This is a genomic window from Nonomuraea sp. NPDC047897, assembly GCF_043204415.1.
GTDB lineage: Bacteria > Actinomycetota > Actinomycetes > Streptosporangiales > Streptosporangiaceae > Nonomuraea.
Genome location: NZ_JBIDCC010000014.1, coordinates 130331 through 186193 on the forward strand (window position 1 = coordinate 130331; position 55863 = coordinate 186193).

The 55863-nt window shown below is 74.0% G+C and carries 52 protein-coding genes (1 of these 52 running past the window's edge); 31 read left to right on the top strand and 21 right to left on the bottom strand.

Annotation, left to right across the window (positions count from 1 at the left end; genetic code table 11):
• Positions 1-32: 32 nt before the first annotated feature.
• The 3 genes from ACGF0J_RS29210 to ACGF0J_RS29220 are packed head-to-tail and all read right to left on the bottom strand — an operon-like array spanning position 33 to position 2667.
• Positions 33-1109 carry an NAD(P)/FAD-dependent oxidoreductase gene (locus ACGF0J_RS29210; RefSeq protein ID WP_393150772.1) on the bottom strand — a complete coding sequence of 359 codons (1077 nt, stop codon included), beginning with the start codon at positions 1107-1109 and terminating at the stop codon, positions 33-35.
• Positions 1061-1591, bottom strand: coding sequence for an isoprenylcysteine carboxyl methyltransferase family protein (locus ACGF0J_RS29215; RefSeq protein WP_393150774.1), 531 nt, complete (start codon positions 1589-1591; stop codon positions 1061-1063). Before ACGF0J_RS29215 ends, ACGF0J_RS29210 begins: the two co-directional genes overlap by 49 nt.
• Positions 1592-1596: 5 nt before the next feature.
• On the bottom strand, positions 1597-2667 hold the full coding sequence (locus tag ACGF0J_RS29220; RefSeq protein WP_393150776.1) for a type III polyketide synthase: 1071 nt from the start codon (positions 2665-2667) through the stop codon (positions 1597-1599).
• Positions 2668-2824: 157 nt separating this feature from the next.
• Here ACGF0J_RS29220 and ACGF0J_RS29225 point away from each other — a divergent pair, with 157 nt between their 5' ends.
• The 3 genes from ACGF0J_RS29225 (at position 2825) to ACGF0J_RS29235 (ending at position 5005) form a co-directional block, all read left to right on the top strand.
• On the top strand, positions 2825-3679 hold the full coding sequence (locus ACGF0J_RS29225; RefSeq protein ID WP_393150778.1) for a UbiA family prenyltransferase: 855 nt from the start codon (positions 2825-2827) through the stop codon (positions 3677-3679).
• A gap of 100 nt (positions 3680-3779) precedes the next feature.
• Positions 3780-4352, top strand: a complete 573-nt coding sequence (locus ACGF0J_RS29230; RefSeq protein ID WP_393151004.1) for an RNA polymerase sigma factor — start codon at positions 3780-3782, stop codon at positions 4350-4352.
• On the top strand, positions 4349-5005 hold the full coding sequence (locus ACGF0J_RS29235; protein WP_393150781.1) for a hypothetical protein: 657 nt from the start codon (positions 4349-4351) through the stop codon (positions 5003-5005). The genes ACGF0J_RS29230 and ACGF0J_RS29235 overlap by 4 nt, the downstream gene beginning before the upstream one ends.
• Before the next feature lie 87 nt (positions 5006-5092).
• Here the strand turns inward: ACGF0J_RS29235 and ACGF0J_RS29240 are convergent, their stop codons facing one another.
• Entirely contained in the window at positions 5093-6244 is a 1152-nt protein-coding gene (locus ACGF0J_RS29240; protein ID WP_393150783.1) for an NAD(P)/FAD-dependent oxidoreductase, read from the bottom strand.
• Positions 6245-6359: 115 nt separating this feature from the next.
• Here ACGF0J_RS29240 and ACGF0J_RS29245 point away from each other — a divergent pair, with 115 nt between their 5' ends.
• Entirely contained in the window at positions 6360-7574 is a 1215-nt protein-coding gene (locus ACGF0J_RS29245) for a site-2 protease family protein (protein ID WP_393150786.1), read from the top strand.
• A 6-nt stretch (positions 7575-7580) separates the two neighbouring features.
• On the opposite strand, the gene ACGF0J_RS29250 is transcribed toward ACGF0J_RS29245, so the two are convergent.
• Positions 7581-9713, bottom strand: a complete 2133-nt coding sequence (locus ACGF0J_RS29250; RefSeq protein ID WP_393150788.1) for a SpoIIE family protein phosphatase — start codon at positions 9711-9713, stop codon at positions 7581-7583.
• A 134-nt stretch (positions 9714-9847) separates the two neighbouring features.
• On the opposite strand from ACGF0J_RS29250, the gene ACGF0J_RS29255 reads away from it, so the two are divergent.
• Positions 9848-10630 (top strand): CPBP family intramembrane glutamic endopeptidase, encoded by a 783-nt coding sequence (locus ACGF0J_RS29255; RefSeq protein ID WP_393150790.1) that lies wholly within the window; start codon positions 9848-9850, stop codon positions 10628-10630.
• 20 nt (positions 10631-10650) lie between these two features.
• Here the strand turns inward: ACGF0J_RS29255 and ACGF0J_RS29260 are convergent, their stop codons facing one another.
• The 3 genes from ACGF0J_RS29260 to ACGF0J_RS29270 form a co-directional block, all read right to left on the bottom strand.
• Positions 10651-12822 carry an ATP-binding protein gene (locus tag ACGF0J_RS29260; protein WP_393150792.1) on the bottom strand — a complete coding sequence of 724 codons (2172 nt, stop codon included), beginning with the start codon at positions 12820-12822 and terminating at the stop codon, positions 10651-10653.
• On the bottom strand, positions 12819-15167 hold the full coding sequence (locus tag ACGF0J_RS29265; protein WP_393150794.1) for an ATP-binding protein: 2349 nt from the start codon (positions 15165-15167) through the stop codon (positions 12819-12821). Before ACGF0J_RS29265 ends, ACGF0J_RS29260 begins: the two co-directional genes overlap by 4 nt.
• A gap of 112 nt (positions 15168-15279) precedes the next feature.
• Complete coding sequence (locus ACGF0J_RS29270) at positions 15280-15747, bottom strand: cupin domain-containing protein (protein WP_393150796.1); 468 nt, start codon at positions 15745-15747, stop codon at positions 15280-15282.
• Between the two features lie 180 nt (positions 15748-15927).
• Between ACGF0J_RS29270 and ACGF0J_RS29275 the strand changes: the two genes are divergently transcribed.
• A complete protein-coding gene (locus tag ACGF0J_RS29275) occupies positions 15928-17124 on the top strand; it encodes a cytochrome P450 (protein ID WP_393150798.1) in 1197 nt (398 codons plus the stop codon).
• 16 nt (positions 17125-17140) lie between these two features.
• Here the strand turns inward: ACGF0J_RS29275 and ACGF0J_RS29280 are convergent, their stop codons facing one another.
• Positions 17141-17935 carry a DeoR/GlpR family DNA-binding transcription regulator gene (locus ACGF0J_RS29280; protein ID WP_393150800.1) on the bottom strand — a complete coding sequence of 265 codons (795 nt, stop codon included), beginning with the start codon at positions 17933-17935 and terminating at the stop codon, positions 17141-17143.
• A 268-nt stretch (positions 17936-18203) separates the two neighbouring features.
• Between ACGF0J_RS29280 and ACGF0J_RS29285 the strand changes: the two genes are divergently transcribed.
• The gene (locus tag ACGF0J_RS29285) at positions 18204-20597 is read left to right on the top strand and encodes a LuxR C-terminal-related transcriptional regulator (protein WP_393150802.1); all 2394 of its coding nucleotides are present in this window, start codon (positions 18204-18206) and stop codon (positions 20595-20597) included.
• A 109-nt stretch (positions 20598-20706) separates the two neighbouring features.
• On the opposite strand, the gene ACGF0J_RS29290 is transcribed toward ACGF0J_RS29285, so the two are convergent.
• Positions 20707-21129, bottom strand: coding sequence for a hypothetical protein (locus ACGF0J_RS29290; protein WP_393150804.1), 423 nt, complete (start codon positions 21127-21129; stop codon positions 20707-20709).
• A gap of 238 nt (positions 21130-21367) precedes the next feature.
• On the opposite strand from ACGF0J_RS29290, the gene ACGF0J_RS29295 reads away from it, so the two are divergent.
• Positions 21368-21766, top strand: a complete 399-nt coding sequence (locus ACGF0J_RS29295; protein ID WP_393150807.1) for a YciI family protein — start codon at positions 21368-21370, stop codon at positions 21764-21766.
• A gap of 2 nt (positions 21767-21768) precedes the next feature.
• On the top strand, positions 21769-23022 hold the full coding sequence (locus ACGF0J_RS29300) for an RNA polymerase sigma factor (protein ID WP_393151006.1): 1254 nt from the start codon (positions 21769-21771) through the stop codon (positions 23020-23022).
• 18 nt (positions 23023-23040) lie between these two features.
• On the opposite strand, the gene ACGF0J_RS29305 is transcribed toward ACGF0J_RS29300, so the two are convergent.
• Complete coding sequence (locus tag ACGF0J_RS29305) at positions 23041-24660, bottom strand: arylsulfatase (RefSeq protein WP_393150809.1); 1620 nt, start codon at positions 24658-24660, stop codon at positions 23041-23043.
• A gap of 78 nt (positions 24661-24738) precedes the next feature.
• Complete coding sequence (locus tag ACGF0J_RS29310; protein WP_393150811.1) at positions 24739-25620, bottom strand: sulfotransferase family protein; 882 nt, start codon at positions 25618-25620, stop codon at positions 24739-24741.
• Positions 25621-25731: 111 nt separating this feature from the next.
• On the opposite strand from ACGF0J_RS29310, the gene ACGF0J_RS29315 reads away from it, so the two are divergent.
• The 12 genes from ACGF0J_RS29315 to ACGF0J_RS29370 all read left to right on the top strand — a co-directional run bounded on the left by ACGF0J_RS29315 (position 25732) and on the right by ACGF0J_RS29370 (position 37903).
• Positions 25732-26310, top strand: coding sequence for a TetR/AcrR family transcriptional regulator (locus ACGF0J_RS29315; RefSeq protein ID WP_393150813.1), 579 nt, complete (start codon positions 25732-25734; stop codon positions 26308-26310).
• 29 nt (positions 26311-26339) lie between these two features.
• Positions 26340-27707 (top strand): MFS transporter, encoded by a 1368-nt coding sequence (locus ACGF0J_RS29320; protein ID WP_393150815.1) that lies wholly within the window; start codon positions 26340-26342, stop codon positions 27705-27707.
• Positions 27704-28453 (top strand): SDR family NAD(P)-dependent oxidoreductase, encoded by a 750-nt coding sequence (locus ACGF0J_RS29325; RefSeq protein WP_393150817.1) that lies wholly within the window; start codon positions 27704-27706, stop codon positions 28451-28453. The genes ACGF0J_RS29320 and ACGF0J_RS29325 overlap by 4 nt, the downstream gene beginning before the upstream one ends.
• Positions 28454-28576: 123 nt before the next feature.
• The gene (locus ACGF0J_RS29330) at positions 28577-30253 is read left to right on the top strand and encodes a multicopper oxidase family protein (RefSeq protein WP_393150819.1); all 1677 of its coding nucleotides are present in this window, start codon (positions 28577-28579) and stop codon (positions 30251-30253) included.
• Positions 30254-30481: 228 nt separating this feature from the next.
• Positions 30482-31114, top strand: coding sequence for a GPP34 family phosphoprotein (locus ACGF0J_RS29335; protein WP_393150821.1), 633 nt, complete (start codon positions 30482-30484; stop codon positions 31112-31114).
• A gap of 81 nt (positions 31115-31195) precedes the next feature.
• The gene (locus ACGF0J_RS29340; protein ID WP_393150823.1) at positions 31196-32680 is read left to right on the top strand and encodes an APC family permease; all 1485 of its coding nucleotides are present in this window, start codon (positions 31196-31198) and stop codon (positions 32678-32680) included.
• On the top strand, positions 32677-33297 hold the full coding sequence (locus ACGF0J_RS29345; protein WP_393150825.1) for a GNAT family N-acetyltransferase: 621 nt from the start codon (positions 32677-32679) through the stop codon (positions 33295-33297). Before ACGF0J_RS29340 ends, ACGF0J_RS29345 begins: the two co-directional genes overlap by 4 nt.
• A 135-nt stretch (positions 33298-33432) precedes the next feature.
• Positions 33433-34383, top strand: a complete 951-nt coding sequence (locus ACGF0J_RS29350) for an ACT domain-containing protein (protein WP_393150827.1) — start codon at positions 33433-33435, stop codon at positions 34381-34383.
• 124 nt (positions 34384-34507) lie between these two features.
• A complete protein-coding gene (locus tag ACGF0J_RS29355; protein ID WP_393150829.1) occupies positions 34508-35572 on the top strand; it encodes a lytic polysaccharide monooxygenase in 1065 nt (354 codons plus the stop codon).
• Complete coding sequence (locus ACGF0J_RS29360; RefSeq protein WP_393150831.1) at positions 35557-36159, top strand: hypothetical protein; 603 nt, start codon at positions 35557-35559, stop codon at positions 36157-36159. Before ACGF0J_RS29355 ends, ACGF0J_RS29360 begins: the two co-directional genes overlap by 16 nt.
• A gap of 397 nt (positions 36160-36556) precedes the next feature.
• Positions 36557-37135 carry a hemerythrin domain-containing protein gene (locus ACGF0J_RS29365; RefSeq protein ID WP_393150833.1) on the top strand — a complete coding sequence of 193 codons (579 nt, stop codon included), beginning with the start codon at positions 36557-36559 and terminating at the stop codon, positions 37133-37135.
• Positions 37136-37231: 96 nt separating this feature from the next.
• Positions 37232-37903 (top strand): sensor domain-containing protein, encoded by a 672-nt coding sequence (locus tag ACGF0J_RS29370; RefSeq protein WP_393150835.1) that lies wholly within the window; start codon positions 37232-37234, stop codon positions 37901-37903.
• 76 nt (positions 37904-37979) lie between these two features.
• On the opposite strand, the gene secD is transcribed toward ACGF0J_RS29370, so the two are convergent.
• From secD to ACGF0J_RS29390, 4 genes are read right to left on the bottom strand one after another with little or no spacing between them, the layout of a single operon-like run.
• Positions 37980-40223: a protein translocase subunit SecD gene (gene secD, locus ACGF0J_RS29375; protein WP_393150837.1), complete on the bottom strand. Its 2244-nt coding sequence runs from the start codon at positions 40221-40223 to the stop codon at positions 37980-37982.
• 34 nt (positions 40224-40257) lie between these two features.
• The gene (locus ACGF0J_RS29380; RefSeq protein ID WP_393150839.1) at positions 40258-40587 is read right to left on the bottom strand and encodes a hypothetical protein; all 330 of its coding nucleotides are present in this window, start codon (positions 40585-40587) and stop codon (positions 40258-40260) included.
• Positions 40588-40628: 41 nt separating this feature from the next.
• Positions 40629-41798, bottom strand: a complete 1170-nt coding sequence (locus tag ACGF0J_RS29385) for an FAD-dependent oxidoreductase (protein ID WP_393150841.1) — start codon at positions 41796-41798, stop codon at positions 40629-40631.
• A complete protein-coding gene (locus tag ACGF0J_RS29390; RefSeq protein WP_393150843.1) occupies positions 41795-42382 on the bottom strand; it encodes a TetR/AcrR family transcriptional regulator in 588 nt (195 codons plus the stop codon). Before ACGF0J_RS29390 ends, ACGF0J_RS29385 begins: the two co-directional genes overlap by 4 nt.
• 155 nt (positions 42383-42537) lie before the next feature.
• Here ACGF0J_RS29390 and ACGF0J_RS29395 point away from each other — a divergent pair, with 155 nt between their 5' ends.
• From ACGF0J_RS29395 to ACGF0J_RS29420, 6 genes are all read left to right on the top strand, one after another.
• Positions 42538-43686, top strand: a complete 1149-nt coding sequence (locus ACGF0J_RS29395; protein WP_393150845.1) for a class I SAM-dependent methyltransferase — start codon at positions 42538-42540, stop codon at positions 43684-43686.
• A gap of 120 nt (positions 43687-43806) precedes the next feature.
• Entirely contained in the window at positions 43807-44541 is a 735-nt protein-coding gene (locus ACGF0J_RS29400) for an ABC transporter ATP-binding protein (RefSeq protein WP_393150847.1), read from the top strand.
• Positions 44538-45236, top strand: a complete 699-nt coding sequence (locus tag ACGF0J_RS29405) for an ABC transporter permease (protein WP_393150849.1) — start codon at positions 44538-44540, stop codon at positions 45234-45236. The genes ACGF0J_RS29400 and ACGF0J_RS29405 overlap by 4 nt, the downstream gene beginning before the upstream one ends.
• A 4-nt stretch (positions 45237-45240) precedes the next feature.
• Complete coding sequence (locus ACGF0J_RS29410; protein WP_393150851.1) at positions 45241-46335, top strand: sensor histidine kinase; 1095 nt, start codon at positions 45241-45243, stop codon at positions 46333-46335.
• The gene (locus ACGF0J_RS29415) at positions 46311-46940 is read left to right on the top strand and encodes a response regulator (protein ID WP_393150853.1); all 630 of its coding nucleotides are present in this window, start codon (positions 46311-46313) and stop codon (positions 46938-46940) included. Before ACGF0J_RS29410 ends, ACGF0J_RS29415 begins: the two co-directional genes overlap by 25 nt.
• 2 nt (positions 46941-46942) lie before the next feature.
• Positions 46943-47098, top strand: a complete 156-nt coding sequence (locus ACGF0J_RS29420) for a hypothetical protein (RefSeq protein WP_393150855.1) — start codon at positions 46943-46945, stop codon at positions 47096-47098.
• Here ACGF0J_RS29420 and ACGF0J_RS29425 read toward each other — a convergent pair.
• From ACGF0J_RS29425 to ACGF0J_RS29440, 4 genes are all read right to left on the bottom strand, one after another.
• A complete protein-coding gene (locus ACGF0J_RS29425; protein ID WP_393150857.1) occupies positions 47062-47877 on the bottom strand; it encodes a DUF1206 domain-containing protein in 816 nt (271 codons plus the stop codon). The genes ACGF0J_RS29420 and ACGF0J_RS29425 overlap by 37 nt on opposite strands.
• Positions 47878-47949: 72 nt before the next feature.
• The gene (locus tag ACGF0J_RS29430) at positions 47950-49161 is read right to left on the bottom strand and encodes a hypothetical protein (RefSeq protein WP_393150859.1); all 1212 of its coding nucleotides are present in this window, start codon (positions 49159-49161) and stop codon (positions 47950-47952) included.
• A complete protein-coding gene (locus ACGF0J_RS29435; RefSeq protein WP_393150861.1) occupies positions 49158-49667 on the bottom strand; it encodes a SigE family RNA polymerase sigma factor in 510 nt (169 codons plus the stop codon). Before ACGF0J_RS29435 ends, ACGF0J_RS29430 begins: the two co-directional genes overlap by 4 nt.
• Before the next feature lie 133 nt (positions 49668-49800).
• Positions 49801-51312, bottom strand: coding sequence for a M28 family metallopeptidase (locus ACGF0J_RS29440; RefSeq protein WP_393150863.1), 1512 nt, complete (start codon positions 51310-51312; stop codon positions 49801-49803).
• Positions 51313-51545: 233 nt separating this feature from the next.
• Here ACGF0J_RS29440 and ACGF0J_RS29445 point away from each other — a divergent pair, with 233 nt between their 5' ends.
• Positions 51546-51728 carry a hypothetical protein gene (locus ACGF0J_RS29445; protein ID WP_393150866.1) on the top strand — a complete coding sequence of 61 codons (183 nt, stop codon included), beginning with the start codon at positions 51546-51548 and terminating at the stop codon, positions 51726-51728.
• A gap of 81 nt (positions 51729-51809) precedes the next feature.
• On the top strand, positions 51810-53588 hold the full coding sequence (locus ACGF0J_RS29450; RefSeq protein WP_393150868.1) for an HAD-IIB family hydrolase: 1779 nt from the start codon (positions 51810-51812) through the stop codon (positions 53586-53588).
• A gap of 4 nt (positions 53589-53592) precedes the next feature.
• Here ACGF0J_RS29450 and ACGF0J_RS29455 read toward each other — a convergent pair whose 3' ends face one another.
• On the bottom strand, positions 53593-54336 hold the full coding sequence (locus tag ACGF0J_RS29455) for a metallophosphoesterase (RefSeq protein WP_393150870.1): 744 nt from the start codon (positions 54334-54336) through the stop codon (positions 53593-53595).
• Positions 54337-54523: 187 nt separating this feature from the next.
• Here ACGF0J_RS29455 and ACGF0J_RS29460 point away from each other — a divergent pair, with 187 nt between their 5' ends.
• Both ACGF0J_RS29460 and ACGF0J_RS29465 read left to right on the top strand, forming a co-directional pair.
• Positions 54524-55399: a sulfotransferase family protein gene (locus ACGF0J_RS29460; RefSeq protein ID WP_393150872.1), complete on the top strand. Its 876-nt coding sequence runs from the start codon at positions 54524-54526 to the stop codon at positions 55397-55399.
• Positions 55396-55863: the 5' end (the start) of a glycosyltransferase family 4 protein gene (locus ACGF0J_RS29465; RefSeq protein ID WP_393150874.1), read on the top strand. Its footprint extends 705 nt past the window's final position; only the first 468 of its 1173 coding nucleotides appear in the window; its start codon is at positions 55396-55398; the stop codon falls past the right edge of the window. The genes ACGF0J_RS29460 and ACGF0J_RS29465 overlap by 4 nt, the downstream gene beginning before the upstream one ends.

The following is a 55863-nucleotide window of genomic DNA, read 5'->3' on the forward strand; positions in this document are numbered from 1 at the left end:
ACGCGTAGCCGGTCAGGCGGACGCGTGGGTGGTCAGGCCAGGGTTCGGACGATGGTCGTGAAGAGTCCCGGGAGGCGCTGCGCCGCGGGCACCACCAGGCGGGCCGTGGCCGGCCGGTGCGCCGCGTGCACCAGCGCGCCGGTGAGCAGCCGGTGGGTGCGCGACAGCCGCCGCCAGGCCCGCTCGTAGTCCTGCGGCCGGTCCCGCTGCAGGCAGCCGACCAGCGCCTCGGCACACCGCACCGCGAGGGAGACGCCCTCTCCGGTGAGCGCGTCGGTGTAGCCCGCGGCGTCGCCGGCCAGCAGGACCCGGCCGGCCACCCGGGCCCGGACCCGCCGCCGCAACGGGCCCGCCCCGAGCACGGCCGTCACCCGCTCGGGCCCGTCGCACGCTCCTCGCAGGCGGGTGAGCAGCGCCGGGAAGGCGGCCAGGTGCTCGTGGTACGGGCGTCGCCGCGAGGTCAGGACGGCCACGCCGACCAGGTCGTCGGCCACCGGTGTCACGTACGCCTCCCCGCCGTCCCCCGACCAGTGGACCTCGACGAAGTCCGTCCACGGGGCCAGGCGGAAGTGGGCTCGCAGCCCGTACCGGCGCGGACCCCGGCCGGGCAGGTCGAGGCCCAGCGAGCGGCACGTCGGCGAGTGCAGGCCGTCCGCCGCGACGAGCCAGCGGGCGCGCAGCCCGGCCGCGTCCACCCCGTCGCGGTCCTGGGTGATCCCGCGCACCCGGCCGGTGACCGTCTTGACCCCCAGCTCGGCCGCGCGGCGGGCCAGCGCCGCGTGCAGCACGGTACGCCGGACGCCCAGCCCCTCGGCCTGCCCGAAGGCCGCCCGCGCCTGGTGGCGGCCGTCGAGGTAGTGGATGCCGCGCAGTCGCCGGCCCGCCGGGTGGACGCCCATCGCCGCCAGCGCCGCCACTCCGCCCGGCATGAGGCCTTCGCCGCACGCCTTGTCCATCGGTCCGGTGCGCGGCTCGACGACGACCGCCTCCATCCCGGCCAGCGCGGCGTGGATCGCCGTGGCCAGCCCGGCGGGGCCCCCGCCGGCCACCACCACGTCGATCAACGCGCGGCCCGCCCCGGCATGGTCGCGAGCGCCGCGTTCTCGCACCTGATCCGGACGACCATCATCGCCGCGTTGAGCACCGTGAACGCGAGCGCGGTGACCCAGGCCGTGTGCACCAGCGGCAACGCCACACCCTCCACGACGACCGCCACGTAGTTCGGGTGCCGCAGCCATCCGAACCGGTACGGCCCGCCGGTCACCAGCGGCAGCCCCGGCACGACGATGACCTGGGTGTTCCAGCGGGGGCCGAGCGTGGCGATGCACCACCAGCGCAGCCCCTGGGCGGCGACGACCAGGGCGAGCATCGGCCAGCCGAGGGCCGGCAGGAACGGCCGGTCGGCCAGCCACACCTCCAGGGGCGCGCCGGCGAGCAGGCCGGTGTGCAGGGCCACCATCCACGGGTAGTGGCCCCGGCCGCTGACGACGCCGCCCCGCTCCAGGCTCCAGCGGGCGTTGCGGCGGGCGATGACCAGCTCCGCGAGGCGCTCCAGCGCGACGAGGAGGATGAGCAGCAGGTACCAGGTCATCGCGGTCACCAGCGCAGCAGCACGAGCTCGGAGCAGAACCCCGGGCCCATCGCGATGAGCAGGCCGTGGGCGCCGGGTTGGGGAGGCCGGAGCGCGATGGTGTCGGCCAGCACGTTGAGCACCGACGACGACGACAGGTTGCCGTTGGCCGCCAGCGACCGCCATGTCAGGTCGAGCGCCCCGGCGGGCAGATCCAGCGTCTCGGCGACGGCCTCCAGCACCTTGGGCCCGCCCGGGTGGCACACCCACGCGGCCACGTCGCGCGTGGTCAGCCCGTGGTCGGCCAGGAACCCGTGCACGTCGCCTGCCAGGTGGCGGCGGACGACGTCGGGCACGCTCGCGTCGAGCAGCACCCCGAATCCGGTGTCGCGCACCTGCCAGCCCATGACGTGCTCGGACCCCGGGTAGAGGTGGCCGCGCGTGGCCACCACCCGCGGCCCCGGCGCCTCCCCGTCGGGCGCGCCGGGCCGGGCGCCGCCGCAGGCCACCACGGCCGCGGCGCCGTCGCCGAACAGGGCGCTGGCCACCAGGTTGGCGGGCGAGGCGTCACCGCGCTGGACCGTGAGCGAGCACAGCTCCACCGACAGCAGGACCGCCACGTGGCCCGGCCAGCCGAGGAGGTAGTCGTGCAGCCGGGCCAGCCCCGCGGCTCCCGCGACGCACCCGAGCCCGAAGACGGGCACCCGCTTGACGTCGGGCCGCAGCCCTAGCCGTCCGGCGATCCGGGCGTCCACGGACGGCGCGGCCACGCCGGTGACGGAGGTGAACATGATCAGATCCACCTCGTCCGGCGCGACCCCCGCGGCCAGCAGCGCCGCCGCGACGGTCTCCGTCCCCAGCTCGACCGCGGTGTCCACGAACGCCTCGTTGGCCGCGCCGAAGCCGTCGAGCTTGTCGTACCGCTCGATCGGCAGGGCGAGGTTGCGGAACTCGACCCGGGCGCTGTGGTGTAAACGGTCGAGCACCCTGCGGTCGGCTCCCTCCGGCAGGCACAGCCGCGCCGCCATGTCGGTCAGCTCGGCCTGCGGGTAGCGGTGCGGGGGGAACGAGGCTCGTACCGCGGCGATACGGGTCATGTGGGCTCCCCCGTCAAAGGTGCGTGCTCCGACTCTCCGGACGTTTCCCTGCCGTGCGCGCGATAAGCCCACGAGGTGTCGCGAATCCCGTCCGGCCTTGGTCAGGTGACGGCCTCGCGTCACGGCGCGGCCGCGCGGGCGGGCCTACGATCGTGGTGTGGCGGGCGGTGGGGTGAGGCTGCGGCGGGTGGCCGGTGGGCTGGCGCGGGCGTGCCATCCGGGTCCGACGGTGGCCGTCACCGTGCTGGTCACGGCGTTGGCGGTGGCGAGCGGGCGAGACCTCCTGGGCTGCGTGCTGGTGGCCGCCGCCGTGCTCACCGGGCAGTTGTCGGTGGGCTGGTGCAACGACGCCGTGGACGCGGAGCTCGACGAGGCGGCGGGGCGTGCCGGCAAGCCGATCGTGGCCGGGGCGGTGCGCGCCGGGACCGTGCGGGCGGCCGCGGTGGTCGCGCTGGTGCTGTGCGTGCCGCTGTCCCTGGCCTCGGGGCCGCTCGCCGGGCTCGTCCACCTGGTGGGGGTGGGGGCGGCCTGGGCCTACGACCTCGGCGTCAAGGCGACTGTGCTGTCGTGGGTGCCGTACGCGGTGGGGTTCGGGTCGTTGCCGGCCTTCGTGACGCTGGGCCTGCCGGGGCAGCCGTGGCCGGCCTGGTGGGCGATGCCGGCCGCCGCCCTGCTGGGCTGCGGGGCGCACCTGGCCAACGCGCTGCCGGACATCGCGGACGACGTGGCCGCGGGGGTGCTCGGCTGGCCGCAGCGGCTGGGTGCGGGCCGGGCGCGCGTGCTGGCGCCGGTCCTGCTGCTGGCCGCGTCGGCGCTGCTCGCCCTCGCGCCGTCCGGCGGGGCCTCGGTGCTCGGCCGGCTCGCGCTGGCCGCCGCCGCCGCGATCGCGGGCGCGGGGTTGCTGCTGCACGGCAGGTTCCCGAACGGCCCGTTCGCGGCGGCGATCGGGGTGGCGGCGGTGGACGTGGCCCTGCTCGTGGGCAACGGCGGCGGCCTGACCGGCTCACCCTGAGCGGACGCGCCGATCGTGATGACGAGGGGGTCAGGCGGGGCCGGGCGGGTCACTCCGTCCTGGAACCCCGTGCCGGCCGCGGACAGTTCCCTACGTGGACATGTCATATCGCGCCCGTATTCGTGACGGTGACGCCACCGCGTTCGCGCAACTCTTCGACGAGTACGCGCGCGCGGTCTACTCCCATGCCTACCGCGTGCTCGGCGACTGGGCCGCCGCCGAGGACGCGCTGTCGCTGACGTTCCTGGAGGCGTGGCGCCTCAGACGGAAGATCGACGCCGACGGCGGGTCCCTGCGCCCATGGTTACTGGGCATCGCCACCAACGTCGTGCGCAACATGCGGCGGGCCGCCCGCCGGCACCGGGACGCGATGGCACGGATGCCCAGGCCCGAGGCGGTGGCCGACTTCGCCGACGAGATCGCCGGCCGCATCGACGACGCCGAGCGGCTGGCCGCGATCAGGCAGGCGTACGGCGGGCTGCGCCGCCACGAGCAGGAGGTGGTCGCGTTGTGCGTCTGGTCGGGCCTGAGCTACGCGGAGGCGGCCGAGGCGCTCGGCGTCCCCGTCGGCACGGTGAAGTCCCGGTTGGCCAGGGCGCGCAGAAAGTTGGAACCCGCGCCGTCACCGCGACAGGTAGAGGGTGACCGAAGCCCGATGAAGGAGATCCGATGAACGAGGAGCTGGCCAGACTGCTGCCGCCCCCTGCGGAGCGCGATCTTCCTGAGGGCCGTCACCGGCAACTCAAGGAGTTCGTCATGACCGAGATCCAGCCCAGGCACCGCCGGCTGCCGCGTCCCGCGCTGCTGCTGCCCGCGGCCGGACTGGCCGCCGCGCTGGTGGTCGGCGCGCCGCTCGTCCTCGGCGGCGGCGCCCCCGCCTACGCGATCGACAGGAACCCCGACGGGACCATCACCGTCACGATCAACCAGGCGAAGAACCCCGAGGCGCTGCAGGAGGACCTGCGTGCCATGGGGGTGAACACCGTCGTCGACTACATCCCGCCCGGCAAGCGGTGCGATCCGCAACCGCGCAGCCAGAGCTGGGCGGACGAGGGGACGGTGCTGGGCAAGCTGTTCGTCCGCAAGGACACGGCTCCGCCGGAAGGTGTCGGGTTCAGCATCGACCCGGCGGCGGTGAAGGAGGGTCAGACGGCGGTGCTGGAGTTCGGTGTCCGCGAGGGGGCCGACATGACGGTCGCGGGGATGTGGAGCGGCGTCTCCAACGGGCCGGTCGCCGCGTGCACGCTGGTCGACGACCCGGACGGCGGCCTCGGCCCGTCCGGGCAGCCGACCGGCGTCCTGATGCGCGGGGAGGGCGACGGCTAGGCCCGGCGAGCCCGGCCCTGGGGAGGGCGACGGCCAGACCTTGCGGGCCCGGCCCCGGGGAGGGCGACGGCCAGACCTGGCGAGCGGCTAGGGGCGGCCGGTGAGGGAGTCGCGCAGCCAGCGGCGGGCCACCGCGACCGCGAGCGGCGGCGGCACCGTGCCGGCGCCGAGCCCCACCTCGACGAGCAGGTCGAAGACCTCCTTGCGGTGCGCGGCCGTGCCGATCGCGGCGTCGATGAACCCCGGCGACTGGGCGAGGCGGGCCAGCACGTCGGTGGTGCGCAGGTGCCGGCCGAGGGCCCGGCGGAGATCGCGACGGTAGGCGGGCAGCGGGTCGGCCGCCGCCCGCACGGCCGCCTCCCCGGCCAGCCGCCCGGACAGCAGCGCGTAGTAGATGCCCTCGCCGGTGAGCGGGTTGATGAGGCTGGCGGCGTCGCCGGCGAGCATGACCCGGCCCGCCCCGGGAGCCGGACGGCCGGTCGACAGGGGCAGGTGGTGCGCCCGCAGGTCGCGGGCCGGCCGGTCGGGCAGCAGCTCGGCGAGCCGGCCGTGCAGCACCTCGCGGCCCGGCCGGCCGGCGGCGTGCAGGCGGGGCAGGAGCATCCCGAAGCCGACGTTCGCCGTGCCGTCGCCGATGGGGAACGACCACGCGTAGGCGGGCCAGCCTTCCTTCTGCATGGCGATGAGCTGGGCGTCGTCGTCCGGCGGGACGTCGGCGTAGCCGCGTACGGCGATCGCGGTGTGCCGCGCGGTGGCGGCCGGGAGGCCGATGAGGCGGCGCACGGCCGAGTGGGCGCCGTCGGCGGCCACGACGGCGCGGGCCCGGATCGTCGCGTCCACGACGACGTCACCGCCGTCCGCCCGCAGGTCGCGGACCCGGTGGCGGCGCACCTCGACGCCGCGGGCGCGGGCAGCCGCCACCAGGCGGGCGTCGAACACCTTGCGGGGGACGACGTGGTTGGGCCTGGCCGCGGTGGCGGACACGCGCGCGCCGCTGGGCGAGACGACCGACAGGTGGGGGGTGGGCCGATAGTCGTCGAGGAGGCCGGGCAGGCCGAGCAGGGCCAGCTCGTCCCGGCCGTGGGCGGCGATGCCGTCGCCGCACGCCTTGTCGCGGGGGAAGTCGGCCTTGTCCAGCAGGAGAACCCGGGCGTCGGGCCGGAGCTGGGCCGCGCGCAGTGCCGCCGCCGCTCCCGCCGGCCCGCCGCCGATGACCACGAGATCCCAGACGCCGTCCACGTACTGACTGTGCCTCCTGGGCCGCCCGCGAAACCGGCCGGGCGGCGGGAAGGGGACGTGAGCGGGGCCCCGGCCTGGGTACAGGGACCGCACAGCCAACCAGCAGGAGGAGCAGATGGGCTCGTCGATCCGCCTGGGCCGCATCGCGGGAGTGCCGGTCGGGCTGAACATCAGCGTCCTGGTCATCGTCGCCATCCTCGTGTTCGGGCTGGCGTTCGGCCGTTTCCCCGTCGTCTTCCCGGGCTGGTCCACGCTGGTCTACCTGCTGGCCGGGCTCGTGGTGGCGGTGCTGTTCCTGCTGTCGTTGCTGGCCCACGAGCTGGCGCACGCGGTGATGGCCCAGCGCCACGGCATCGCGGTGGGGCGGATCACGCTGTGGTTGCTCGGCGGGGTGGCGGAGCTGCGCGGCGAGCCCCGCAGCCCCGGCGCGGACCTGAAGATCGCGGTGGTGGGACCGTTGACGAGCCTGGTGTGCGGCGGGGTGTTCGGCGGGCTCGCGCTGCTGGCCGCGGCGGCGGGCGGCACACCGCTGCTGGTGGGCATGCTCGCCTATCTCGCCGGGGTGAACGTGCTGCTGGCCGTGTTCAACCTGATCCCCGCCGCGCCGCTGGACGGCGGCCGGGTGCTGCGTGCGGCCCTGTGGGCCCGGTGGGGCGACCGGCCGCGCGCCGCGATCGCCGCCGCCCGCGCCGGGCGCGGCTTCGGGTACGCCCTGATCGCGGTCGGGTTCCTCCAGGTGGTGACGGGCCGGGGCTTCGAAGGGCTGTGGCTGGCCCTCATCGGCCTGTTCCTGGTGAACGCCGCCAGCGCCGAGGAGCAGCAGGCCCAGCTCGGCACCGCGCTGCACGGGCTGCGGGTGGGCGACGTCATGTCGGACCGGCTGGTCGTGGCCGACCCGGACGAGCGGGTCGCGACGCTGGTCGAGCAGGCGGTGCTGCGGCACCGGCTGTCCACGTATCCGCTGGTGGACCAGCACGGCCGGTTCGCCGGGCTGGTGACGCTCAACCGGATCAGGAACGTGCCGGCCGAGGAGCGGCCGGTGAAGCGGCTGCGCGACATCGCGTGCCCGGCCGCCGACGTGCCGTCGGCCCGGCCCGATGAGCCGCTGACCGAGCTGCTGACCCGGATGGGCGGCTGCGCCGACGGCCGGGCCGTGGTGCTCGACGCGGGCGGGCGCCTGGTCGGGCTGCTCACGCCGAGCGACATCAGCCGGATCATCCAGACGGCCGGCCTGCGCAGCGGCGACCCCTATCCCGGCCCGCGCGGCGCCGACCTGGCCGTGCCGTACGAGGAGCGGGGGCGACCGGGTGGGCACCGTGACGCCGCCTGACCCGCGTCAGGGCGGGGACTTCAGCAGCAGCAGGGCGATGTCGTCGGTGCGGTGGTCGACGCTCTCGGCCTGGTCGATGAGGAGCTGGACGAGGATGTGCAGCGGCAGGTCCGCCGCCCGGGTGAGGTGCGCGGCGAGGTCGGCGATGCCCTGGTCGAGATCGACGCCCGGCTCCTCGATGAGACCGTCGGTGTAGAGGGCGAGCACGGAGCCCGTCGGGAACGGGATCTCCCGGGTGGGGTAGTCGGCGTCGGGTTCGAGGCCGAGCAGCAGGCCGGGCGGCAGGTCCACGCTGCGGGCGACCGAGCCGGGCGTGTGCAGCAGGGGCGGCAGGTGGCCGGCGCTGGCCAGCGTGGCCCGGCGGCGTTTGAGGTCCAGGGTGACGTACAGGCAGCTCGTGAACAGCTCCGGCGCGAGGTCGATGAGCAGCAGGTTGGTGTGGGCGAGCACCTCGCCGGGGCTGGCGCCCGCGGTGGCGTGGGCGTGGATGGCGGTGCGCACCTGGCCCATGAGGGCGGCGGCGGTCATGTCGTGGCCCTGGACGTCGCCGATGACGGCGGCGACCGTGGTGTCGTCCAGGCGGATGAGGTCGTAGAAGTCGCCGCCGATGTCCATGCCGCGGGTGGCGGGCAGGTAGTGGGCGGCGACCTCCAGGTCATCGACGACGGGCAGTTCGCTGGGCAGCAGGCTGGCCTGCAGGCATTCGGCGAGCTGGTGCTTGACGTCGTAGAGGCGGGCGCGTTCGAGGGCCTGCCCGATGAGGCCGGCGAGCGAGGTGAGCGTGGCCCGCTCGTCGGGGCTGAAGATGTGCGGCCGGTCGTAGCCGAACAGGCACAGGCCGAAGGGCCGGCCGGAGGTGATGAGCGGCAGCAGGGCCCAGGCGGACATGTCGTCGTAGCGGACGGCGTCGGGGTAGTTCTGCTTGTACTCCTCCCAGTTGCCGTAGAACTCCGGGTCACCGCTGCGGAGGGCGTCGCAGGTGCCGGTGGGCGCGTCGATCGGCAGGCCGTCGTAGCGGTCGACGAAGCCGGGGCCGTAGCCGCGCTCGCCGACGACCCGCAGCCGCCCGTTCTCGGCGATGACGAGGGCGAGGGCCTGGATGTCGCAGACCGACATGACCTGGTCGGCGACGAGGTCGGTCACGTCCTGCACGGTGACCGCGCGGGTGAGGTTGGCCGCGAGGTGGACCATGTTGTACAGGGCGTCCGCCCGCAGCGTCCTGCTGTCGGCCGTGTGGCTCCGCTCCTCCCCCGCCGGCGGCGGGGCGGTGAGGTCAGGGGCGATGCGGACGCTGATCCCGGTCTGGTCGGAGTGGAACTCGAACGACAGGCGCCGCCCGGACGGGTGCCGGGCGGTGAACGACGTGGGCTGGTGGCTGAGCACGGCCTCGCGGTAGTGGTCCTCGAAGACGGGGTCGCCCATCCACGGCAGCACCTCCCAGGGGCGCATGCACAGCAGGTCCGCGGGCTCGACCTCCAGCAGGGCGGCCGCCTGGGGGGTGATGAAGGTGACCCGGCCCTCCATGTCCATGGCGCAGGCGCCCCAGGGCAGCCGGTTGAGGTAGTCGAACGCGGCCAGAGCGTCGGCGGGGTCGCCGTGGCGGGCGCGCCGTGGCGTCAGGATGCGCGGGCGGGAGCCGGGCAGCAGGGGCTCGCCGTGGTCGGCGGCCCGGCGCAGGAGGGTGCCCATCCGGCGGGTGGACCCTTCGAGGACCTCCAGTTCGTGCGGGGTCAGCTCGGCCGGGTGGGGTTCGGGCCACAGCAGCACCAGCGCGCCCCAGTCGACGCCTCCTGCGTGGACGGGCATGGCGGCCACCGAGAAGTGGTACGGCAGTGACAGCGCCACGCCCGGGAACCGGCGGGCCACGTCCTCGGGGCCGGCCAGCCACACCAGGCGCCGTTCGCGGACGGCGGCGGCCGCGGGGACCGGGTCCTCCAGCCTGATCCTGGCCCACTGGTTGGCGATGGGGGCGGGGATGCCGACGACCGCGCTCATGAGCAGCACGCGCTCGTCGGGCGGCAGCAGGTAGAGGGCGCCCATGTGCGCCTTGGTGCCGGCGACGGTCGCGGTCAGCAGCTCGTCCAGCCCCGGCGCCGGCCGCCCCGGGCCGGTGGGGGCAGTGGTGGTCTGTTCCTGCATCCTGTGCCGCCTCGCTTCCCGGCGGATCCCTCATCCCAAATGTGTCTATATAGGACAATATGCCCGACTTGTGGCGGCGGCACTATGAGCAGCGGTTTATCCGGGACGGACGGGACGGAAGTTACCCTGCGCTCATGCACACGCAGTCCCCCGCCGCCGGCCTCCCGGTGCTCGGGCCCCGCCTGATCCGCGCCGAGCTGCTCGTGGTCTTCGCCGTCTCACTCGGCGCCAGCGGCCTCGTCGCCCTCGTCCGGCTGATCGGGGCGCTCACCGCGCCGAAGGACCTCAAAGGCCAGCAGGCCGTGCTCGTCGGGTCGATGGCACCGGGACGACCGTGGTACGACCTGACCCTGCAGCTCGTCGGCATCGCCGTCCACGTGGCGCCGGTCGCCCTCGTCGCCTACCTGCTGGTCCGGTCGGCCGAGTCGATGCGCACCATCGGCGTGGACCTCCGCGAGCCGGGACGCGACCTGCGGCGCGGCGCCACGCTCGCCGCCGTGATCGGAGGGACGGGCCTCGCCTTCTACCTCCTCGTGTACGCCCTGGGGGTGAACCTCGCCGTCGTCGCAGGCAACCTGCCGGACGAGTGGTGGCGGGTGCCGGTGCTGCTCCTGGCGGCGGCCCAGAACGGGGTGCTGGAGGAGGTGCTGGTCGCCGGCTACCTGCTGCACCGGCTGGACCAGGCCGGATGGAGCCCCTGGCGGGCGGTCGCGCTGTCGGCGGTGCTGCGCGGCTCGTACCACCTCTACCAGGGGTTCGGCGGGTTCGTCGGCAACGTGGTGATGGGGGTGGTGTTCGGGCGGCTCTACCAGCGGTGGGGGCGGGCGATGCCGCTCGTGGTGGCGCACACGCTCATCGACGCCGTCGCCTTCGTCGGCTACGCCGCCCTGCGCGGCCGGGTGAGCTGGCTGCCCTGAGGCCTGGGGCGTCCGCCCCGTCACGCGCTGACCGCCTGGAGCAACCTGTTGGCCGCCCGTTGCCTGGCGCCCTCCAGGAAGGCCGACCTGAAGGCCCGCTCTCCCAGAGCCCGGCGCGCCTGATCCTCGCAGCGTCCGTGCCACACCGCGTGGTACCACAGCCGCTGCGGCGAGGCCTCGACCGCCTGCCACATGGCGTGCGCCGCCCCCAGCAGCAACGCGGCCCGGCGGTGATCGTCACGGGCGCCCGCGGTCCAGGCCAGCACCTCCAGGCACTGCGTGAGGCACCACCGGTCGTTGACCTCCTCGGTGAACTCGGCGGCGGCGCTCACCAGCGCCTCGGCCCGGACCGGGTCGCCCTGGTTCCAGGCCGCCAGGCCGAGGGAGAGCTGGGCGTACCCGCGGCAGACCACCGCGTGGTGCGTCTCGCACAGCTCCAGCAGCTCCTCGCCGAGCGCGGCGGACCGGTCGGGGTCCAGGACGGAGCCGTACGCGGCCAGGTAGTAGAGGGCGAAGACGACCCCGGAGACGTCGCCGATGGCGCGGTGCCGGACCAGCGCCTCCTCCAGCAGCGCCATGCCGCGCTCGGGCTCGCCGGTCGCGTACGCGAGGATGCCCGAGGTGCGGATGGCGTACGGCATGACCTCCTCGTTGCCCGGCAGGCGCGCGATGACCTGGCACTCCTCCATCCTGGGCGCGGCGGCGGCCGGGTCGCCCTGGCGCAGGGCGAGCATGGCGTCCACCCACAGCGCGGTGGCGCGGGCGCCCGTCGGGTCGGGCACCCGGTCCAGGCAGCGCCCGATCCAGTAGCGGCCCTCGGTGAAGGTGCCCGCGATCAGCCAGTAGCCCCACAGCGCCGTCGCCGTCTCCAGGCCGTTGGGCGTCAGCTCGGGGTCGTCCAGGCTCAGGTCGAGCGCGGCCCGCACGTTGGGCAGCTCGCGTTGCAGGATCCGGTAGCGTTCGACCTGGTCCGGGACCACGAGGTCGACCCGGTTGCGCTCGGTGAGCTCGCGGTAGTGGCCGACGCAGCGGCGCCGCAGCGCCCGCTCCTCGGCCGGCTCCAGCCGTTCGGCCCCGTACGCGCGGATGCTCTCCAGCATCCGATACCTGAACCCGCCCGGCCGACGCTCGCCCGCCATGATCGACTTGTCCACCAGCCCCGACAGCAGGTCGAACACCTCGCCCGCGTCGATCCCGTCGCCAGCGCACACCTCCTCGGCCGTCTCCAGCTCGGCTCCGCCGGGGAACATCGACAGCCGCGCCCACAGCCGCTGCTCGCCCGGCGAGCAGAGCCGGAAGCTCCAGTCCATGGTCTCGCGCAGCGTGCGGTGCCGCGGCAGCGTGACGGTGCCGCCGCCGTCCGCGCTCACGTCCAGGCACGCGTCCAGGTCGCTCAGCAGCCGTTCCGGCGGCAGCGTGCGCAGCCGGGCTGCGGCCAGTTCGATCGCGAGAGGGATGCCCTCCAGGCGCTGGGCGAGCCTGGCCACGCACGCCGCGTTCCCCGCGTCCAGGGTGAAGCCGGGCCGCGCCATGGCGGCGCGGTCCACGAACAGCCGCACCGAGTCGTGCCGGGCGATGTCGCGGGGCGGGTGCGCGGGGTCCGGCACCGACAGCGACGGCACGGCCAGCACCTGCTCGCCGTACACGCCGAGCGTCTGCCTGCTGGTCGCGAGCACCCGCAGGTACGGAGCGCGGCGCAGGAGGCGGTCCACGAGCTGGGCGCAGTCGTCGAGGAGGTGTTCGCAGTTGTCGAGCACGAGCAGCATCCGCTTGTCGGACAGGTACTCCATGAGCAGGGTCGCCGAGTCGCGGCGCTCGTCGCACAGCCCGAGGGCGGCGGCGACGGCCGGTCCGAGCAGGTCTCCGGACTCCAGCGTGGCCAGCTCGACCACCTCGACGCCGTCCTTGTAGCCGCCGACCGACTCGGCCAGCCGCAACGCCAGGCGCGTCTTGCCGACGCCGCCGGTGCCGGTCAGGGTCAGCAGCCTGGCCTGCGACAGCATCTTCCTGGCCGTGGCCAGCTCGTGCCTGCGGCCGACGAAGCTCGACGGCTCCCTGACGTGCTCACAGTCGCGGCCCTGCTCCCGGCTCGGCTCGCGGCCGTGCTCCCGGCCCTGCTCGTGGCCGTCCTCGCGGCCCTGCTCGCGGCCGTGGTCCACCGCGGAGAGGGGGCGCTTCCCGGTGGCGCTCATGGCGAGGTCCCGGGGACCCGGCCGTTCTCGGACCGCCCCTGCCGGCTGACCCAGGCGGCGATCTGGACCCTGGAGGTGAAGCCCAGCTTGCTGAGGATGTGCTCGACGTGCCCCTCCGCGGTGCGCTGCGCGATCACCAGCGTGGCCGCGATCGCCTTGTTGCTCATGCCCTGGGCGACGAGCCCGGCGATCTCCATCTCGCGGGGGGTCAGCGGCGACGCCTCGTGCCCGGGCTCCGGGGCGGGCAGGCCGGGGCGCATCGCGTACTCCAGCGCCTCGCCGGCGGTGAGCCCCGCGCCCTTGCGGACAGCGGCGTCGAACTTCCGGGCGCCGAGGGCCTCCCGCGCGGTCAGCTCGCAGGCGTCGTGGTACTCGGCCAGGTAGCCGAACAGGGGGCCGCCGTAGGAGCGCCAGATCTCCCGCAGGGCCCCGAGCAGCAACGCGGCGCGCTCGGTCTCCCGGGCGCCCGCGCCGCAGCCCATCCACGCCAGCGCCTCGATGCACAGCGCGACGCCCAGGCCGTCGTCGAAGGGCTCCTTGAGCCGGACGGCCTCGCGTTCCATCTCGATCGCCCGCCGCGTGTCGCCGCGCCGCCACACCTCGATCCCGTACGCCCACAGCGTGTACGACCGGAACCAGTGCTCGCGGCGCGGCCCGCAGATCGCCAGGCACTCCTCGAAACGCGCGCCGGCCTCCTCGGACGAGCCGAGCAGCGAGTGGGTGGTGGCCAGGTAGATCAGCGCGTTGGCGGTCCCCATCGGGTCGTCGGCGCGGCGGCAGTGCTCCAGCGCCTCGCCCAGCAGGGTCCGTGCCGCTTCGAGATCCCGTCGCAGCAGCGCCCCGAGGCCGGCGACGTACGCGGTGGCCCCGGTGAGGGCGGGGTCGCGCAGCCGCTCCCCCAGCTCGCGGCACTGCGGGATGAGGGACTCGGCCACCGCGAAGTCGCTCTGCAGGACCGCGAGCCGGGCCGTGAGGCACTGTGCCCAGGCGCGGGCCGACGTCGGCCGCGGGTCGATGGCGAGCAGGCGGCCCAGCCAGCTCCGCGCCTCCTGCGGGAAGTCGGCGGCGATCCAGTAGTAGCGCAACGCCGTGGCCATGGTCAGGCCCGTCTCGGACTCGCCCGGCGTGGTGGCGCAGAAGTCGAGCGCGGTGCGCAGGTTGTCGTGTTCGGTGCGCAGCCGGGTGTACCAGCTCACCTGGTCCGGGCCGAACCACTGCCGGTGGGCGTCGATCACCAGCTCGTGGAACCAGTCGCGGTGCCGGCGCCGCAGCGCCTCCTCCTGACCGGACTCGCGCAGCCGGTCCCGCCCGTACTGGCGGATCGTCTCCAGCAGCCGGTAGCGCACGTTCGGCTGGTGCTCCTCGCGGATGAGGATCGACTTGTCCACCAGGCCGATGACGAGGTCGACGACCTCCTCGGCGGCGATGCCGTCGCCGGAGCACACCTTCTCGGCGGCCTCCAGGTCGAGGCTGCCGGCGAACACCGACAGGCGGCCCCAGAGGAGCTGCTCCTGTTCGGTGCAGAGGGTGTGGCTCCAGTCGATGAGGGCCCGCAGGGTCCGCTGCCGGGGCAGCAGCGCCCGCGACCCGGCGGTGAGCAGCCCGAACCGGTCCTCCAGCCGGAGGAGCAACTGTTCGACGGAGAGGGCGCGCAACCGGACCGCGGCCAGTTCGATGGCCAGCGGGATGCCGTCCAGGCTGGCACAGATCCGGGCGACGGCGTCGCGGTTGTCCTCGGTCACCTCGAATCCGGGCACGACGGCCGCGGCCCGCTCGGCGAACAGGCGCACCGCGTCGGACCGTTCCAGTGCCTCCGCCGACAGGCGGGAGCCGTCGCGCTCGGGCAGCGGGAGGGCGGGCACCACCATCGTCTGCTCTCCGGTGGCGCCGAGGGCCTGCCGGCTCGTCGCCAGGATGCGCAGGCCGGCCCCGGCGCGTACGAGCGTCTCGGCGAGGACCGCGCAGTCGTGCAGCAGATGCTCGCAGTTGTCGAGCACGAGCAGCATCCGCTTGTCGCGGATCCGCTCGGCGAGGACGTCCAGCGCGGGCCGGGTGCTGAAGTCGACGATCTGCAGCACCTCGCTCACCGTGCGGACCAGCAGGTCAGGGCCTTCGAGGGTGGCCAGCTCGACGAGGGCGACGCCGTCGGGGAACGCCCGCCGCACGTCGGCCGCGACCCGCAGGGCGAGCCGCGTCTTGCCCACGCCGCCCACGCCGACGAGGGTCACCAGCCGGGAGCCGGACAGCAGCCGCTTGACGTCGGCGATCTCCTGTCGCCGGCCGACGAAGCTGGTCAGCTCGGCCGGCAGCCCCACACTCCCCGTTCCGGTCGGTACCACTTTCATGTGCGCTCCACCCGCCCCCCGCACAGGACGGTAGTGACAATCACGACTGAAGGCCACAAAACTCACATTACGCCAGCCCATTCCGGGTGGGCGCGGACCCGCGACGGCGCGGTCAGTCGGGCAGCCGCATCTCCAGCCCGTACCTGTGCCCGATGCTCGTCACCCACCGCAGGCCGGGCAGCGGATGGTCGCCCGGCGGCACCTCGCGGACCGGCGCCACCTCGCCGATCTCGGCGAAGAACCGCTCCATCCCGCCGGGCGTGTAGATCACCAGCAGCCGGGCGTCGGTCAGCGGCTCGAAGTTCTCCCACATCCGCTCGGGAGCGTGGAAGAACGATCCGGGCCCGCCGTCGATCTTCTCGCCCTCGACGTGGAAGCGGACCCTGCCCTCCAGGACGTAGATCGTCTCCGTGCCCGGATGGGTGTGGGGCGGCGGGCCCATCCCGGCCGGGATGGTCATCTCCACGACGGTCATCACGCCGCCCGTCTCCTCGCTCGCGGCCTTGACCTCGTAGAGGCCGCCGAGCACCCAGTACGCCCTGCCCTCCCCCGGGTTGCGCGCCAGCGCCTGCTCCGCCATCGCGGCCCCCTCCCGTTCTCACCAGCCGACCAGCCGGGAAATCCCCGGTCAAGCAGGCCCCGGTCAAGACAGTCCCAGTGCCGGGTAAGGCCGCGGGCCCAAGATCCCTTGCCTGATCGCCGTCCCTTGTTAGGGTTCGAGGCGGAGCACCTCCCGCCGGCGACGCACCCAGGGGGCCGCATGAGCGAGACCGTGACACTGCCGCTGCACATGCGCCGGGCGGGCTTCGACCCGGCCCCCGACCTGGGCAGGCTGCGCGAGGAGGAGGGCGTCCGGCGCGTCATGACGCCGCTCGGCCAGCAGGCCTGGCTCGTCACCCGCCACGCCGACGTGCGCATGGTGCTGGGCGACGCCGAGCGGTTCCCCCTCGCCAGGCAGGGACTGGCCAGGCTGCCGGGGGCTCCCGAGTTCACCGAGGAACAGCTCACCCGGCTCCAGGCGGGCAACCTGCTCGCCCACGATCCGCCCGAGCACACCCGGCTGCGCAAGCTGCTGGCGGGAGAGTTCACCCTCCGCCGGATGCGCCGGCTGGAGCCACGGATCACGCGCATCGTGGCCGAACACCTCGACGCCCTGGAGCGCGCCGGGTCACCGGCCGACCTCGTGCCGGCGTTCGCCCTGCCGATCCCGTCCCTGGTGATCTGCGAGCTGCTGGGCGTGCCGTACGCCGACCGCGCCGGCTTCCAGCACCGGACGAGCCGCATGCTCGACATGTCGGTGCCACCGCAGGAGCGGGTGGCGCTGCAACTGGAGTCGCGCGCCTACATGGCCGACCTGGTCGGCCGCGTGCGCGCCGAGCCGGGCGAGGAACTGCTCGGCATGCTGGTGCGCGAGCACGGCGACGACCTGACCGACGACGAGCTCGTCGGCATCGGCAACCTGCTACTCGTGGCCGGCCACGAGACCACCTCCAACATGCTCGGCCTCGGCGCCCTCGCCCTGCTGCGGCACCCGGAGCAGCTCGACCTGCTGCGCGCGGAGCCCGAGCGGATCGACGCCGCCGTGGAGGAGCTGCTGCGCTGGCTCAGCATCATCCACTCGGGCACGCTGAAGGTCGCCGCGGCCGAGGTGGAGCTCGCCGGGCACACCATCCGGCCCGGCGAGCTGGTCATGTGCTCGCTGCCCGCCGCCAACCGCGACCCCGCCTTCCTGCCCGAACCGCATGCGTTCGACATCGCCCGGGGCGCGCCCGGCCACCTGGCCTTCGGCCACGGCGTCCACCACTGCCTGGGCGCGCCGCTGGCCCGGATGGAGATGCGGATCGCCTTCCCCGCCCTGCTCGAAAGGTTCCCCGCGCTGCGCGCCGCCGAGCCCGAGGGGCGCTTCCGCGCCTTCCACCTCGTGTACGGGCTCGCGTCCCTGCCGGTCGAGTGGTGACCCGCGCCCGGCCCCGCTAGGCGTCGAGCACCTCGGCGACCTCCACGCGCGGGTGCCGGTCGCGCAGCCGCTGGACGGCCTCGGCGGGCGCCCGCGAGTCGACCACGACGATGTCGAACGCGTCAAGCGGGGCCACCCGGTGCAGCGCCACCCGGTCGAGCTTGGTGTGGTCCACAGCGAGGACGCAACGCCTGCCGGAGGCCAGCATGGCCCGCTTGACCAGGACGATCTCCTGTTCCTGGTGGAAGGCGTGCCGGTCGGAGACCGCCGAGGTGGAGACGACGACCGTGTCGGTGTTCATCGCCTCGACCGCGTCGACGCAGGCCACGCCGAGGAAGGAGTCGTGCGTCGGGTAGTACTCGCCGCCGAGCGCCATCAGCCGGATGCCCGGCATGGGGGCGAGCAGCTTGATCGCCTCCAGGAAGTTGGTCACCACGGTCAGCGGGGCCACCTCGCCGAGATGGCGGGCGACCGCCAGCGCGGTCGTGGAGTCGTCGAACATGACCGAGCTGCCCGGCTCGATCAGCCCGACGACGTGCCGGGCGATGGCCTCCTTCTCGGCCGTCTGCGCGGTCATCCGGTAGGCGATGTTGCTCTCGAAGACGCTGGAGGCCAGGGCGCTGGCGCCGCCGCGGTACTTGCGCACCATGCCCTGGCTCTCCAGCAGGTCGAGGTCGCGATGGACGGTCATCACGCTCACGCCGAAGGTCTCGGCGAGCTCCGTCATCGACACCGACCCCTGACGCATGACGTGCTCGGCCATCGCCTGGCGCCTGGTGGCTCCGCCGGTCGTGCGTGGACGCGACTTCACCCGTACTCCCGAGATCCCGCTGTGATGAGCCTGCTCAGAACCTCTTCAATCTCTCACACCGTTGACACCGTGGGGAGCGGCTCGTAGTCTCCACCACACGTTCGCGGGAGCCCGATGTGAAACGTTCCATCACCGGGCCCGGCAGGGCCGGGGGCGAGGCGTGCCCCCGCGACCGGCGAGGCGGCTGCGCACCCGCGCTGACCAGCACATAACCTGAACGAAGACGGACGGTCCCGGCACACCATGGTCCGCGTCGTGCGAGGCGTCAATGACAGCGGTGACGGCAGGCATCTCCAACCGGCGGCAGCCAGGCCGGCTGCCGGCCGAGGTGACGAGTTTCGTGGGCCGTCGGCACGAAGTGGCCGAGGTCAAGCAGTTGCTGTGCGGGTCGCGCACCGTCACGCTGACCGGTGTCGGCGGGGTCGGCAAGACCCGGCTGGCGCTGCGGGTGGCCGCCGACCTGTCCCGTGACTTCCGCGGCGGCGTGTGGTTCGTCGAGCTCGCCGGCGTCGAGACGCCCGAACTGCTCCCCCAGATCGTGGTCGAGGCGCTGGAGATCCGCGACCACAGCGCGTCGCCGCCGATGGACGTGCTCGTCCGGCACCTGCGCGACAGGCAGGCCCTGGTGATCCTCGACAACTGCGAGCACCTGGTGCACGAGTGCGCCGTGCTCGCCGAGACGCTGCTGCGCGCCGTCCCCGAGCTGCGCATCCTGGCCACCAGCCGCGAGCCGCTGAACTTCGTGGGCGAGCAGACGCTGCCCGTGCCCACGCTGGAGCTGCCCGGCAGCGACCGGCTGCCGCCCGAGTCGCTGGCCCGGTACGACGCCGTCCGCCTGTTCACCGAACGGGCCAAGGCCGTGCTGCCGGCGTTCGAGGTGACGGCGGACAACCGCGACGTCGTCACGCGGATCTGCCGCCGGCTGGACGGCCTGCCACTCGCCATCGAGCTGGCCGCGGTGCGGCTGCGCGCGCTGTCCGTGCACCAGTTGCTCGACCGGCTGGACGACCGGTTCCGCCTGCTGACCGCCGGGTCGCGGGCGGTGCTGCCCCGCCAGCGGACGCTGCGCGCGCTGATCGACTGGAGCCACTCGCTCTGCTCCGAGCAGGAGCGGCTGATGTGGGCACGCGTGTCGGTGTTCGCCGGCGGCCTCGACCTCGACGCGGCCGAGGCGGTCTGCGCGGGCGACGGCATCGCCCGCGAGGAGGTGCTCGACCTGGTGTGCGGCCTGGTCGACAAGTCGATCCTGCTGCGTGAGGAGCACGGCTCGCGGGTGCGCTACCGGCTGCTGGAGATCATCCGCCAGTACGGCCTCGAACGGCTCGCCGAGCACGGCCAGGTGGAGACGTTCCAGCGGCGGCACCGCGACTACTACCGGGAGATGGCGACCCAGGCGCGGGAGCAGATCTTCGGACCGGCGCAGGTGGCCTGGTTCGCCAGGCTACGGGTCGAACACGCCAACCTGCACACCGCCCTCGAACACTGCTTCGCCCACCCCGAGGAGGCCGAGACCGGCCTGACCATGGCCGCCGACCTGCTCTACCACTGGATCACCGGCCACTCCCTGGGCGAGGGCCGCCGCTGGCTCGAACGCGGGCTCGCGGCCTGTCCCGGGCCGAGCGAGATCCGCGCGCGGGCGCTGTGGGCCACCGGCTGGCTCGCCGTCATCCAGGCCGACCTGCCGGCCGCGCGGGAACTGCTGGCCGAGAGCCGGGCCCTCGGCGAGCGGCTCGGCCTCGACCCCGTGCTGGCGTACGTGGCGCTCTACAACGGGATGATCGCCATGTTCGACGGCGACACCGAGCGGGCGATCGCCTGCTACGAGGAGGCCCTGGAGCGGCACCGGGCCACCGGCGACCCGGTGGGCACGGCGCTTGCGCTGATCCGGCTGTCCCTCGCCTACTCCTTCCGCGGCGACTCGCAGGCGGCCATCGCGCTCGGCGACGAGTGCCTCGCCGTGGCCGACGCCCACGGGGAGGGCTGGCACAAGGCGTACATGATGATGGCGCTCGGTGTGGACGTGTGGCGGCAGGGCGATCTCGTGCGGGCGACCGAGCTGGAGACGCACAGCCTCCGCTTCAACCGCACGGTCGACGACCCTCTCGGGGTGGGCGTCAACCTGGAGGTGCTGGCGTGGATCGCCGCCGCCGAGGGGCGGCACGAGCGGGCGGCGCGGCTGCTCGGCATCCTCGACACGGTCTGGCAGGCGGTCGGCGCTCCGCTGTCCGGTTACGGGCATCTGGCCCACTACCACGACGAGTGCGTCCGCCTGACCCGCAAGGCGCTGGGCGCCGCGGCCTTCGACACGGCCTTCGAGCAGGGGGTCCGGCTGTCCTACGACGAGGCGCTGGCCTACGCGCTGCGGGAGGGCGAGGAGGGGGACGACGCCGCGGCCAGGGACGGCGCCGCGGCCGGCTCCACGGCCGGGGAGGGGCCGCCGGCCGGCGCGTCCGCGCCGCTGACCCGTCGCGAGATGGAGGTCGCCCGGTTGGTGGCGCAGGGCATGACCAGCAAGGAGATCGCGGCCGGCCTCGTCATCTCGCAGCGCACCGTCGAGAGCCACATCGAGCACATCCTCGGCAAGCTGGGCTTCCACTCCCGGTCCCAGATCGCGGTGTGGGTGGGCGAGCAGGCGGACGCCGGCGAGGGTGGCGGTCAGTAGGGCAGCGGGCGTCCCGACGGGGTGCGCAGGTCCTGGTCCCGGACCGGTCTGCGCGGCTTGCTGATCTGGATCCGGATCCGTCGCACGGTCGGTTCCTTCCGGGTCGAGGTCAGGCGTGGAAGCCGCTGGACGGGGGGAGCTCGAACCAGTCGGCGGTCCCCTCGGCTGTCGCGGCATGACCCCAGCAGCAGGCCACCCGGGCGAGCAGCCGGCCGGCGCGTCCGTCGGGACGGCGCGGCGTGGGGTAGATCCGCTCGACCTCTCCGCGCAGCAGGCCGTCCTCGGCCGTGAGCGTGAGCCGGATCCTGTCGCAGGTGCCCAGGGCGGCTTCCATCAGTTCGGCCACGAGCGCCTCGGCCGCCGCGGCGCGGTGGCGGAACCCCCAGCGGGCCAACCGGTCGGCGGTCGCGTGCCGGGCGCCCGCCACCGAGGACGGCTCCGCCGCGAACACCCACGACACCATCCAGGTGTCCTCGGTCTCGACCGCCGGGACCAGCGGTCCGACATCAGTACGCGTCAGGAACTTCACCATGCCACCCTCACCTGAGATTCTTGTCCGCTTGCGTTACCAGACTGCGGGTCGGCCCCTTCACCCCGGCACCGGGAAAACCCCTAAATCGCTACCTATCCGGCGTAGGTAGGTAGGTATGTCTGTGGCGGGCGGCGAAAAAATCTTGGAAAGATGTCCGCCAGGATGTCGATGAGCGGCCGGCCTGCTTCGACCTCACAGGTCAGCGCCCGCAGGGGGCGCGGAGGGAAGGACCCGGGACATGAAGTACATGCTGCTGATGCAGTTCAGCCAGAAGGACGACCTGCCCCCGTTGGAGACCTGGCCGACGGAGGACGTCAAGGCCCACATCCAGTTCATGCACGAGCTGAACTCCGGGCTCACCGAGGCCGGGGAGCTGGTCTCGGCGGAGGGCCTGGCCGAGCCCGACCAGGCGCGGATCGTCCGGGCCCGGGCGGGCGGCGCCCCCGTCGTCACCGACGGGCCGTTCCCGGAGACCAAGGAGTTCCTCGTCGGCTGGTGGATCGTCGACGTCGAGAGCCACGAGCGGGCGATCGAGCTGGCCGCCCGCGTCTCGGCGGCCCCCGGCCCCCACGGGAGGCCGCTCGGCATGCCGATCGAGGTGCGCCAGGTCATGGCCGGGCCGCCCGAGGAGCTGTGACCCTGAGCCGGCCCCGGATCGACGACCTGCTGCGCGAGCTGGCGCCGCAGGTCGTCGGCGTGCTCAGCCGCCGCTTCGGCGACTTCGACACCGCCGAGGACGCCGTGCAGGAGGCGTTGCTCGACGCCGCCGCCCAGTGGCCCGAGCAGGGCGTGCCGGACAACCCGCGCGGCTGGCTCGTCCAGGTGGCCTACCGGCGGATGACCGAGCAGATCCGCAACGAGCAGGCACGGCGCCGCCGGGAGGAGCTGGTGGCCGCGCGCACACCGGCCGACCGGCAGGCGGCGCCGCCCGCGGACCTGGCGTACGAGAGCGACCGGGACGACACCCTGGCCACCCTGTTCCTGTGCTGCCATCCGGCGCTGACCCCGGCCTCGGCCATCGCCCTCACCCTGCGCTCGGTCGGCGGCCTGTCCACCGCCGAGATCGCCAGCGCGTTCATGGTGCCCGAGACGACGATGGCGCAGCGGATCAGCCGGGCCAAGCAGCGCATCAAGGCGTCCGGGGCGCCGTTCGGCATGCCCGTCCCCCAGGAACGGCCGCGGCGGCTCGCGTCGGTGCTGCACGTGCTGTACCTGATCTTCAACGAGGGCTACGCCAGCAGCGCCGGCCCCGACCTGCATCGTGTGGAGCTGTCGCGCGAGGCGATCCGCCTGGCGCGCACCGCGCACCGGCTGATGCCCGACGACCCCGAGGTGGCCGGGCTGCTCGCGCTCATGCTGCTGACGGACGCGCGCCGGCCCGCGCGGACCGACGCCCACGGCACCCCGATCCCCCTCGCCGAGCAGGACCGCGCACTGTGGGACGGCGCGGCCGTGGCCGAGGGCGTCGCCCTGGTGACCGGCGCCCTGTCCCGCGGCGCGGTCGGCCCCTACCAGCTCCAGGCGGCCGTCGCCGCCGTGCACGACGAGGCGCCCAGCGCCGCCGACACGGACTGGCCGCAGATCCTCGCCCTGTACGGCCTGCTGGAGCGCATGTCGGACAACCCCATGGTCTCCCTCAACAAGGCCGTCGCGGCGGCCATGACGCACGGCCCCGCCACCGGCCTCGCCCTGCTCGACGGCCTCGCCGACCGGCTCGACGGCCACCACCGCTTCTACGCCACCCGGGCGCATCTGCGGGAGATGGACGGCGACCTGGAGGGGGCCGTGGCCGACTACCGGGCCGCGGCCGGCCGGACGACCAGCATCCCCGAACGCGACCACCTCGTCACCCGCGCCGCCCGCCTCGCCGACGAACGCGGCCGGCGGACGTAGCCGAGACGGGCGGCCGGGTCAACGGCGAATCGTCACGGAGCGGCGGAACAGGTGCCGCCTGCCCTCCGCCCGGAACCGCGCCCGGGCCCGCACCCGCGTGGCCCGGGCCCGCTTGCCGCCGCCGGCGTCGAAGACGGCGGTGTACGACTCGCCCGGCCGGAGCGTCACCGGCTCGGACCGGGCGGCGCGGCGCCCGTCGAGGAGCAGCTCGACCCGCCGCCACGGCACCGCCGAGCCGTTGCGCAGCGTCACCATGACCTGCCCGTCCACGTCGAGCACGTCGAGCCCGTACGGCAGGCGCGGGTCGGGGCCGATCGACGCGTCGAGCCGGGCCAGCAGCTCCTCGGCCAGCTCCGGCCGCTCGGCCGACAGGTCACGGCGCTCGCCGGGGTCGGTGTCGAGGTCGTACAGCTCCACCCGGCCCCGTGGGCCGGCGCCCGCGATGCCCGGCGCGAACCGGATCAGCTTCCAGTCGCCGCGGCGGATCGCCTGCATCTTGCGCGGCCGGTTCCACACCAGGTGATCGCGCTCGGGCGCCTCCCCGCCGGTGAGCAGCCGGCGGAACGAACGGCCGTCGAGCCCAGCCGGCACCGGCACGCCCGCCAGGTCGGCGAGGGTCGGCAGCACGTCCCAGAAGGCCACCGGCGTGCGCTCGACCCGCGGCGCCAGCCGGGGCGACCAGGCGATCATCGGGACGCGGATGCCGCCCTCGTACAGGTCGCGCTTGTCGCCGCGCCACGGTCCGTTGGAGTCGAACAGCTCGGGTGTCACGCCCTTCTCGTGGTGCGGGCCGTTGTCGCTGGTGAACAGCACCAGCGTCCGCCCGGCCACGCCCGCCTCGCCCAGCGTGGCGACCAGCGTGGCCACGTCGGCGTCGAGCCGCGACACCTGGGCGGCGTGCCGGCGGTTGGCGCGGGTCCACGGCCGGTTCTCGTACGGGCCGGCGTCGCCGGGCACCACGCTCGGCGAGTGGGGCAGGTTGCTGGCGTAGTAGAGCAGGAACGGGCTGCCGGCCCGGCGTCTGATGAAGTCGACCGCCCGCCGTCTGAACAGGTCGGGCGCGTACGCCGTGCGGCCGAGGGGGACCCGCTCGCCGTCGCGCCACAGGTGGTCGGGGTAGTACTGGTGGGCGTGGCGATGCCCGATGTAGCCGAAGAACTCCTCGAACCCGCGCGCGTTGGGGTGCGACGCCTGGCCCGCCGCCTCCGGGCCGAAGCCCCACTTGCCGATGCAGGCGGTGTGGTAGCCGTCGAGCCGCAGCAGTTCGGCGAAGGTGAGGTCGGCGTCGGTGAACGAGTGCTGCTGCCCGCCCTCGGGGTTGTCGCGGACGGTGCCGTGTCCGGCGTGCAGGCCGGTGAGCAGGGCGGAGCGTGACGGCGCGCAGAGCGGCGCGCCGGAGTAGGCGGCCTCGAACCGCACTCCCTCCTCGGCGAGCCGGTCCAGGAACGGGGTGCGGATCTTGCGCTGCCCCTGGCTGCCGATCTCGCCCCAGCCCAGGTCGTCGGCGAGCACCACGACGATGTTGGGCCGCTCGGGCAGCGCGGTGGCGGCGTGGGCCACCTCGCCGGTGACGGGCGGGACGGTCAGACCGGCCAGGGTGCCGGCGAGGAAGGTGCGGCGCGAGGGCCCGACGATCATGGGGGATACCTTCTGGGCACCGGGCGAGCGGCGCGCGAACGCCCGGAGGACGGGAGGGGAACACTGCGGCGGAGCGGGTCAGAGGTAGCCCCACAGACCGCAGATCTCCCTCAGCTCGGCCGGGACCTCGGCTGGGGACGGCAGGGGGCGGCCCTCGACGACCGTGCCACTGCGAATCTTGTCACGCCAGTCGCCGATGCCCTTCACGAATCCCCCATGATCCTGCCGGCCGTAGTCGAGCATGGTGGGCTCCCAGCCGACGCCGAGGTGGTCGCACAGGCCGCGCAGCACGGCCTCGGGGTCGGCGACGAGATCCTCGTACCTGACGGTCGGCCCGTCGAGGTGGGTGCGGGCCTCCTGCAGGTAGGTCATGTAGGCCAGGGTGCGCGGCACGGCCTCGGCCATGGGCCGGTTCTCGGGGTCGGCCTCGTGCCAGGACCGCACGATGGAGACCGGGTGCCGCAGCAGGAAGACGAAGCGCGCGTCGGGCCAGCAGGTCGCGATGCGCCGCCAGGCGAAGACGTTGCTGGGCGTCTTCTCCACCAGGATCGGCTTTCCGCTGCGCACCAGTTCCCGGTGCAGCAGGCGGTCCCAGACGATGTGCTCGATGTCGCTGTGGGTGTGGCCGAGGTGCGTCATCGCCTGCCGTACCGGGTCGGTGGTCAGGCCGACGGTCGCGCGGCGGAAGTGCGTCTCGATGGGCGAGTGGATCCGCGAGTGGCTGTTCAGCATGACCCGCAGCAGCGTGGAGCCGGAGCGTACGGACGACAGCAGGAACACCGGCCCGCGCAGCAGCCGGTCGCAGGCCGGGTCGATGGGCGGGCGCACGACGTCGCCGGGCATCCGCTGCGCCTCGGGCGCCGGCTTGGGCGGCGGCGCCGGCCGCTGCCGGACCCGGCGCGTCAGGGTGTATCCGGTCAGCCCTTCGAGGGTGGCGTTGGCCCTGTACCTCCAGCTCATGGGGACGCACCGTAGACACCGGCCGTGAACCCCCGGTGAATCGCGGCTGTGAAGAGGCGAACGACACCGCTATCTTGACCGTTCGTTCCACATAGGGCTAGGGTCTCCTCCGTGGCCAGGACCAAGGAATTCGACCCCGACACCGCCTTGCTGGCCGCGCTCGACCTGTTCTGGGAGCGCGGCTACGAGGCGACCTCGATGGCCGACCTCGTGGAACGGCTCGGCATCGGGCGGGCGAGCCTCTACGCCACGTTCGGCGGCAAGCACGAGCTGTACGTCAAGGCGCTGCACCGCTACCTGGAGAGCCGCGACCCGTCTCCGGTCGAGCTGCTCTCCCAGCCCGGCCCGGCCCTGCCGGCGGTCCGGCGCCTGGTCGAGCTGTACGCGGCCCAGTCGTCGTCCGAGGAGGGCAGGCGGGGCTGCCTGATCGTCAACGCGGCGGCTGAGCTGCTGCCACGCGACGAAGAGGTGTGCCGCCTGGTCGACCGCAACTGGGACGGCCTGGAGACGGCGCTGACCTCGGCGTTGATCCGGGCACGGGCACAGGGCGAGCTGGCGGCGGACAGGGATCCGCGCGCGCTGGCGCGGTTCCTGCTCGTGATGCTGCAGGGCATGCGGCTCATGGGCAAGGCGTCGGCCGACCCCGCGCGGCTGCGCGACGCGGCCGCGCAGGCGCTCTCCCTGCTCTGATCCCGCCCTGCCATCGAAAGGCCTTTCGCATGCCCACATATTTGACCGATCGTTCTAGTTACGCTACTCCGGCCCTCGCGGTCCTGGGAGCCGTCCAGGTCGCGCTCATCGCCTCCATCACCCTGCTCGTCGTCCCCCTCCCCGCGATCCAGGCGGAGATGGGCCTCGACCGGGCCGACCTCGCCCTGCTCACCTCCGCCTACGGGCTGTCGTTCAGCGGCCTGCTGCTGCTCGGCGGCAGGCTCGCCGACCTGTACGGGCACCGGCGCCTCTTCACCGCCGGGATGGCGCTGTTCGCCACCGCCTCGGCCCTGTCCGCCGCCGCACCGGGCTTCGCCGCACTCCTGCTCGGCAGGTTCGCCCAGGGGGCCGGTGCGGCCCTCGCGGCGCCGGCGGCGCTGGCCCTCGCCCGGACCCTGGCACCGGACCCGGCGCGGCAGCCGCGCCTGCTCGCCGTGTGGGGAACGCTCTCGGTCACCGGCGCGACGGCGGGCAGCCTGCTCTCAGGCGTCGTCGCGGCCCTCGCGTCCTGGCGGTGGACGTTCGCCCTCCCGGTGACGGTGGCGGTGCTCGCCCTGGCCACGGCACGACGGCTGCCCGCGCCGGAGCCGGGACGGGCGGCCCGGCTCGACGTCGCGGGAGCGGTGCTCGCGACCGCGGGCATGGTGGCGCTCAGCTACGGCCTGCTGCACGCCTCGGCCGTCCCGACGGTCACGGGCGGGCTGCTCCTGGCCGCGTTCGTCGCCGTGGAGACCCGGGCGGCGGCGCCGCTGCTGCCCCTCTCCTTCCTGGCGTCGCCCGCACGGGCGGCCGCGCTGCTCGCGGTGCTCGTCACGGCGGCCGCCAGCGCCGCCCACACGTTCTTCCTGACCCTGTGGTTCCAGCAGGTGCGCGGCATGTCGCCGCTGCTGACCAGCGCCGCCTTCGCGCCGTACCTGCTCGTCCTCGCCATGGGTCCGGTCGCCGGACGGCTGGCCGGCCGGTTCGGCGCCCGCGCCGTCACCGTCGCGGGCCTCCTCCTCGGAGCCGCGGCCATGGCGCTGTTCAGCCTGATCGAGGCCGACACCCCGTACGCCGGCGTCGTGCTCGCCGGGCTGCTGCTCTTCCCCGTGGCGTCCGGCCTGGCCTTCTCCGGCGCGACCGTCACCGCGCTCGACGGGGTGCCGCCCCGGCGCGCCGGGCTCGGCGGCGGGCTGCTCAACACCGCCATGGAGGCCGGGCCCACCGTCGGGCTGGCCGTCCTCACCGCCGTCGCGGCCGCCGTCACCGGCCCCCGCCACGACCCGGCCGCGGTCACCGCCGGCTACGCGACCGCGCTCGCGGTCGCCGCCCTCGTCTTCACCCTCACCGCGGCGCTGGTCGGCGTCGCGCGATCACCTGGAAAGAGGCAACCATGATGAGGTTCGCAGGAAAGTCCGTCCTGGTCACCGGTGGCGGCTCCGGCATCGGCCGCGCCACCGCCCTGGCCTTCGCCCGCGAGGGCGCGCGGGTCGTGGTGGCCGGGCGCGGCCGGGAGCCGCTGGAGCGCACGGTCGAGCTGGCCGCGGAAGCCGGCGGGCAGGCCACCGCCATCACGGCCGACGTCACCCGCGCCGCCGACGTCGAACGGCTGGTCGCCGGCGCCGTCTCCGCGTACGGGAGGCTGGACGTCGCCGTCAACAACGCCGGCGTCCTCACCGCCGCGCCGGTGGCGGAGATGGACGAGGCCGACTGGGCCAGGACGCTGGAGGTGAACGTCACCGGCGTCATGCTGTCGATGAAGCACGAGATCAGGCACATGCGGGCCGCCGGAGGCGGCGTCATCGTGAACGTCAGCTCGAACCTCGGGCCGCACAAGCGGGTGCCCGGCCTGGGCGCGTACGCGGCCAGCAAGGCCGCTGTCAGCGCGCTGACCCGCACCGCGGCGCTGGAGTGCGCCGGGGAGGGCATCCGGATCAACGCGGTCAGCCCCGGAGCGCACGACACCGACATGTCCCGCCTCCCGGGCGAGACGGACGCGGAGCGGGCGGCCCGGCTCGCCGTGCCGATCGGGCGCGTCGGGACGCTGCGGGAGGCGGCGGGGGCGATTCTCTGGCTGGCCTCGGACGACGCCGGCTTCGCCGTAGGCCACGACCTCGTCGTGGACGGCGGCCACACGGCCTGACCGGGTTGGGCTTGGGCTTGGGCTTGGGGTTGGGCTGGGGATGGGGTTGGGCCGGGGCCGGGGCCGGGGCCGGGGCCGGGGCCGGGGCCGGGGCCGGGGCCGGGGCGATGATAATGGGCGCTCGTGGACCGTCGTCATTTCCTCGCTCTCGCCGCGACCGCCGGGCTCGTCGCGGCCTGCGGCCCCGGCCCCGGCGCGGGCCCCCGCGCGGCGACCGGACGGGACGCGCCGGGGGGCGGATCGCATGCCGCGCCCGAGGCCGGAGCGGGGCTCCGCCCCCGGACCGCGGTCGGGGTTCGCGGAGAGACGGCCGGGGAGCGGGCCGGATTCCCGAACCGGCTCGGCATCCCGCCGCTGATCGATCCGGAGCCGGGGCCGGACGGTGTGCGCCGGTTCGAGCTGACCGCCCAGGCCGGCCGGTCGCGGCCCGGTGATACCGCCCCCACCTGGGGCTTCAACGGCGACCTGCTCGGCCCGACGCTCAGGTTGCGGCGCGGTGACGAGGTGCAGGTCGCCGTGACGAACGCCCTGGAGGAGGCCACCACCGTCCACTGGCCCGGCCTCCGCCTGCCCGCCGCCGTGGCGAGCGGCCCGCACCGGCCGATCGCGGCCGGCGGGACGTGGACCGGACGCTGGGTCGTGGACCAGCCCGCCGCCACCGCCTGGTACCACCCCTACCCGCTCGGCCCGAGTGCCGGGCACACCGGCCGGGGCCTGGCCGGCCTGCTGATCGTGGACGACTACACCAGGCGCCGCGGCCTGCCCTCGGCGTACGGGGTGGACGACATCCCGCTCATCCTGCATGACCCGCGGCCCGGCTCGGCCGGCTCCACCGCCGGTGACGCGCGGCCGGGCGGCGGGGTGCTGGTCAACGGCACGGCCGACCCGTTCCTGACCGTCACCTCCGAGCGGGTGCGGTTCCGGGTGGTGAACGGCTCCGACGGGCGGGTGTTCGACCTGGCCTTCGCCGACGGCAGGCCGTTCCACGTGGTGGGCAACGACGCCGGCCTGCTGGCGGCGTCGGTGGAGGTGAGCAGGGTCTCGGTCGCGCCCGGCGAGCGCGTCGAGCTGGTGGTGGCCTTCACCCACGGCGAGAACGTGCTGCTGCGTTCCCTGGACGGCCGGGGCGCCGCCGAGCGGGACGCGGGGCAGGCCTCCGAGCAGGACGGCGGGCTGGACAGCGGGGAGCACGGCGGGCTGGACGGCGGGCTGGACGGCGGGCTGGACGGCGGGGAGGACGGCGAGGGGGGCGGCGGGCCGAGCGTGGAGCGGGACGGCCTCGACCTGCTGAAGATCGTCGTGGCGCCGCGGCTGACGGCGGCGCGCCCGGTGCCGCGCCGGCCGGCGGTGGGCCTGCTGCCGATCGAGGTGCCGCCGGGCGCCAGGGTGCGGCGGTTCCGGACGGCCGGACAGGGCCCCCGGGGGACGGACCCGACCCGGACCGACACCGTGGTGCCCGCGGCCGGCACGGAGGTCTGGGAGATCGAGAACCCGGCCGGCCCCGCCGTGTTCCACCTGCAGGGGGCGTCCTTCCAGGTGCTGGACGTGGACGGCGATCCGGCGCCGCCATACGCCCGCGGCTACAAGGACACGGTGCGTCTGCCCGCCCGCGCGGCGGTCCGGCTGGCCGTGCGGTTCGGCGGGCTCGCCGATCCGTACGCGCCGTACCTGTACCACTTCCGCGCGCTCGGCCGGGTGGGCATGGGGACGACGGGCCGGTTCGTGATCGTCCAGCCGGGCGACGAGGGCCGGACGCCGCGCGCGCCGGTGCTCCGCCCCACATCCGACGATCTTCAATAAGGCGGATAAATCACCATATCAAGCATTAAGGATTCCTTTATCGTGCCCTGATGGTAAACGGGGGTAGCCCTCGCGACGGCGTTCTTGATAAACATTCTCGCGCCGCCTCGCAGGGGCTTTCCTCAACCGGCCATCCATTAAGGGCGATAGTGAGCGAACCGATTCAGCACCGGGCTCGACGGACGCACGCAGGTCGCCGGAGTCGGCTCTCTCGACGGGAGAGCGCCGTTGCTCGCCGATGACTTCTTCCTCGTCGCGTGGGACACGACAGGCTCCGGAAAGCCCCGCCTGCACCCTTCTGCCCTGGCGCTCGGCCTGGCCGGAGCCCTGATCGCCGAGTTGCTCATGGAGCACCGGGTCGTGCTGCGCGGGGTGCGGCTCCAGGTGGCAGACCCGCGGCCGGTGCGCGAATATCTCGCCGACGCGATCCTCACCGACATCGCGAACGCGCCCCAGCACACGGACGTGCGCACCTGGCTCGCCTACCTCGCCAGGCGCGCCGTCGCCGACGTCACGGCGCGAATGGCGCGCTCCGGATTACTCGACCGCGAAACGCCGCGAATTCGCCGGCGCCGGCCGAGCCGCTATTTCGCCACCGATTTCGGCCGGGCCGTATGGCCGTCCACCAGGCTGCGCCTGTCCCTGGCCCGCGGCAGGCCGCTGACGGACCACGACATGGTGCTCGCCGCCCTCCTGGACGCCTGCGGCATGACCGACACCGTCGTGGAGGACCCCGCCCACCGCCAGGCCGCCCGCCGCCGCCTGGCCGAGGTGCTGACCGCGCTGCCCCGGCCCGCCGGCGACCTGACCCGTCAGGTCCGGGCGGCCGTCGGCGACGCCGTCCTCACCTACCGCTCCTGACCCCGTTCCGCACAGCACGCCGCGGCCGGGACGTCCCCCTGCGCCCCGGACGCGGTCCCATCCGCAACAGGAAGGAACCCCATGCGCATCGCGCACTCGCGCACCGGACCGGACCCGATAGCCGGCGCCCTGGCCGCCGACCGGCTCGGCGCCCCCTCGGTCGTCTACTTCGTGCTGTCGGCCGCCGCGCCGCTCACCGTCGTGGCCGGCGTGGTCACCACGGCCTACGCGGTCACCGGCATCACCGGCCTGCCGGTCGCGTTCCTCGCCGTGGGCGCCGTCCTCGCCCTGTTCGCCGTGGGGTACGTGGCGATGGCCCGGCACATGGCCAACGCCGGAGCCTTCTACACCTACGTCAGCCGGGGACTGGGACGCCCTGCGGGCATCGCCGCCGCCTGGGTGGCGCTCATCGCGTACAACGCCCTGCAGGTCGGCCTGTACGGCGCGTTCGGGGCGGCCGCCACGCCGCTGATCGAGCGCTGGGCCGGGGTCACCCCGCCCTGGTGGACCGTGTCCCTGGTCGCCTGGGCGCTGGTGGCGCTGCTGGGAGTCATGCGGGTGGACCTCAACGGCCGGCTGCTCGCCGTCCTGCTCACCGCCGAAGTGGCGGTGATCCTGCTCTTCGACGCCGCCGACCTGGTGGCCTCGGGTCCGGCGGGCCTGTCGGCCGAGCCGCTCTCGCCCGGCGGGCTGCTGGCGCCCGGGGTGGGCGCGATGCTGGTCATCGCGACACTCGGGTTCGTGGGCTTCGAGTCGGCCGTGGTCTTCTCCGAGGAGAGCCGCGATCCCCGCCGCACCGTGCCGGTGGCCACCTACACCTCGATCGCCGTCATCGCCGGCCTGTACGCGCTGTCGGCCTGGGCGATGACGGTCGCCACCGGCCCGGCGAGCATCGTGGAAACCGCGCGCCGCGACGGCGCCGAGACCATCTTCGTGATCGCCGCCGCCCAGCTCGGGCCGGTCGTGGTGGACATCGCCCGGGTGCTGTTCGTCACCAGCCTGTTCGCCGCGATGGTGTCCTTCCACAACACCACGTCGCGCTACTTCTTCGCGCTCGGCCGCGAACGGGTGCTGCCGGCCGCCTTCGGCCGGACCCGGCCGCGCACCGGGGCGCCGGAGGCGGGCTCCCTCGCCCAGAGCGCCATCGGCCTGCTCGTGATCGTGCTGTACGCGGTGCTGGGTCTCGACCCGCTCGTGCAGCTGTTCTTCTACGGCGGCGCGTTCGGCGGGTTCGGCGTGCTGCTGCTGGTCTTCGCCACCTCGATCGCCGTCATCGCGTTCTTCTCGCGGGAGCCGAACGGCGAGAGCGTCGCCCGCCGGCTGCTCGCCCCGGTGCCCGCCGCCGTCGCGCTGGGCGTGATGCTGACGCTGGCGGTCGGCAACTTCTCGACGCTGCTCGGGGTCGAGGAGGGCCACCCGCTCACCTGGCTGCTGCCCGTCGTGTACGTCGTCGCGGCCGTGGTGGGCCTGGTGTGGGCCTTCGTGCTGCGCACCGGTCAGCCGGCCGTCTACTCGCGGGTCGGGCTGGGCGCCAAGGCCGCGACCGTACCGGAGGCGACCCGTTGAGCACCGACCGGCCGGACCCCGCCGACCGCGCGGGCACGCAGGACGCACCCGCCATCCGCCGCGCCGGAGCCGAGGACGCCGCCCTCGTGGCCGAGCTGATCGCCACCGCCTTCGCGCCGCTGGACGCCGTCGGCTACCTGGTGCCCGACCCGACCCGCCGCCACGAGATCATGACCGCCGACTTCCGGATCCTCGTGGACCACGCGGCCGAGCACGGCGAGATCCACGTCATCGACGACGGACCCGCCGTCGCGGTCTGGTTCCCCCGCACGACACCGCTGCCCGAGCCGCCCGGCTACGACAGCCGCCTGACGGAGGCCACCGGGCCGTGGGCGGAGCGCTTCCGCGTCCTGGACGCCCTGTTCGACAAGCACCATCCGGCCGAGCCGCACCATCACCTGGCCTTCCTGGCCGTCCACCCGGCGCGGCAGGGCCGGGGCCTCGGCAGCGCGCTGCTGCGTCACCACCACGCCCGGCTGGCGGGGCTGCCCGCCTACCTGGAGGCCAGCAGCCGGCGCAGCCGCGACCTGTACCTGCGGCACGGCTACCGGCCGCGGCAGCCGTTCGCCCTGCCGGACGGCTCCCTGTTCTGGCCCATGTGGCGGCCCGGGACGTGACGAGCCGGTCCGGCCGCCGGCCTGGCGAGGCGCCGCGATCCGGGCGCGCCGGGAAGCGCGCGGTGAAGGCGGTTTAACGCCGCCGCCACGGCGCCGGCCACGGCCGCGTAACACCCGCCGCCGAGACTGACCGCCATGAGCGATGCACCGAAGGCTACCCATCCGCGTTCCGGGCACCATCTCGGGCGTTCCTGGCGGCGGGAGATCCTGGAAATGGCCGCGCTGTTCCTCGCGGTCGGCGTGGCTCACCTGCTCGCCACCCTGCTCGGGCACACCGAACCCGGTCCGGCGGTGCTCATGGGGCTGGGCGCCGCCCTGATCGCCGGTTCCGCCCTGCACCGGCGCCTGACGGCCGGGCGGCCCGCGCCGCCAGGGCCGTCCACGCCGCCAGGGCCCTCGGGGCCGCCAGGGCCTTCGGGGCCGCCGGGACAGGCGCGCCGTACCCGATCAGCGCTTCCCCCGCCACCCGCCGCCGGGGAGGGGAGCACCACGATGGCGTTGTGGCGCATCCGGATGCGCGTGGTCGAGCGGCCCGGCAGGCTGGCGCAGGTGGCGGGCGCGTTCGGCCGGCTGGGCTGCAACATCCTGGCCCTGCACATCGCGCCCACCGGCAGCAGCGCCATCACCCCGGCCGGTTGCGACGCCCTCGACGAGTTCGTCGTCGAGGCGCCGACCCGGCTGGCCCCCGTCCACCTGCACGCCGCGCTGTCCCAGGCGGGCGGCCTCGACGTGCTGATCGTGCCCGCCCACGTCAAGGACCTCGTCGACCCCGGCATCCAGGGCCTGCTGCTGGCGCAGCGGGTGCACGACGACCCCGGCCAGCTCCCGCAGGCGATGGCGGACCTGGTGCGCGGCTCCGCGGTCGAGTGGCGCCGCCCCGGCGAGACGGTGGACGAGGACGCCGAGCTCAACAGCACCATGGTGGTCTCCGTGCATCCCGAGCGGGCGCTGCTGCTCAGGCGGCCCGGCCTGCCGTTCACGCCGGTCGAGGCGGCGCGGGCGGCCGCGCTGGCCGCCGCGGCGAGGGGGGCGCGCTACAGCGGCGCCCAGCGCTCCTCGATCTCCAGGAGCGGCGTGGACCGGTAGGGGATCGTCCGCTCGGCCACGCGTTGCGGGGGCCCGGGCGGCGTGTTTCAATGCGTTCACCGAGTGCTGCCGGGCGGGCACGTCATGAGCGGGTTCCTCTGTCGTTCGCGAACAAGGGATCCTCATGAGAGCAATCCGGTCGGCGGCCCTGGTGGCCGCACTGGCCGTGGCCCTGATCGCCACCGCCCTGATGGTGCCCCGGCAGGCGCAGGCCCACGGCGTGACGATGTTCCCCGGCAGCCGCACCTACCTGTGCTGGCAGGACGGGCTCAGGGAGAACGGCCAGATCATCCCCTACAACCCCGCCTGCGCGGCGGCCGTCGCGCAGAGCGGCACGACTCCCCTCTACAACTGGTTCGCGGTGCTGCGCTCCGACGGCGGCGGCCGTACCACGGGCTTCATCCCCGACGGCCAGATCTGCAGCGGCGGCACCGGCGGCCCGTACGACTTCTCCGCCTACAACGCCGTCCGCTCCGACTGGCCGCTGACGCACCTGACCTCGGGCGCCACGATCCGGGTGCGCCACAGCAACTGGGCGGCGCACCCCGGTTCGTTCGTCTCCTACATCACCAAGGACGGCTGGAACCCGAACGCGCCGCTGAGGTGGTCGGACCTGGAGCGGTTCCACAGCGTCACCGATCCGCCCCAGTCCGGCGGGACCGGCGGCCTCAACTACTACTACTGGAACGTCCAGCTCCCGTCAGGCAAGAGCGGGCGGCACATCATCTTCACCCACTGGATCAGGTCCGACAGCCAGGAGAACTTCTACAGTTGCGCCGACGTCGTCTTCGACGGCGGCAACGGCGAGGTGACCGGTGTGGGCCCCGGCGGCACCACGCCGCCGGACCCGACGGTGACCCCGACCGTCACGCCCACGCCCACCGGCGACTGCACCGCGACGTGGCGTACCGCCACGACGTGGAGCGGGCACTTCCAGGCCGAGGTCACGGTCCGCAACACCGGGACGGGCACGCTGAACGGCTGGACGGTCGGCTGGACCTACGGCGGCGGCCAGGGCTTCTCCGGTTCGCCGTGGAACGCGACCCTCACCGGGCAGCCACCCCAGGTGGTGGTGAAGAACGCCGACCACAACGGGCGGTTGGCGGCGAACGGCACGACGACGTTCGGCTTCAACGCCACGGGCACGCCACCGTCGCCGGCGCCCACGCTGTCGTGCACGAGCCCGTAGACCCGATCCCGGCAGAGCCCGCCCGGGTGGCGGCACCGGCGCGCCGGGCGAGGATCGCGACGCTGGTCGCGCTGGTCCTCGTCCCGGTCGCCGGGGCCGCGCTGATCGTCGCCGGGCACCAGGCGAGGCGGCACGAGTTGGAGGGGCGGCTGGCCGTCCTGGTGACGGGCCTGCTCGAAGGCGCCACGGCCGACGAGCACCGCGGGCACGGCCACGACTTCGGCCATGATCGCCCGCGTGGGGCGGGGTACGAGGTCGGCCGGGTCGTCTGCGCCGTGGACCCCTTCGGCGTCGAACCGGCCGGCGCCGCGACGGTGGCGGACGTGGAATGGGTGTACGCCCACCACATGTGCGCGATCACCGGTCCGGGCGCCGGCTGGGCCAGATCCGTGCGCGCTTCCGGTCCCATCGCCGTACGGCTGGGCGACCCGCCGGTGGTGCGGGTGCCGGAACCGGGGGCGGGTTACCCGGAGCGGGTCAGGCGGCTCATCCCGGAGCGGCACCACGCCGCGGCGTTCGGCGGGTTCGGCGACGAGGACGCGATCGAGACGGCCCGCCGCCGCTTCGCCGTCGCAACCGGGAGGTAGCCGGCCGGGGTGTGCGGGGAGGGGCCGCGCATGCGGACGCGGCCGGCGGAGAGGGGGGAGGTCTCGCCGGCCGCGTCCTTGCCATCCGGGCGGGATGGTCCATGAACGGTCACGCGGAGTAGGGGGCCGGCCTCACCTCCTGGGGTTCGTCGCGGAAGCGCAGCCAGTCGCGGAACCGCAGCAATGGGAGCGCTCCCACACAGGATTGTGGGCGGCGCCGCATGTTTGTCAACGAAACACCGCACCTGGCCCGCGAAGATCCTCTCCTACCTGGCGTCCGGAATGAAACTTTCACCGCGCCCGTCGCGACACCAGGGAAACCTCTGGAATGCGTAACGACGCGCGTGAGCCACACCTCCCCGGGTAGGCAGTCGCCCGTACGCGAAGAGGAGGCCGCATGACCCAGCACTCGACCCGGCCCGAGACGATGAAGGAAACGGACGTCATCGACCTGCTGCTGGCCCAGCACGCGATGATCCGGGACCTGTTCGACGAGGTCGAGCAGGCCCCGGCCGGCGAACGCGGCGAGGCGTTCACCCGGCTGGTCCGGCTGCTCGCCGTGCACGAGACCGCCGAGGAGGAGATCATCCACCCCTACGCCCGCCGCGCGCTCGACGGCGGCGACGGCGTGGTCGACGACCGTCTCGAAGAGGAGCGGGAGGCCAAGGAACTGCTCCAGCACATGGACCAGGCCGGCCCGGACGACCCCGACTTCATGGCCAACCTCGCCGTGCTCCGCGCCGCCGTGATGGCGCACGCCCGCAGCGAGGAACGCTACGAGTTCACCAGGCTGCGCGCCAAGACCAGCGCCGCCGAGCGCCGGGCCATGGCCGCCGGGGTCAAGGCGGCCGAGGCGATGGCGCCCACCCACCCGCATCCCGGCACCGAGTCCGCCACCAAGAACCTGCTGGTCGGCACGCCCGTGGCGATGATGGACCGGGTGCGCGACGTGATCCGCAAGGCGACCGGGCACTGACCTTCGCCGGAGCCCGCGGAGGTAGGGCTGTCCCTACCCCCATACGCGGGTCCGCGGGATCGCGGCGGCATGGGCGTCGTCCGTAGCGTGGACGCCATGACGACCCTCCGCCAGCGCATCGCCACCGACACCCGCTACGCCCTCGGCGGCTTCCCGGCCGCCGCCGTCTCGTTCGCCCTCGTCGTGGGCGGCGTCGCGGCGGGCCTCGGCAGCCTGGTCGCCGTCGTGGGGCTGCCCATCCTGGCCGCGACCGCCACGGCGGCGCGGCGCTTCGCCGACGCCGAGCGCGAGATGGTCGCCGAGGTGCTCGAACGGCCCGTCGGCCGCCCCGCCTACCCGGCCGCGCCGCCCTCGGCCGGTCGGCTGCGCCGCCTGGCCAACCCGGTGGCGGGCACGCAGGGGTGGCTGGACATGCTGCACGCCGTCATCGCGTTCCCGTTCGCCTTGCTCTCCTTCGCCGTCACCCTCACCTGGTGGGCCGGAGCGATCGCCGGGCTGTCCTTCCCGCTGTACGGGTGGATCCTCGCCGCCATCCCCGGCATGCAGGGGCTGCCCGAGCTGCTCGGACTCGGCGACGGCACGGCCACGTTCATCATCTTCAACACGGCCGTCGGCGCCCTGTTCGCGGTGACGCTGCCGCCGGTCGTGCGCGGCATGGCGCTGTTCAGGGCCACGCTGGCGCAGGCGCTGCTCACCCGGCCCGCCGGCCCGGCCGTCGTGGAGCCGTTCTCCCCGTACGCGGACCTGCTGGCCCCCCGCCGCGCCTGACACCCGGATGCCGGAACGGGACGGCGGCGGCCGGAGGGCCGCCGCCGGCCGTGGTCATTCCGTGGTCATTCCGTGGTCACACGACCGCGCCGGAGCCGTCGCGGCGGAGCTTCTCGCGCGGCTTGGGCGGCTCGGGGGGCGGTTGCTTGCTGTGCCGTTCGAGCTCGATCGCCAGCGGCCCCGCCACGAACGACGAGGACGCCGTACCGGCCACGATGCCGATGATGAGCGCGATCGCGAAGTCGCGCAGCGAGTCGCCGCCGAAGACGGCGAGCGCGGCGAGGATGAACAGCGCGCCCAGCCCGGTGTTGACCGTGCGGGGCACGGTCTGCAGGATCGCGCCGTTCACGATGCCGGCGAACGGCGCCTTGCGGTCGGCGGTCCACATCTCCCGCACCCGGTCGAACACCACCACCTTGTCGTTGATCGAGTAGCCGATGATGGTCAGCATGGCCGCCAGGAAGACGCCGTCGATGGGCTTGTCCAGCCAGGCGAAGACGCCGACGACCGCGGCGGTGTCCACCACCAGGGCGGCCACCGAGGCCGTGCCGAACGTCCACCTGAACCTGACCGCCAGGTAGAGGAGCTGGGCGGCCAGCGCCACACCGAGCGCGATGAGCGCGTTGCGGCGCAGCTCCTCGCCCAGGCTGGGGCCGATCAGCTCGTCGCGCTGCTTGGTGACCTCGCCCACCTGGCGGTCGAGGGCCGTCTCGATGGCGGCCACGTCGTCGGCGCTCATCTGGCCGGCGCGCACGGTGACGACGTTGTCCGAGGACTGCACGACGGCCGACGGGTGTCCCGCCTCGGCCACGGCCCGCCGGGCCGCGTCGGCGCTGACCGGCTCGGTGGCGGCGAACTGGAGGCTCCGGCCGCCGGTGAACTCCACGCCGAAGTTCAGGCCCTGGGTGACCAGCCCGGCGACGGCCACGGCCACCACCGCCGCGGCGACCGCCAGCCAGAGCCGGCCGCGCGCCATGAGCTGCGGGTCGCGCGCGGTCACCCAGGTGCGGATCCGGCCCACGGAGCCGAGCCCCGACAGCCGGGGGCTCACCCGGCCGATGACGAGGTGGGTCAGGGTCCGGGTGATGAGCATGGCGGAGACCAGCGAGGCGAGCACGCCGATGGCGAGGGTCACGCCGAAGCCGCGCACCGGCCCCGAGGCCAGCCAGAACAGCAGCCCGGCGGCCAGCAGCGTGGTGATGTTGGAGTCGGCGATGGCGCTCCAGGCGTTCCTGAAGCCCCGGTCCAGCGCCGTACGCAGACCGAGCCGTGACGAGCGGGCATACTCCTCCCTGGCCCGCTCGAAGACGAGCACGTTGGCGTCCACCGCCATGCCGATGGCCAGCACGAACCCGGCCAGTCCCGGCAGGGTCAGCGTGGCCCCGATGGCGACCAGGGCGGCGTAGGAGATGAGCCCGTACAGGGCGAGGGCGATGGCGGCGAGCAGGCCCACCAGCCGGTAGATGGCGATGATGAACACCGCGGTGAGCAGCACGCCCGCGACGCCCGCCTTGGCGCTGGCCGCGATGGCCTCCGCGCCGAGCGTGGGCCCGACGGTCCGCTGCTCGATCAGCTCCATCGGGACCGGCAGCGCGCCGCCCTTGATGAGCACGGCGAGGTCCTGCGCCTCCTGGGGCGTGAACGAGCCGGTGATCTGGGTTGATCCGCCCGGGATGCCGGCCCGGCAGGGCACGGACGGGTCCACCTGCGGTGAGGAGATGATCTCCTTGTCGAGCACGATGGCCACCCGCCGTTTGGGGTCGCCGACCGCCTCGCAGGCGGCGGCGCCGGTGAGGCGCTGCCAGGCTCCGGGATCGCGGAAGTCGACCGTGACGAACCAGCCGGGCCCCTGCTGGGGGTCGGTCCGGGCGGCGGCGTCGGTGACGCCGTCACCGGTGATGGCGGCCGGGCCGAGCGAGAGCTTCTGCCCCGACTCGTCGGCCACGGCGTCCTTGTCGCCGGCAGCGGCGGGGCCGAGCACGGGGTGGAAGGTGAGCTGGGCGGTCCTGCCGATGACCTCGGCGGCCTTGCGGGGGTCGAGCACGCCGGGCAGTTCGACGATGATCCGTTGCTCGCCGGACCTGACGAGGGTGGGATCGACGACGCCGAGCGCGTCGGCGCGGCGCCGGAGCACGTCGAGCGCCCGGTCGGTGGCCTCGGCGTCGGCCTTGACGGTGGCCGAGTCGCGCGTCTCGAAGACGAGCTGGGTGCCGCCGCGCAGGTCGAGGCCGAGACGCGGTGACATGGTGAATGCCAGGAAGAAGGCGGTGGCGACGACGACACACGTCACCACCGCGCGCCACAGGGGCGCACGGGACATGGAAGCCTCCACGGGCTGTCGAATGGGATGGACGTCAGCGCGTCGTGGAGGGCGGCCCCCGGGCCGGCGCGGCGGCGCGGCCCGGCTGGGGAGGCGCGAAGTGGCCGCCGGGTGCGGCGGTCACGGGCCGCGGGCGCCCGGCGGGCCCCGCGTCGGCGGGGAGGACGGCCACGCCGCCGGTCGAGGCGTGCGGGCCGGCGGGCAGGTGGGCTCGGGGCGTGCGCTCGTCGCGGGGATGCCCCATCGCCTGGTCGGCGGGCAGGAGCGCGGGCTGCAGGGCGACGCCGCGGTGGGTGGCGTGGCCCGCCGCGGGGACGAGCAGGTGCAGCAGGAGGAGCAGCGCGGCAGTGAGCCTGGTCCGCACGTCGCCTCCCTTCGACGGGCCGCATGCAGCCGAGGCCCAACCTACCCCCGCCGGGCGTCCGTGGCCGAGCTGATCAGGTCGTGTCCCTCGTTGATGAGGGAACCGACGAAGATCCGGCCGCCGCCGGGGAGCGCGGCGAGGCGCAGCATCGCGTCGCGGGCGGCGATGCGCCACTTCCCGGACGGCGCCATCCAGCGGACGAACCGGCGGCCGAACCGCTGCACCTCCAGGACGACCGGCCGCATCCGCCGGTGGTAGCGGGCGAGCGCGTCGTGGACGTCGCCGGCGGCCAGCTCGTCGGCGAGCACCCGGGCGCCGGCCATGGCGAGTGAGGCGCCGTGCCCGGCGAACAGCGAGACGGCCTGGCAGGCGTCGCCGAGCAGCACCACCCGCCCCCTGCTCCACTCGTCCACGTGCACCTGGGTGACCTGGTCGTGGTAGAGCCCGGGCGGGTCCGGGCAGTGGCGCAGCGCCTCCGGCAGGATCCAGCCCAGGTCGCCGTAGTGGCGCAGCAGCGTGGCGCGGGGGTCGGCGGGCGGCTCGGGGTCGGGCTCGCGGCGCAGGAACAGCATGGCGAGCCGGCCGCCGTCCAGCGCGTACGTGCCGGCCATCAGGCCGGGCACGGTGAGCATCTCGTAGCGGTCGCCGACCCGCCGGCTGAGCTCCGGGTCGGTCAGGGTGTAGGCGGCGACGTGGTGGCCGAGGTGGCGGACGAAGGGGTGTTCCTGCTCGAAGGCCAGTCCGCGCACCCGGGAGTGCGCGCCGTCGGCGCCCACGAGCAGGTCCACCCGCCGTTCGGTGCCGTCGGTCAGCCGTACGGTGACGCCGTGGCGGTCCTGGTCGGCGGCCTCGACGCTGGTGCCGTAGCGGACGGGGGCGCGCACGTCGTCGTGGACGGCGCGGGCCAGCTCGCCGCGCGGCAGGCTGACGACCTTCGCGGCGAACTCCGGTGGCATGGTGAGCCGGCTGGTCCGCCGCCCGTCGCGGTCGACGTAGGCCAGCTCCGTGACGGGGTATCGAACCTGCTCCAGGCGGTCGCCCAGGCCCATCGCGCGGGCGACCTCGTAGCCGGGCCCGTAGAAGTCGATCATGTAGCCGCCGTCGCGGAAGGCGGGCGCCCGCTCGACCAGCTCCACCTCCCAGCCCGAGCGCTCCAGGTGCCAGGCCAGCGTGAGCCCGGCGATGCCGGCGCCACAGATGAGCACCTTCACCGCGGTCCTCCCTCCGGTGGGACGCCGAGCATGGCGCGCAGCGGTCCGGCGAGCGTGGCGGGGTCGAGGGCCGGGTCGAGCGCGCGGTGCAGGAGCAGGCCGTCGATCAGCGCGGCGAGCGCGACGGCGGACTGCTCGGCCCGCGAGCCGTGGCCGTGCTCGCGTAGCCAGCCGGCCACCCGCGACCGGAAGCCGGCGATCAGCGCGCCCAGTTCGTCGCGCAACCCCGGTTCGCGCCCGGCGGCCAGGAACATCTCCGCCAGCAGCAGCGAGGCGGGGTCGGTGCCGCTGTAGCGGGACAGCTCCCGCAGCAGCCAGTCGATCCCGTCGGCCACGCTCGGCCGGCTCGCCAGCTCGGCTTCGGTCTGCTCCAGCAGCTCTCGGGCGAAGCCGACGCCGGCGGCCACCAGCAGGTCGGACACGGAGGCGAAGTGGTAGTGGACGACGCCGGCGTTGACGCCGGCCCGCTGGGCCACCATCCGGGTCGACACGCCGCTCCACCCCACCTCGCCGATGAGGGACACGGCGGCCTGGAGCAGCCGCTCCCGCGTGGCCCTGCCCCGTTCGGCGGACACCTCTGCCACGACAGCCTCCTTTTGGTCAATCGCCTTGGGCGTTCGACCAAATAGTAGGCGAACTGTGGCCATGACGTCCAGGACAGGCTTGACCGAAGCGATGGAATAGTCGCATTACAGACAGGGGAGATCCGAGGCATTCCGCTCTTTTCGAGGTGTTGGCCATGGTCCCTGCACGACGACTGCTCCGCGGTCTGCTCTACGGCTCCCGATACGACCGCGTGCCCTGGGGCCAGCGGGTCTACGTCCGTCCCGGCGAACGGCTGCTCCGCGAGGCGCAGTGGCGGTGGCGCATCCGGCGGGCACCCGTGACCTCCCTGGCCGAGTACGGCTCCGAGCTGCCGCTGGGCGAGATCGAGGAATTCCTGAGCTGCATGATGTGCGGCGAGTCGCGCCAGCAGCCCCTGTTCGAGCCGACGGGCGCCGGCAAGGGGGGCAACGGCAGCACCTGGCGCTACCACGTCGTCCGCTGCCCGTCCTGCGGCTTCCTCTACCGCAACCCCAACATCCGGCCGGAGCGGCTCGGCGACCTCTACTCCAGCGGCTACAGCGGCTTCCTGACCGGCACCTACGCGGCCAACCGACAGCGCCGCTACAACCTGACGATGCAGGCGTTCTCCCCCGTCCTCGACGACGGCGAGGGCCGGCGACTGCTCGACTTCGGCTGCGGCGTCGGCCTGTTCCTGGAGCTGGCCGAGCAGCGGGGCTTCGACGGCTACGGAGTGGACCTGTCACCCGACTCCGTGGCGCAGGCCAACGCGCGGCTGAAGCGGGCCCGGGCCTACTTCGGGGCGCCGCAGGAGGTGCCGGAGATCGCGGCGGGCGGATTCGACGTCATCACGCTGTGGTCGGTGCTGGCCCACCTGCCCCGGCCGCTGGAGGACTTCGCCACGTTCCGCGAGCTGCTCGCCCCGGGCGGGGTGCTGCTCATCCTGACGGTCAACGCCCAGTCACTCCTGCTCAAGGCGTACGGGTCGGCGTGGAGCGGGTTCACCAAGAACCACCTGATGTTCTACAGCGCCGACACTCTGAAGACGCTGCTGCGCCGTACCGGGTTCGAAGGGGTCGCCTACGCGCCGCACTACGGCGACACGGTCGAGGCGGGCACCACCAGGCTGTTCGAGCCGCTGCGCCGGCGGCTGCGGCAGGCCGTCGAGGCGAGCGACGGCGGCAACATGATGCGCGCGCTGGCCTTCGCCGACGAGGAGGCGATCGCCCGGTGGGGCGACCGTCTGACGATCCACCGCCTGCGCGACCGCGCCGCCGAGCCGGACGGGCGCGACCTCACCGACACCAACCTGACGGCCACCTGACCGACCAGCCACCACCACCGGCATGTCCGCCCCGTACGGCTGAGGCATCCTCCGAACGAGGGATGCCGGGCGACCGGCAGGGCGATGCCGGACGACCCGCCGCCCCGGCACGCTCGGAGCATGACAGCGGCGATCGAGGTCAGCGACCTCAGCAAGAGCTACGACGGCACGCGGGCCGTGGACGGCGTGTCGTTCACGGTGGCGGCCGGTGAGACGTTCGGGGTCATCGGCCCCAACGGCGCGGGCAAGACCACGACGGTGGAGTGCCTGACCGGGCTGCGCCGGCCCGACTCGGGCACGGTGCGGGTGCTGGGCCTCGACCCGGCCCGGGAGCGCCGCGCACTCGCCCAGCGCATCGGGGTGCAGTTGCAGGAGAGCGCACTGCCCGACCGGCTGAAGGTGGCAGAGGCGATGCGGCTGTTCGCCTCCTTCTACGCCGCACCCGACGACTGGCGGGCCGTGCTGGACCGCTGGAGCCTCGGCTCGATCGCCGGCCGGGCGTACGCCGACCTGTCCGGCGGCCAGAAGCAGCGGCTCCAGCTCGCCCTCGCCCTGGTCGGCGGCCCAGAGGTCGTGGTGCTCGACGAGCTGACCACCGGCCTCGACCCGCTGGCCCGGCGGGAGACGTGGACGCTGGTCGGCGACCTCAAGGCGTCCGGCACCACGGCGGTCCTGGTCAGCCACTTCATGGACGAGGCCGAGGAACTGTGCGACCGCGTGGCGGTGATCGTCCGGGGACGGGTCGCCGCCCTCGGCAGCCCGCGCGACCTGATGGCCCGAACCGGCACCGGCTCGCTGGAGCAGGCCTACCTCGCCCTGACCGGCTCGGCCCGCACCGGGGAGGGGTCGCGATGAAGGGATTCGTCCGCCTCTCGCTGACCGAGCTGAGGCTGCTGGCCCGCGATCCGGGCAGCCTGTTCTTCATGGTGGCGTTCCCGCTCATGCTTCTCGTGCTGAACAGCGGCAACGACCGGCTCGACCTGTTCGTCCCGGGCTACCTGGCGATGATCGTGGCCATCGGCGGCATGTCGGGACTGCCGGGCATCATGGCCACCTACCGGGAACGCAAGGTGCTGCGCCGCCTGGCGACCACTCCGGTCTCGCCGGTCGCCCTGCTGGCCGGCCAGGTCGTCGCCCAACTGGTGATGGGCCTGACCGGGTCGCTGATCGTGGTCGGGGCCGCGGTGGTGGGCTTCGGGGCGCCGGCGCCAGGCCATCCGCTCATGCTCGCGGTGGCGTTCCTGCTGTGCGCGCTCATGACGTGCGCCATCGGCTTCCTGATCGCGGCCGTGGCGCCGCGCGCCCGGGTGGCCGAGTTGCTCGGCATGCTCGTGATGTTCCCGATGATCTTCCTGAGCGGCGCGGCCATCCCGAGCGAGGGGTTGCCGGAGCAGATGCGGCGGATCGGCGACCACCTGCCGCTCACCCAGGGCGTGACGGCACTGCGCGAGGGCTGGCTCGGCACCCCCACGGCACTTCCGTTGCTGGTCCTGGCGGGGATAATCGTGGCGGGCACCGCGGTGGCGGCTGCGCTGTTCCGCTGGGAGTGATCGCATGGACGCCGAGGAGGAGCGCTGGCTGCGCGCCTTCCACCTGCTGTTCCTCACCTGCCTCGGGATCTCGGCCGGGTTGTCGCTGACGCGGGGCACGGCCGACCCGCTCTCGCTGGGCCTGGCCGCCCTGATGGCCGCCTGGTACGCGGTCTTCGTGCTGCGCCGCCCGGCGCTGCTGGAGAAGCTCAACCCGATGGGCTGGCACCTGCTCGTGCTGATCGCCCTGCTGTTCGTGCTCATCAGCCGTGACTCGGCCTACGAGACGGCGCTGTTCGGTATGTTCGCGCTGCCGTACGTGCTGGTCCCCGGGCGGTGGAGCTACCTGGGGGCGGCGCTGCTGATGCTGGTGGCGACCGTCGCGACCGGTCAGCTGGAGCGGATCGGCGAGGACCCGTCGGTGTTCGGGTTCCTGTTCGGCAACACCGCACTGCTGATCGTCATCGGGATGTTCGTCCGCAGGATCCTCCAGCACAGCGAGCAGAGCCGCGCGGTCGGCATGCTGGAGGAGCGCGCCCGGCTGGCCAGGGAGATCCACGACACGCTGGCGCAGGGCTTCAGCGGGATCATCGCCCAGTTGGAGGCGGCCGAGCAGTCCATCGACGACCAGCGGGCGGTGCGTGACCGGATCGCCGTGGCCAAGCGGGTGGCCCGCGACAGCCTGAACGAGGCGCGCCGTTCGGTCGAGGCGCTGCGGCCCGAGCCGCTCGACCGGGCGCCGCTGCCCGAGGCGCTCGCCTCCGTCGCCGAGCGCTGGTCGGCCGCCGCCGGCGTCCCGGTGACCGTGTCGCTCGACGGCGAGCCGCGGCGGCTGCCGGTCGACGTCGAGACCACGCTGTTGCGGGCCGCGCAGGAGGGCCTGGCGAACGCGGGCCGGCACGCCGGCGCGACCCGGGCGGCGCTGACCCTGTCGTACATGGACGACGAGGTCACGCTGGACGTCCTGGACGACGGGGCGGGTTTCGACCCTCAGCTCCCGGTGCGCGGCTACGGGCTGACCGCGATGCGCGAGCGCGCGTCGCGGTCCGGAGGCACGGTGACCGTGGAGTCGGCGCCGGGCGAAGGGACGACGTTGTGCGTGAGCATCCCCTGCGCCTGATGATCGTGGACGATCATCCGGTGGTGCGCGACGGGCTGCGCGGCATGTTCGCGGGTGTGCCCGACATGGTGGTGGTGGCCGAGGCGGGCGACGGGCGGCAGGCGCTCGCGCTGGCCCGCCGCGACGCGCCCGACGTGGTGCTGATGGACCTGCGCATGCCGGAGCTCGACGGGCTGGCCACGACCGAACGGCTGCGCGCCGAGCACCCGGAGATCCGCGTGATCGTGCTGACCACCTACGACACCGACGCCGACGTGTCGCGCGCGCTCGCCGCCGGGGTGTCGGGCTACCTGCTCAAGGACGCGCCGCGCGAGGCGCTGCACGCCGCTGTCCGCACGGTCGCGGCCGGCGGTCGGGTGCTGGCGCCGTCGATCACCTCGCAGCTCGTACGGCGACTCACGCCGGAACGCGGCGCGGCGCCCAGCCGCCGTGAGCTGGAGGTGCTGCGGCTCATCGGACAGGGAGCCACCAACAAGGAGGTGGCCCGCGCCCTGCTGATCAGCGAGACGACCGTGAAGACCCATCTCAAGCACGTGTTCGCCAAGTTGGGGGTGGACAACCGGGCCGCGGCCGTGGTGACCGCCATGGAGCGCCGGCTCCTCTGAGTGTGCTGGACGCCGCCGGCCCGGTGGCGCTCGGCGGCACGGCGCACCGGCACGCGGGCGGCCACCTGGGGCAGGTCGAGCGGCTGGCCGAAGGACTCGGCCGGCGAGGACGGCTGAGCGCTCAGGTGCGGCGCCAGCGCGCCTCGCCGAAGCAGTAGCCGGCGAACAGCAGCACCCCGAGGGCCACCACCACGAGCAGCCACGGCCCGGCGGGCGTCTCGGCGAACGCCCGCAGCGTCGCGTCGATGCCGCCGGCCTTGTCGGGGTCGGCGGTGAACGCCGCCTGCACGACGAAGATCCCGGCCAGCCCGGCGATGGCGCCCCTGGCCAGGTATCCGGCCGTGCCCAGCCGGTCCATCGCCTGCCTGGCCCGCGGCGACATCCGGCCCGTGTCCAGGTCCTCCCGGAACTTCTTGGTCAGCCCGGAGCGCACCCAGTAGACGCCCAGCCCGATGACGCCGAGGCCGATCAGGCCCACGATGAGCGGCCCGCCGGGCAGGTCCAGCAGCTTGGCGGTCACGTCCTGCGACTTCTTGTCCTCGGAGGCGGCCCCTCCGGCGAGCAGCACGCTCAGCAGCGTGAAGACGATCAGCGCGTACACGGCGGTGCGGAGCACCGCCTCGACGCGGTCGAGGGTCTTGAGCCCGCCGAACAGCGCCTCCGACGCCTGCCAGAGCGACAGGGCCACGAAGCCCGCCACCATCACCCATAGGATCACCGACCCGAACGGCAGCTCCGCCACCGTGGCGATCGCGCCGCCCTTGTCGGCCTGCTCCTCGGCCCCGCCCAAGGCGATCTGCACCGCCAGCACGCCGATCAGCGCGTACAGCACGCCGCGGCAGGCCAGCCCGACGCGGGTGAGCCGGTCCATCATGGGGTGCCGGACCGCCCGCCGCGCCGCGGCCGTGGCCTGCCGGCCCGCGTTCGTTGTCGTCACCGCTCCTCCTAGGGGATCGCCCGAAGGATTCCCGAGTGCCCTGGAACGCGGGCTTTAGGCATGGAAAGTGGGTCACCGGGGGGTGAGAACCCACACCGGGGAGCCCTCCTTGCGGCTGTCGCTCTTGCCGGTCAACGGGGTCATCCTGGTGCCGTCGACGCTGACCAGCACGAGCCCCGCGTCGAACTCGTTCGGACAGTCCCCCCGGCAGCCCAGCGCGACGACGTTGTCGTCGTCCGCCCACGCCAGGAGCTGCAGCACCGGCTGGCGGCCGACCACGTCGCCGGTCCGGACGTCGGTGATGCGGGTAGGCAGGCCGGGCTCGCCGAGCAGGCGGGTGCCGTCGGGCGAGAGACGTGACCAGCCGTTGCGGCCGAGGTAGCGGTCCTCGGCAGGCGCGTCGTGCGGCCGCCCGTCCGGCGTCCGGTAGACGCGGTACTGCTGCCTCCGCGTGCTCGGTTCCCAGATGAGCGAGCCGTCGGCGCTCCAGCCCAGGTCCTGCCGGCTGTTGCCGTTGCTGGGGCCGTCGCCGAAGCCCGGTTCGGCGCCGCTGCGCATCGGGGGCAGCGCGTGGTGCTCGGCCTCCCCCGTCGCGGCGTCCACGACGTAGTAGCCGGTCCTGGTGCTGGCGGGGGTCTCCAGGGAGTTCTTCGCCAGCCGCCGCCACAGCTCGGGATACTCGGAGTACGTCGTGGCCAGGAGTCTGGTGCCGTCGGGCGACCAGACGACCGAGCCGACGGCGTGCTCCAGCACGACGTCCGTCAGGATCCGCCGCGTGCCGAGATCCACGACGACCAGCCGCCTGCCGAGTCCGTCGCCGTCGATCGCCGCGGCGACCTGGAGCCCCGGCGCGACGTCCACCCACGCCCAGGAGGTCCGCTCGTAACCGCCGGTGCGCGGGTCGTACAGCCACCAGGAGCGCCGGAGCCGCTCCATGGAGCCGGGGAGCTTCTCGACGCTGTGCGTCCAGTAGGCCGACACGGCCACGTTCCCGGCGGCGACCAGCTTGCGTGGGAGCCGGTCGCCGGTGTCGGCCCGCACGTCCGTCGGGGCGGGCGACGGCCTGGCCGGCAGGGTGACCTCCACCGCCGGCCGGACGGTGTCCTCGGCGCCGCCCGGGCCGATGACGTACCCGGCCACCGCGACGAGCAGCCCCGTGACGAGCCCGACCGCCGTCACGGCCGGCCACCGGACACGCCTCCGTAGCGCCCGGTCGGCCAGGTCGTGCGGCACCGCCGCCTCGCCCGCCCACTCCTGCAGGGTGTCGCGCAGCATGCGGGTCATCGTGCGACCTCCAGTTCCTCGGCCAGCTCGGGGGCGATCTCGCGCAGCCGGGCGAGGGAGCGGTGCGCGGTGCTGCGGACCGTGCCGACCGAGCAACCGAGCTGCCGCGCCACCTCGCGCTCGGGCAGGTCCTCGAAGTAGCGCAGCACGAGCACAGTGCGCTGGCGCGCCGTGAGCCTGGCCAGGGCTCCCCGCAGCACCATGCGCAGCTCGCTCTGGTGGGTGCGGTCCTGCCCCGGCCCGTCGGGCGGGGTCGCCTGGACGACCTCGCCACGCCGCCCGGCCACGCGCCACCAGCTCACCTGCTGGCGATACATGATCTGCTTCGCGTACGCCTCGGGCGCCTCGACGCGCCGCCACCTGGCCGCCAGCTTCGTCAGCGCCGTCTGCACCAGGTCCTCGGCCGCGTGCTGGTCGCCGCCGGTGAGCAGGAAGCCGAGCCGCATCAGGGCGGGAGAGCGCGCAGAGACGAACTCGCGGAAGCCTCGCTCGTCCGCGGGGTCCACGATCACCTCCAGTGGGATGAGAATGTCACCCCTCAGACGCTTCGCGCCCCGCCGCGCTATGCCTGCAGCCGGGACCGGAAACGACGAACGCGGGAGGCGGCCGGTCTCCGGCCGTCTCCCGCGTCCGGGTGGGTCAGCTCGCGGCCTGTACGGCCACGCGCGGCGCGGTGGCGGCCTCCCGCCTCGGGATGGTCCCGAGGTTGAAGGCGTACCGTGCGGTCGAGTCGGCGATCGCGTCGGAGTTCACGTCGAGCGCGGTCGCGTCGATGTTGGTGATGGTGTCGCACGCCTGGTGGTAGCAGGGGTCGTAGGCGGTGCCGGCCGTGCCGCCGAAGAGCGCGGCCTCCTCGGGCGTCTTGATGCCCTCGGCGCCGGTGAAGATGCCGCCGGACGGGATGCCGACGGCGATGAACGGGCCGTAGTCGGAGCGGCCGTCGAAGTCGGTGCCGACGTGGCCGAGGTCACGGGCGTCGTAGAAGGCCTCCAGGCGCTTCTCGATCTCCGCCGAGCCGGGCGGGCCGGCGGGCGAGCCGACGTTGTCGGAGTTGTCGCCGTCGTACAGCTTGATGGCGTAGTTGGGCGAGGCGACCATGTCGAAGTTCAGGTAGAGCCTGATCCGGTCACGCTGGGCCTGCGACAGCTCGGCCACGTACTGGTCGGAGCCGAGCAGGCCGAGCTCCTCGGCCGCCCAGAACGCGAAGCGCACCTTGTTGCGCACCGGGAACCGCTTCATCTGCAGGGCGGTCTCCAGGACGGCCGCGCTGCCGGAGCCGTTGTCGTTGATGCCGGGGCCCTCGGGGACGCTGTCGAGGTGCGCGCCGACCATCACGACGTTGCGCGGGTCGCCGTGGCGGGTCTCGGCGATGACGTTGTGGTCGGTGCCGAGCTGCAGCGTGGCGTCCACCTTGAGCCGGACGGTCGCGCCGGCCGTGGCGGCCAGCTCGTTGCCGACCGCGAAGTCGGCGAAGACCATCGGCACCCCGGCCCGCCACTCGCCGATGTCGAGCGGGTAGGCGTCGGTGCGGCCCGGCTGGCCCTCGTTGAAGACGATGATGCCCGACGCGCCGGCGGCGCCCGCGTTGCGGATCTTCTGGGCGAACGCGCACGTGCCGCGCTGGATCAGCGCGATGCGTCCCTTGACGAAGCCCTCGAAGTCGGACATCTCGCAGCCGCTCGTCGAGCTCGGCGCGGGGGCGGGCGGCAGGGTCAGGTCGACGCCCTGGACCTGGGCCGTCACGTCACCGGCGGGCGAGGGCTGGAAGGTGTGGAAGTCCTCGTTCGGGGCGTACGTCTTCTGGCCGGGAGCGGTCAGGGCCAGGGTGGGCGGGTTGTTCTCCGTCCAGCTCTGGACGAAGTTGATCGGGTCCAGGGTGACCCGGTAGCCGGCCCTGCGCAGCTTGCCCGCCACGTAGTCGCGGGACGCCGCGTAGCCGGGCGTGCCCGCGGCCCGGTTGCCCCCGTTGGCCGTGGCGATGGCCTGGAAGGCGTCGAGGTGCTTCTTGGCGTTCGCCCCCGTGACCTGCTTCACCAGCAGTCTGGCGAAGGCCTCCTCGACCGTTTTCGCCTCGGCCGGGCCGGTCATGGCCAGCGGCAGGGCGAGTGCCGTCATCAGGGCGGTCACGCCCTTGAGAACGGATACGCGCATAGGACTCCTCCAACGACGTGAACGGCCGCAGATCCCCCGAGGCAGCCTTATCGGAAGGTATCCCCGGGCGAGGGAAACGGCTAGGGCCCGGTTGCGAATACGATCGTTCATGAGTCGGGCGCGATGACATGCGCCGGGGCACGCATCGCCGGGCCCGAGCACCGCCTTCGACATGGGCTCGCCATCCCCGGGCAGGGTGTCCCCCGTACGCGTTCGCCCACGGGGGAGGACCCATGTCGGAATCCGACGACCGCCCGCTCGCCGACCGGCGCGCCGACCCGGAGGTCCACGACGAGGCGGACTTCGCCGAGGAGTTCGTCCCCTCGCCCACCGATCCGGCCAACCAGCCGGAGGGCGACCCGCACGAGCGGGTGTACGGCGAGGACGAGGGCTACGACCGGCCCACCGACGTCTGACCCGCCCGGACTGGTGGCCGCGCTCTGGGACGCGTGCGGCGGGCGCCTTTCGACGGCCCTGTGCCGGGTAGGGGCGGGCCCATGAGATATCACGTGCTCGCCTGCGACTTCGACGACACCCTGGCCACGCACGGCACGGTGACCGACGACACCGTCAAGGCACTGGAGCGGGTCTCCCGCTCCGGCCGGCGGCTGCTGCTGGTCACCGGCCGCGAGTTGGACGACCTGCTCGCCGTGTTCCCGCACGCCGACCTGTTCGATCTGGTGGTCGCCGAGAACGGGGCGCTGGTCTACGACCCCGGCGAACGAACCAGGGACGCGCTGGCCGAGCCGCCGCCGGAGGAGTTCGTGGAACGGCTGCGCGGGCAGGGCGTGACGCCGCTCGGCGCCGGAGCCGTGATCGTCGCCACCCGCGAGCCGTACGACGAGCAGGTGAACGACGCGATCCGCGAGTTCGGCCTGGAACTCCAGGTGATCAGGAACAAGGGCGCGGTCATGGTGCTGCCGCCCGGCGTGAACAAGGCCAGCGGCCTGGCCACCGGGCTTGCGCGGCTCAACATGTCGCAGCACAACGTGGTGGCCGTCGGCGACGCCGAGAACGACCACGCGTTCCTGACCGCCGCCGAGTGCGGCGCCGCCGTGGCCAACGCCGTACCGGCGCTGCGTTCGCAGTGCGACCTGCCGCTCGACGGGGAGGCCGGGGCGGGCGTGGTCGAGCTGGCCGAACTGCTCCTGTCGGGCGAGCTGGACGAGCGGAAGATCCCCCGGCACGACGTGCTGCTGGGCCGCGCCCGCAGCGGCGGGGACGATGCCGCGAACGGTGGTGGGGACGGTACCGGGAACGGCGCCGGGGGCGAGGTGCGGCTGCCGCCGTACGGGACGGGGCTCGTCGTGGCCGGGCCGTCGGGCGGCGGCAAGTCCACGGCCACCACCGCGCTCCTCGAACGGCTCATCGAGGCCGGCCACCAGTGCGTGGTGATCGACCCGGAGGGCGACTACGCCGAGTTCCCCGAGGCGGCCGTGCTGGGCGACCCCGACCGGCCGCCGGGCGTCGAGGAGGTGCTGCGGCTGCTGGAGTCGCCCGAGCAGAGCGCCGTCGTGAACATGATCGGCATGCCGCTGCGTGACCGGCCGGCGTTCTTCACCGAGCTGCTGCCCAGGCTGACCGCCCTGCGGACGCGGCTCGGGCACCCGCACTGGGTCGTGGTGGACGAGGCGCACCACCTGATGCCGGCGGAGCTGCAGGACGTGCCGATCAAGGACGTGCACGACCTCGGCTCGCTCCTGATGATCACCGTGCATCCGGAGGCGCTGAGCCCGGCCGCGCTGCGCCTGGTCGGCCACGTGCTCGCGGTCGGCGACCGGCCGGACCGCACGCTGGCCGCCTTCGCCGACGCCCTGGGCGAGCCGGCGCCGACCGCGGACGGCCTGCCGGAGCACGGGGTGGTGCTGTGGCGGTGCGGCTCCGACCGGGCCCAGCCGGTCGAGGTGGAGCCGGCCCGCACCGAGCGCACGCGGCACCGGCGCAAGTACGCGGCGGGCACCATGTCCAAGGACAAGAGCTTCTACTTCACCGGCCCCGACGACCGCCTGCACCTGCGCGCCCGCAACCTGCACACGTTCATCGAACTGGGCGAGGGCGTGGACGAGGAGACGTGGACCCACCACCTGGGCCGCGGCGACTACTCCACGTGGATCCGGGAGTCGCTGGGCGACGACGAGCTGGCCGACGAGGTCGCCGCCGTCGAGCGGGACGAGGGCGACGCCGCCGAGAGCCGGCGCCGCGTCACCTCCCTCATCGAGGAGCGCTACACGCTGCCGTCCGAGCCGACGAGATACGACCCGGACCACGACGACTGAGGCCTCACGGGACGGTCCGGTAGTAGGTGAGGAATTGGCCGTCGTCGTCGAGGATGTGCACCGCGAGCGAGGGCGGCACATCGTGGTCCATCGGCCCCGGAGCCGCCTCCCACGGCAGCCGCAGGGCGTTGACCACGCCCGGAGCCGCGCGCAGCGGGCGTCCGCCCAGGGTGGCGGCGACGGCCCCGTGGCAGTGGCCGCACAGCACGGCCGCCACGTTCGGGTGCCGGGCGAGCAGGGCGGCGAGCCGGTCGGGGGCGTCCATCCCGATGGGGTCGAGGGCCGGGTGATGCAGCACGACCGGCTGGTGGTGGAAGGCGACGAACACCGGGACGTCGCCGGGCGTCTCCGCCAGCACGCCGGCGAGCCAGTCGAGGGTCTGCTCGTCGAGGCGGCCGCCGTCCTCGCCCGGGATCGTGGAGTCGCACAGCGCGTAGACCGCCCGGGCCGTCCGGCGCACCTGGTTGATCGGGCCTTCGGCCGCCGGCTCGCCGAGCAGCACCCGGCGGAACTCCGCCCGGTCGTCGTGGTTGCCCGGGCAGACGAGCGTGGGATGACGCAGGGCCAGCAGCTCGCGCGCCTCCTCGTACTCGGCGGCCCGGCCGTGATCGGCGATGTCACCGGTGACCAGCACGGCGTCGAAGTCGTACGGCAGCGCGTCCAGGAACCCGGCGACCCGGCGCGCCCGGTCGGCGGCGCGTGCCCCGCCGTCGAGGTGGAGGTCGCTGAGGTGCGCGATCACGATCACTGCGAGGTCCTCTCCCGGTGGCCGCTCAGCATACTCCCGCGACGGCGTGCGACCCGCCGGGCGCCGCTCGTCCACCAGGAGCGGCACCCGTGATCGCCCGCTCGTCACCCCCGCACGCCGGGAGGGTCGAAAGCGCGGCGTCCGGGTATCTCACCAGGGAGAATCGCAGCCGACCAGCGGGACCCCTATGACCTGGCAGCGAAAGGTGAACCAGGCGCTCGGCAGGTTCGCCGGCGTCCGGTTGGAGCGGGTCGGCCCGGCGCCGCCGCCCGGCAGCCGCGAACGGCCCGAGCCGCCCGAGCGGCCCGAGCGGCCGGAGGTCAGGCCGCCCGCCGATCCGGCCCTCGACAGGCTGCTGACCGCGCCGGTGTTCGTGCTGTCCCCGGTCCGGTCCGGCTCCACGCTGCTGCGCGCCCTGCTCGACGCGCACCCCCTGCTGCACGCCCCGCACGAGCTGCACGTGCGCCGGCTGACCGTCGGCTTCGGCACCCGGCTGGCCGCGCAGGCCATGGAGGCGCTCGGCCACAACGAGGCCGACCTGGAGCACCTGCTGTGGGACCGGGTCCTGCACCGCGAACTGGTCCGCAGCGGCAAGCAGTACATCGTGGACAAGACGCCCGCCAACGCCTTCGCCTACCAGCGCATCGCCACCTGCTGGCCCGACGCGCGCTTCGTCTTCCTGCTGCGCCACCCCGCCTCGATCGCCGCCTCCTGGTACGAGGCGAGCCCCGGCAGGCGCTCCCGCGAGGAGGCCGCGGCCGACGCGCTGCGCTACATGAAGGCCGTGGAACGTGCCAGGAGGGCCCTGCCGGGCCTGACCGTCCGCTACGAGCGCCTCACGGCCGACCCGGAGGAGGTCACCAGGGCCGTCTGCGAGTTCCTCGGCGTCCCGTGGACGCGGGAGATGCTGGCGTACGGCACCCCCGGCGTGGTGCGCAAGGGCCTCGGCGACTGGCAGGAGAAGATCCGCTCCGGCTCCGTCCAGCCCGGCCGCGACCTGCCCGCCCCGGACGAGATCCCCGAGGCCCTGCTGCCGATCTGCGAGAGCTGGGGCTACCTGTGAGAATCCGCTACCTGCTGCTGCACGCCTACGGGGTGGGCGGCACGATCCGCACGGTGTTCAACCAGGCGGGCGCGATGGCCGCGCTGGGCCACGAGGTGGAGATCGTCAGCGTCGTCCGCCGGCGCAACACCCCGCAGTTCGGCCTCGACAACCGGGTGCGGATCGAGCCGCTGGTGGACCAGCGCGACGGGGTGCGGCGCGACTCCCTGGGTCGCCGGGTGTGGCGGCGGGTGCGGGGGAAGATGGTGCCGCGCGGCGAGTTCGCCGCCGACTACTTCACCGAGCGGGTGGAGCGGGCCGTCATGGACTACGTCTCCTCGCTGCGCGACGGCGTCCTCGTCACCACCCGGCCGGCGCTCAACCTCATCGCCGCCCGCCGCGCCCCGGCGAGCGTCGTCCGGGTCGCGCAGGACCACATGAACCTCGACGCCTACCCCGCGACGGTCCGCGAGGACATCGCCCGC

What these genes read in the sequence shown, in the direction of transcription:
- ACGF0J_RS29215 (WP_393150774.1), bottom strand. Translation starts at nt 1,591, where the DNA reads ATGACCTGGTACCTGCTGCTCATCCTCCTCGTCGCGCTGGAGCGCCTC.
- ACGF0J_RS29220 (WP_393150776.1), bottom strand. Translation starts at nt 2,667, where the DNA reads ATGACCCGTATCGCCGCGGTACGAGCCTCGTTCCCCCCGCACCGCTAC.
- ACGF0J_RS29230 (WP_393151004.1), top strand. Translation starts at nt 3,780, where the DNA reads ATGTCATATCGCGCCCGTATTCGTGACGGTGACGCCACCGCGTTCGCG.
- ACGF0J_RS29235 (WP_393150781.1), top strand. Translation starts at nt 4,349, where the DNA reads ATGAACGAGGAGCTGGCCAGACTGCTGCCGCCCCCTGCGGAGCGCGAT.
- ACGF0J_RS29245 (WP_393150786.1), top strand. Translation starts at nt 6,360, where the DNA reads ATGGGCTCGTCGATCCGCCTGGGCCGCATCGCGGGAGTGCCGGTCGGG.
- ACGF0J_RS29250 (WP_393150788.1), bottom strand. Translation starts at nt 9,713, where the DNA reads ATGCAGGAACAGACCACCACTGCCCCCACCGGCCCGGGGCGGCCGGCG.
- ACGF0J_RS29255 (WP_393150790.1), top strand. Translation starts at nt 9,848, where the DNA reads ATGCACACGCAGTCCCCCGCCGCCGGCCTCCCGGTGCTCGGGCCCCGC.
- ACGF0J_RS29260 (WP_393150792.1), bottom strand. Translation starts at nt 12,822, where the DNA reads ATGAGCGCCACCGGGAAGCGCCCCCTCTCCGCGGTGGACCACGGCCGC.
- ACGF0J_RS29265 (WP_393150794.1), bottom strand. Translation starts at nt 15,167, where the DNA reads ATGAAAGTGGTACCGACCGGAACGGGGAGTGTGGGGCTGCCGGCCGAG.
- ACGF0J_RS29270 (WP_393150796.1), bottom strand. Translation starts at nt 15,747, where the DNA reads ATGGCGGAGCAGGCGCTGGCGCGCAACCCGGGGGAGGGCAGGGCGTAC.
- ACGF0J_RS29275 (WP_393150798.1), top strand. Translation starts at nt 15,928, where the DNA reads ATGAGCGAGACCGTGACACTGCCGCTGCACATGCGCCGGGCGGGCTTC.
- ACGF0J_RS29285 (WP_393150802.1), top strand. Translation starts at nt 18,204, where the DNA reads ATGACAGCGGTGACGGCAGGCATCTCCAACCGGCGGCAGCCAGGCCGG.
- ACGF0J_RS29290 (WP_393150804.1), bottom strand. Translation starts at nt 21,129, where the DNA reads ATGGTGAAGTTCCTGACGCGTACTGATGTCGGACCGCTGGTCCCGGCG.
- ACGF0J_RS29295 (WP_393150807.1), top strand. Translation starts at nt 21,368, where the DNA reads ATGAAGTACATGCTGCTGATGCAGTTCAGCCAGAAGGACGACCTGCCC.
- ACGF0J_RS29305 (WP_393150809.1), bottom strand. Translation starts at nt 24,660, where the DNA reads ATGATCGTCGGGCCCTCGCGCCGCACCTTCCTCGCCGGCACCCTGGCC.
- ACGF0J_RS29310 (WP_393150811.1), bottom strand. Translation starts at nt 25,620, where the DNA reads ATGAGCTGGAGGTACAGGGCCAACGCCACCCTCGAAGGGCTGACCGGA.
- ACGF0J_RS29320 (WP_393150815.1), top strand. Translation starts at nt 26,340, where the DNA reads ATGCCCACATATTTGACCGATCGTTCTAGTTACGCTACTCCGGCCCTC.
- ACGF0J_RS29325 (WP_393150817.1), top strand. Translation starts at nt 27,704, where the DNA reads ATGATGAGGTTCGCAGGAAAGTCCGTCCTGGTCACCGGTGGCGGCTCC.
- ACGF0J_RS29340 (WP_393150823.1), top strand. Translation starts at nt 31,196, where the DNA reads ATGCGCATCGCGCACTCGCGCACCGGACCGGACCCGATAGCCGGCGCC.
- ACGF0J_RS29350 (WP_393150827.1), top strand. Translation starts at nt 33,433, where the DNA reads ATGAGCGATGCACCGAAGGCTACCCATCCGCGTTCCGGGCACCATCTC.
- ACGF0J_RS29355 (WP_393150829.1), top strand. Translation starts at nt 34,508, where the DNA reads ATGAGAGCAATCCGGTCGGCGGCCCTGGTGGCCGCACTGGCCGTGGCC.
- ACGF0J_RS29365 (WP_393150833.1), top strand. Translation starts at nt 36,557, where the DNA reads ATGACCCAGCACTCGACCCGGCCCGAGACGATGAAGGAAACGGACGTC.
- ACGF0J_RS29370 (WP_393150835.1), top strand. Translation starts at nt 37,232, where the DNA reads ATGACGACCCTCCGCCAGCGCATCGCCACCGACACCCGCTACGCCCTC.
- secD (WP_393150837.1), bottom strand. Translation starts at nt 40,223, where the DNA reads ATGTCCCGTGCGCCCCTGTGGCGCGCGGTGGTGACGTGTGTCGTCGTC.
- ACGF0J_RS29395 (WP_393150845.1), top strand. Translation starts at nt 42,538, where the DNA reads ATGGTCCCTGCACGACGACTGCTCCGCGGTCTGCTCTACGGCTCCCGA.
- ACGF0J_RS29400 (WP_393150847.1), top strand. Translation starts at nt 43,807, where the DNA reads ATGACAGCGGCGATCGAGGTCAGCGACCTCAGCAAGAGCTACGACGGC.
- ACGF0J_RS29405 (WP_393150849.1), top strand. Translation starts at nt 44,538, where the DNA reads ATGAAGGGATTCGTCCGCCTCTCGCTGACCGAGCTGAGGCTGCTGGCC.
- ACGF0J_RS29410 (WP_393150851.1), top strand. Translation starts at nt 45,241, where the DNA reads ATGGACGCCGAGGAGGAGCGCTGGCTGCGCGCCTTCCACCTGCTGTTC.
- ACGF0J_RS29430 (WP_393150859.1), bottom strand. Translation starts at nt 49,161, where the DNA reads ATGACCCGCATGCTGCGCGACACCCTGCAGGAGTGGGCGGGCGAGGCG.
- ACGF0J_RS29440 (WP_393150863.1), bottom strand. Translation starts at nt 51,312, where the DNA reads ATGCGCGTATCCGTTCTCAAGGGCGTGACCGCCCTGATGACGGCACTC.
- ACGF0J_RS29445 (WP_393150866.1), top strand. Translation starts at nt 51,546, where the DNA reads ATGTCGGAATCCGACGACCGCCCGCTCGCCGACCGGCGCGCCGACCCG.
- ACGF0J_RS29450 (WP_393150868.1), top strand. Translation starts at nt 51,810, where the DNA reads ATGAGATATCACGTGCTCGCCTGCGACTTCGACGACACCCTGGCCACG.
- ACGF0J_RS29460 (WP_393150872.1), top strand. Translation starts at nt 54,524, where the DNA reads ATGACCTGGCAGCGAAAGGTGAACCAGGCGCTCGGCAGGTTCGCCGGC.